This window comes from Dinghuibacter sp. (assembly GCF_035492835.1).
In the GTDB taxonomy this organism is placed as follows: domain Bacteria; phylum Bacteroidota; class Bacteroidia; order Chitinophagales; family Chitinophagaceae; genus Dinghuibacter.
This window is the reverse complement of record NZ_DATJIY010000072.1, coordinates 1-55,570: the sequence shown is the minus strand read 5'-3', so window position 1 is coordinate 55,570 and position 55,570 is coordinate 1. Positions and strand designations below refer to the sequence as shown.

Below are 55,570 nucleotides of genomic sequence, written 5' to 3'. Positions count from 1 at the left end.
GTTGGACCGGATCGTCACTTCAGCGAGCTCTTTCGTGCTTTTGGCGATCGTGATCTTGTGGAGGACCAGGCGGTCGCCGAGGTTGAGGACGTTGCCTTTTAACAGGGTCGTCTGGGCCCCAACCGCGGACACTGTTATATCGTAGGTACCGACCGGGAGGTCGCGTAGCTCGAAGTAGCCCTTTTTGTCGGTGACGGTGTTCGTGGCAAAACCGGTGGTGGTGTTTTGGACATTGACCGTGGCGGCCTCCATCGGCTTGCCGGCGTCGTCGTAAACGAAGCCGCTGATGGTGGAGCCCGAGGACTGGGCCAGGAGGGCGGCCGGGATCACGGCCGACCATACAAACAGGAGTAGTGAGCAGCAGAACTTGTTCATTCGATTGGGTGTTAGCGTTCTTTTGGTGTGGCTGCCCAAATCTATCTACAGTTTTTGCTCAGTATTCCTATCGGTGATGGAGTTAACTATAAAGTAAACTAATGTTTACATAAAAAAAACAATGGGGAGCAGGGGCATTCCGCTATTCGGCCATGGCCGCGGTTATCCGTGCGGCCAGCGAGTCCGCCCGCCGGTAGTCGTCCAGGAGCTCGCGGCGGTTGTCTACCCTGAGCAGGACGATGTTCCGGAATTCGTTGTCCCCGGGCGCGGGGACCGCGCGAGGGCCGCCCGTTTGCGCGCCCGCGCCGCGAGGGCCGCCGTCCAGGGCGAACCGGTGGAAGAGATAGGGCGCGGCGATATCGATGACCGCCTGTTTTTCGGCGTCCTGGGTCTCCTTGATGGTCTGGGTGAGACTATAATACGTGAACAGGAGGTTCTTGAGAGATATGTCCGCGATCAGGTGGAGGTTGCCCGAGCTTTTGAGGTCGGAGAAGGTGGCGTCCCGGGTGGTGAAGCCGGGGCGGGCCAGCAGGCTGCGGAGACCTGTATCGGTGACCACGGGCGACGGCTGGCCGTACAACAATACATTCCCGGTGGCCGTTACGGCCGTCGAGCCCTTTATGGCATAAGCCAGGGTTTGGCGGTCCGAGTCGATGTCGGCCTTTAGGTTTTTGAGATAGACCGCGGCGAGCCGGTCCTCCTTCTGTCCATCCCGCCATTCTTCCAGGGCCAGGGTAATGGTGATCCCCAGGATAATGACGATGACCTCGATGAGGTATGCGGGCCACATCTCCGCCAGGAGACGGAGGATACGGGAACCTTTGCGCGCGGGCGGCCGGGGGTGTTCGAGTTGTTCTTCCATGAGTCGTAGCCAGGACATGATTTATGGTTTTGTCCACTGTGGCAGCGGCGGGAACAAGGTACCCTTTTTTGTGCTATCTTGGTTGTCCACCTATGTTCCGCCCCGCCGTCATCAAAGCGGACGGCCCGTCCGACGAGTCGCTCCGGAGGGATTCCAATAAGGGGGTAGCGTGCCCGCGGGCGTTATGCACCAAGTTTCCCTACCTTTACGCCCGTGACCCCTGAAGAAAACAATACCTGGCGATCCATACAACAAAAAGACGGGCAGGCTTTCGAACGCTACTATAAGGAGCACTACACGTTCTTTTTTCTCACGGCCTGTAAGTACCTCGGGGATGCCGTCCCGGCCGAGGAGGCGGTCAACGACGTCTTCCTCAAGCTCTGGCAGGAGGCAGACAGGATCGAGCTGCGGTCTTCGCTGAAGTCCTACCTCTACCGGGCCGTCGTCAACCGTTGTCTCAACCTGCTGGACAAGCACCAACGGGAGCGCCGGCGACAGGCCACCGGTTACCGGCCGGAGGAAACCGAGGAGTCGAAAGCGATGGAGGACCAGGAGCTCCAGCTTCGTTTGTACAAGGCCATCGACGAGTTGCCGGAGCAATGCCGGAAGGTCTTCTGCATGAGCCGTTTTGAAGAATTGAAACAGCAGGAGATCGCCGATCGCCTGCACATCTCCATAAAAACCGTTAAAAACCACATTACCCAAGCCTTACGGCAACTTTCCCGGGTCCTGGATGAATGGAACTCCCCGCTCCTGTGGGCGGGGGCGATCCCGCTTTTTTTAGCGCTTCAGCACTAGGCCCAAGGAAGGTTTTTTCTGTCTTATATTGGAACCAATGGAATTTGATGACAACGAAATACCCTGGTCATTGATCGCTTCCGCGCTACAAGGAGACTTATCCCCGGAGGAAAACCGCCGGTTTACGGAATGGATGGCGGCATCTACCGCCAACCAGGAGACGTACGGGCGTCTGGAAAGGGTGTGGAAAGAGGGGATGACGGACTATGAGCTGTACCAGCGGGCTAACGCCGACAGGGCGTGGGGCGCGCTCCAAGGGCAGATGGGGGCGGCGCATGCGCCGGCGCCGGTGGCGAGGCTTTCCGGGCGACGTCCCTGGACGGCTTTTTCCCGCCGGCCCTGGGCGTGGGTGGCCGCGGCGGCCGTGGTCGCGCTGGCCGCGGGCGCGACCTGGTGGGGTCTGTCGGGGAAAGGTGCGGTGTACGAGACCGTCGCGGCGGCGAAGAGCATAACGCTGGCGGATGGCACGACCGTTTCGATGCAGCCCCGGACCCATTTACGCGTTACGCGTGACCGGACCGTGGTCCTGCTGGATGGGGTGGCGTCCTTTGACGTCGTTCACCGGGAGACGCAGCCCTTTACGGTCGACATGGACGTGGCGCGTATCCGCGACATCGGCACGAGCTTCACCGTGGCAAAAACGCCGGACAGTATCGAGGTGCGTGTCGCGGCGGGGAAGGTCGAATTCACCCGCAAAGGAGGCTCCGACGCGCAAAGGCCGTCCTCCGGCGACAGCCGGATACTCACGGCCGGGGACACCTTATGTTTGTATACGGGTATCGGCCGCCGCGGGCAAATAGCGGTCAGGGAATCCCTCCGTTTCGACGACGCGCCCCTATCGGCAGTGGTCGACGCCCTGCGGGCGCGGTATGGGAAGGACATCCGGCTGACGGACACAACGCTCGCCGCCAAAAGGCTGACGGTCCACCTGGATGGCGCCTCCCTGGCCGGCGACCTGGAGGTCGTATGCGCTTCGCTGAACCTGGACAGCAAGTCGTCCAGCGATGGTTATATTCTCGAAGAACGGTAATATAAAATAGTTTTTGGGGCCCCGAACGTTTGTATATCTGCTACTGCTGGTTGTATTACCCTTGCGTTCGCTCCTGGCGCAAAGGGCGGATACCGTCGTCACCGTAACGCTCCGGGACAGCCCCTTCCGCGAGGCCTTGTCGGTCATCGAAACCCGGATTCCTTTCAAATTCGCTTTTTCTTCGGAGCTGGCGGCGCGACAAAAGAACGTCACGATCACTGCGGTACGGGAGCCGCTAACGGCTTTCCTGGCGCGGTTGTTCGCCTCCGGCGCCATCGGCTACCGGGTCCTGGGCGATCAGATCGTCCTCCGGGAGACGGCCGCCGCGCGGACCCGGATCACGCTCAGCGGCTACGTCCGCGATGCGCGGAGTGGCGAGCCGCTCATCGGCGCGAGCGTATATGTGGCGGCGCCGCAAACGGGGATACTCACCGACCGGTTCGGGTTTTATTCGCTGACGGTGACGTTTAACCGCGTCGCCGCAGGCACGGGCTCAGGCGAGACGGGGGGCGCGGGCGCGGCGGCGGCCGACACGATGGGGATTGAAGTCTCCTATGTCGGCTATAAGACGCTGCACCGCCCTATAGGCGGCTCCGGCGCGTTGTCCTTCGAGCTCGAACGCAACGACGCGCGGGAGGTGATCGGGAAGGTGGTCGTCACCAGGGACGAGCGGGAAGACAACGTCAAAAAGAACCTCACGCAGACCGAGCTGACGGCGGATATGATCGGCGCCGCGCCGTCGGTGAGCGGTAACGGGGATGTGATCGGCTCGGTGGGGATGCTGCCGGGGGTACAGGCGGGCATGGACGGGTCCACTGGCTTTTTTGTCCGGGGTGGGAATGACGGGCAGAACCTGGTGCTGCTGGACGACGCGACGCTCTACAACCCCAGCCATATATTCGGGTTGGTGGGTTTGTTCAACCCGCCCACGGTCAAGTACGCCAGCCTGATGAAGGGTGGCTTCCCCGCGGCCTACGGCGACTATCTCAGCTCGGTCCTGGACGTGGTTACCCGGGACGGGAACAACCGGCAAACGGGGGGCTCCGTCCAGCTGGGCACCGTGTCTTCGGGGGCGACGCTCTACGGGCCTTTACAAAAAGACAAGTCATCCTATCTCTTGTCCGCTCGCCGGAGCACCACGGACTTCGTGCTACGGCCGTTTTTGAACGGGAACTATTTCAGCCACTACTATTTCTACGACGTCAACGCCAAGCTGAGCTTTCAGCTGACTCCGCGCGACCGCCTGCTGGCCAGCTTCTATACCGGGCTCGACTACAATACCTATAGCGGGGACTCCGCCCGGGTCACGGGGATCGACTATGCGATGCACTTCGGGAATACCGCGTTTACGCTGCGGTGGAACCACCAGTATTCGGGGCGGCTGTACGGTCGCTCTTCCATCGAATACAACCGGTACCACCAGTTCCTGTCCGCCACCGAAGAAGGCTTTTTCGCGCAACTGTATTCGGGGATCCGGGACGTACACGCCAAAACGGAGCTCACCTGGTACGCTTCCGGCGCCCATAAGGTCGGCGGCGGGGTAGACTACCTCTACCAGCAGCTGTACCCGGCTTCGTTGTCCGGCGCGATACCGCCGCCGGATTCGACGCTCAACATCGTCCCATCCGGGATACCGCCAAAGCGGCAAAGCAGGGTGGCGGCCTTTGTGAGCGACGACGTGAGGCTCGGCAGCCGGTGGAAGGCGTCCGTGGGGGTGAGGGCTCCGTTTTTCTTAAAAGACAATACCCGGTATTTTTCGGTGGAGCCGCGGGTGTCGTTGTTGTATCTGATCGATGCGTCGACGAGTATAAAGGTGTCCTATACCGGTATGCACCAGTACCTGCACCTGGTGCAGAGCTATAACGCGTCGTTCCCCGCGGAGATATGGATCGGGAGCAGCGCCCGGGTTCAACCACAGTCGTCGCAGGAAATCACGGCGGGGCTGTTCCGGAACTTTTCGGACAATACGTTCCAGACCAGCATCGAGGGATACTATAAGCAAATGGGCCACCAGGTCCTGTATGGCGGCAAGGACACGCTAGCCATCGACAACACGATCGAGGAGTCGCTGATCTTTGGGCGGGGCTGGAGCTACGGGGCCGAGCTGTTTGTCCGAAAGAACCGGGGTAAATGGACGGGGTGGCTGGCCTACACGCTGGCCTATGCCAACCAGCGGTTTGACTCGCTCAACGAAGGACAGACCTTTCCGTTTGCGTATGACCGAAGACACATGCTGGACCTGTCCACGGCCTACGCGCTCACGCCCCGCTGGAAGGTCGCGGCCAATTTCCTGGTCGCCAGCGGCCGGGCGTTTTCCCTTAGTCCGGACTCCTCCTATATCATAAACCCGGGGCCGGGACGCAGCCCGCTCTACGATAACCCGGGTAAGGCCAAGGGCCAGGGACGGGGTAACGGCGGCGGCCGAACGAAAAGCTCCCTCGACGTCGTCCAGAACAACTACCGGTTGAGTCCGTACAATCGCCTGGACCTGAGCGTGCACTACCTCAGGACACGGACGGTGGGCGGCCGGCTCCGCGAAACCGAATGGATATTTTCCGTGTATAACGTCTACGCCCGCGCGAATAATTCGCTCGTGTACCGGACCCTCGATCCGGCCACCAGGACGGTGATTGCCAAGCAGTTACCGCTCATTCCGGTGATACCCAGCCTTACATTCAGCACAAAATTCTAGCAGCGCGCGGGCAAATTCCGGCGGCGCGCGGATAAAATTTTTGCGGAGCGCTTAGGACCCCGCGCGCATTATTCTGTCTTATATAAAAGGCAAAGGCTCATTCAACAATACATGGTTAGGGCTCTTTTTAACTTATTAAAATGTCATCCGGCATGAGAAAGTTGTTCTTCATAATGGCAGGAGGCTTATTTTCATTCGTATCCTGTACCAAGAGTAGCAGTAACGGCAACGGCGGGGCCGGTCACCTGGAAGTCAGGCTGACCGACGCCCCGTCCGTATTTGATGCCGTCTATATCGATGTGGACCGCGTGGAAGTCAACGTATCCGCCGACACCGGCTCGACCTCCGGGTGGCAGACGGTGCCCCTGTTGCGGCCCGGTCTTTATAACCTGCTCGACTTCAGGAACGGTATCGATACGGTCCTGGCCGCAGCCGACCTTCCCGCGGGAAGGCTATCACAGATGAGGCTGGTGTTGGGCGATAGCAACTTCGTGGTGGTGGACGGCCAGCCCTATCCGCTAAAGACGCCATCGGCGCAGCAGTCCGGTCTCAAATTCAATATCGACGCCACGCTCACCAGCGGTATCGTCTACCGCCTTTGGATCGATTTCGACGCCGGCCATTCCATCGTCACTACTGGTAAGAGCACGTATATACTGAAGCCGGTGATCCGGACCTACGCCGCGGCGACGGGCGGCAGCATCAAGGGTTATGTGCTGCCCGCCCCGGCAAAACCAACGGTCTGGGCCATCCAGGGTACGGACACGCTGATGGCTTTGCCGGATACCGCCACGGGTTACTACTTTTTCGGGGGCGTAGCCGCCGGGCCATGGAGCCTGCGGTTCCAGGCCGCCGATACCACTTACGCAGATACCGCCGTAGCAGTTACCGTTACCACCGGCGTCGTGACAGACGCGGGGACAATGACGTTGCGCCTGCGATAGAGCGCCGTTTTTGAGGCCCAGGGGCCGCACCAAATCCGATCCTATGACAAAAACGTTACGCAACCTTTTTGTATGCGTCTGCGCGTTACCGTTGTATGCGCATGCCCAGCTCAACAACGGGGGGCTGTATGCCCTTTTTGGCGTGGATGCGGACACCCGCGCCAATTGGATGAAGTACGGCTCCCCTACCGGGGCCGTTATTTCGGACGACTGGTTCGCGCCGTCGGGGACGGGCGCTAACGTCATAGATACCACCGGCGCGGCCTCGTACCGGGCCATCCTGCAGACCGGCGCCAATATCTCCTTCAATCAACGCATGGCGGCGCTGCTGTACGCCAAGGTCAACGGTAAGCTGTGGCTGGACGCCGTCTATGGCCGGGACTATGAAGCGGCCTCGTCGCTAAAGGATTCCACGACCTTCACCAACGCGGCCAAGAACGGCGGCAACCCGAATACCTGGACGGGAGGCGTCACCAACACCCCGGATAAGAACGACCTGGTCGATATCTACGCGCACATGCGGCGGGACGGTGTCGACGTACACGACTCCCTTTGGTTGTTCACGGGTGTGTCCACCTACGGCACCACGGGCTCCAGCTACTTCGACGTGGAGCTGTATAAGAACGCGTTTTCCTACAACGCCGCCACAGGCGTCTTCTCCAGCGCGGGACCGGACGCCGGGCACACGCAATGGCTGTTCGACGCTGCGGGCAACATCACGCAGACCGGAGACATGATCATCGCGGTCAACTATTCGCCGGGGTCGGCGCCGGTAGTGGACGTCCGCATATGGGTCGCCCGAACGGTACCCGGCACCGTTACGCCGGCCTACTTCAAATTCACCGGCTCCTTTAATGGCGCCAGTATCCTCGCCACGTTTGGTTATGCGTCCATCGTGTCCAAGTCGGGTACCACGGCCTGGGGTGCGGGTATCTCCAACTACTCCGCGAGCGCGGCCCAGGACACGACATACGCGACCCCCTGGGGTACCGGCGCGCCCACCGGCAGCGCCGACTGGTCGCCCACCTACCTGTCGCAGCAATTCATGGAAGTCGGTTTGAACCTAAGCCGCATCGGCGTCGACCCGGCCATCTACTCCACGCTCAGTCCCTGCCAGGCGCTGTTCTCCAACATCTTTTTCAAATCCCGGTCCTCCAATTCCTTTACGTCGAATATGCAGGACTTTATGACGCCGCTGGTCTTTACGCGCAATCCCGTGCTGGATTTCGGCGTGACGCCGGACACCCTGCGGTGCAACCATACCACCGGTCTCGTCAGCCTGACCGACACGACCACCGCAGCGTACTATTCCTGGACGGCGCCCTCCGGCGGCATCTCCGGGAGTAACGGCGACAGCTCCTCCGTGGTGGTGAGCCAGCCGGGTACCTATATCGTATCCGCATCGCCGGCCGCGGGTTGTCCGGCCACACGGGTGGATACCGTCGTCGTGCCTATCGATACGGTGCCGCCGGTCGCCACGGCTTCGGCCGCGGTGTATGGTAGCCAGCTACAGCTCTTCGGTGGAGCTGCCGGGTTGTCCTACCAGTGGACGGGACCGGATGCGTTTGCCTCTTCATTACAAAATCCGGCCACGGATACGATTTGGGGACGCTATGGGCTAACGGTGGCCTCCCCGCGGAACGGGTGTACGGATACGGCGTCGGTGCTGACCTCGGATGCGATGCTCGTCGTGTTGCTTACGAATAATTTGTCCCTGAGCGGGGCGTTTTCGGAGGGCGTCGTGGCGCTGCATTGGGTAGACATGCATCCGGCCGTGTCGTACACGGTCGAGCGGATGGCGCCCGACGGCGGGTTTGTGTCACTGGGAACGGTGTATACGCTGTTTTTTACCGACGGGCATCCGCTGCCCGGTAATAATTCCTACCGGGTCAGGGCGGTGTCGCCCAGCGGCGAGGTCTACTATTCACCAGTGGTCACCGTGTTGGCGGTCGTGCAGCGCCTCTACGTGGCGGGGGATGCGCTGCTGGCGCAGACGTCTGCCGACGCGAAGGGCGTCCTTGTCGTCTATGACGTGTCGGGACGAACCGTGTTACGGCGGCCCGTGTCTTTGACGCGGGGCGCGAATACGTTGGCGCTGCCCGCGGCGACCGGGACGTCGGTGCAGGTCGTTACCCTGTATATAGACGGGGCAAGGGTATTTTCGCAAAAGGTGCTGCGGTGAGCCTTGTTACCTGAATAACATTTCCACGGCGCCGCCTTCGGGGGTGATGCGCAGCGCGGCGCCCGCGGGGCTCGTGGCGCCAGCGGCGTCCTTTGCGTCGGCCGGTCGCGAGAACGTCCCCAGGCGCGTCGAGACCCGGTATGGGAACCCATCCTCGGTGGCGGTTACTTCGTATGGTTTTATGGTGGTGAAGGGCAGCTTCGCGTTGGGCGCGGTGCGCAGTTCCGCGTACCACGGGGTTTTGCAGCGGATGACCATGGTGCGCTCGTCGAGGTCGATGGTGAGGCTGTCGGTTTGCAGGGGCCAGGCGATGTGGAGGTGGCCGGGCGCCGGGCTCGTTACTTTTGGCGTGCCACCGGTGAGGGGCTGGCCGTCGGCTTTCGCAAAGCGGATTCCCGCCAGCGTCGACCGGTCGCTCCACAGGTAGCCGTCCACGAAAGGCAGCGTGTAGAACGCGGCAGCGTTGCCGGTGAGCGGCTCTTTATCGTAGGGCTCCACCACGCGCTCGTCGAAGAGGTGTATGTCCCGGATTCGGAGGCTGTCGCCGGCCCAGAGGAAGTTGACGCGGTAGAAGCGGCTGTCAAACCAGACGGTTTTTTTGTCGCGGGCGCCGAGGTCTTTCAGGTACGTCACCGCGGTGGCGGGCGTGACCTTGTAGTGCGCCTTGAACCAGGCGCCGGACCCGGCGAGGGTTTCGACCTTCACTTTATGGTCGTCGCGGAGCCTGGCGATCAGCGGGAACTGGAGCTCGAGGCCGCGGGCCATGCTGCGCCACGTAAAGGAGTTCTCCTGACCCGCCTGCGTATAAGCAAAGGCCAGCGGCTCGCCGTCGACGAACTGGCGGAGGAACCAATCTACCCACGCGGAGTCGCCACCGCCAAAGCGGTACACGGGCTCCAGCGTCACCACACCCTGGCGCTCGTTGCCGAGGCCGTTATCATACTGGCGGATGGGGTCGCTCCCGAGCATCCGGAAGATGGGGACCGGTATCTGCTGGTTTTCGTGTTGTGCGGGCATATACGCGTTGACTTTGCTGGGATAATAGGCCTGGTTCCAATAACCACCCCACAGGGTGTACCCGTCGGTGCCGTACTGGTCCTTGCAATTGGCGGAGGCGACGATCCCGTATTTGTCATACATATAGGCCAGGGTATGCGCGTCGATAAACCACGAGGCGACCGACTTCGGGTAGTAGCCGAAGATCGCCTTGAAGTCATGCATATAGACGTCGACGAGCTTCTCCCGTTCGGCGGGTGTATAGCCGGTGGCAAAACCGACGTTGGGCCGCCAGTCCCAGGGATACTGCCCGCGCCACTTAAGCCCGGCCTTTTCGATCAAAGGCTGCGGCAGCTCCCACCACGCGCCGATCTCAAAGGTTCCCTTCGGGAGGCTCTTCAGCAGTTCCTGGTAGCGCGGGTCGATGAGCGCGTCGTATTGCAGGAGAAAAGTGCCGCCCAGGTTGTATTGCTTCATCAGCTCGACTTGCTGCACGACGGTTTGATACAACACATCCTTGGTGATCCTGGGATCGCGCGGCTCGAGCTCGCGGATAAAATTAACGATGTTGACGATACGGGGGGCGGCGCCCTGGGCGGCGGCCGGTTCGCCGGCCGCCACGAGGGCTATCAATAGAAAAAAAGAGAGGCGCATCTTACCATCCTGGGTTTTGTGCCAACGTAAACCCGTTGGCCGTGTACAAAGCAACTTCCTGTGTCGGTAAAGGTAATAGGTAATCCTTGTTGGGGTCGAACTTCCGGTTGGTTTCGGTGATCATGAAACCATTGGCGTCGGTGTTGTTCTGGTAGGCGGGCTGGCTGTACAAGGGATACGTCTGCCACTCCGTACCCTTGATCTTGATCCCGCGGACGTCTTCGGGCATCTCGACCTCGGCGGTTTTCCAGCGGCGTACGTCGTCCCAGCGGAAGCCTTCGAGGGCCAGCTCTACGGTGCGTTCGCGACGGATCTCGGTTTCCATGTCGAGACCGTGGGCGGTGACGAAGGCGTTGGTGAGGTGGGGCATGCTGACGCGGTCGCGGATAACGTTGATGGACAGGTCCAGGTCCGCGTCCGAGATGGCGTCGTTGAGCTCGAAGGTGGCTTCGGCATAGATCAGCAGGACCTCGGCGTAACGGATGAGGTGCCGGTCGAAGTCGAACAGGCTGGCGTCGCCGTTCTGGCCGGAGTTGTTGGCGACGGGGTCCTCGGACATATACTTGTAGAGGATGTACCCGGTGTTGAAGTTCCGTTGCGGGTGATCGGGCCAGTTGGCGACCTTGGTAACGGGGTAGAATACCCGGTTGGTTAAAGTGCCAGGGATGGTCATGGTCTGGGTCATCCGTGGGTCGCGCATCATATACTCGGAGGTATAGGTCGCATAGCCTTCGAATACCGACGCGGCGTTGGTGATCGGGAGACCGGTGGTGTCCAGGTACAGATCCGCCAATTTGCGGGTGGGGTTATACCCCGTGCCGTCGCAGTCGTAGGGGTAGCTTTGGCCCAGTATGTTCCGCGCATAGCGGCGGTCCAGGATGCACTCCCTGGAGTCGTCGCCCGCCTCGATAAAGTTGTAGCGGTAGCTGTTATACCCGCTGCCGGTGTAGAGCGCATAGACGCCGCTGTTCATCACGGCCTGCGCGGAGGCTTGCGCCAGCGAGAGGTAGTGGCTGGCGTTGGGCTCGGCTCGGAATTTTTCCCAGGTACCTTCGTACAGGGCGAGCCGGGCAGCCAGCGCTTCGGCGGATCCCTTGGTGACGCGGCCGATATCCGGGTCGGACAAGTCGGACTGGAGCGGCAGGACGGCCGCGGCGGCGGTCAGGTCGCCGAGCATGAAATCCACGACCTGCGACTGGGTCGACCGCGGCGTATACAGCGCGGTGTCGCCGGTGTTGAGGACCTTGGTGATGATCGGCACGCCGCCAAAGCTTTCGATGAGCTTCCAGTAGTACCAGGCGCGGAAGAAATAGGCCTCGCCGACATAGCGTTTGATCGCGGTGTCGGTCGCGGTGGCGCCTTCGGCGATGATCTTGTTGCAGTCGCGGATATAGTCGTAGCTGGTCGTCCACTGGCCCTGGGTCTGCGTGGGCAGGTAGCTGCCGTTGCTGATCGAATTGGGGAAGTTGAAGGCGATGTCCGACTGGCAGTCGTCAAAGCCGAACCGGTCGAGGCCGTTGTAGAGCGTGTTGGCGGCGAGCTCGAATTCCGCGGGGGTCTGCCAGAAGGTAGCGTCGGATATCGTGTCCTCGGAAACGAGGTTCAAATCGCGCTTGCAGGAGGCGAGGGCCACCAGCGCGAGCGCCGGGAAAAGCGCCGGGAGGAACTTATGTTGAGTTTTCATTGTTAGAATTTTACGCTTAAGCCAATGGAATAAACCTTGTCCAGGGGATAGGTGCCCTCGTTCTGGTACTGGTCCTCGGGGTCGAAATTGCCGCCGAGGGTGCCCTTGGAGATCGTGATGAGGTCCTGGCCGCTGATATAGACGCGGGCGCTTTTGGCGCGTATCTTCTGCGCGACGGCCGTGGGGAGGTTGTAGCCGATGGTGATGACCTTGAACCGGAGATAGGCGTCGTTTTGGAGATCGAGCGAGGAGGTGTGGTAGTCCCAGCCGATCAGGTCGTCGTGACCGACGGAGCCCGGGATATAGCGGGGGTATTTCGCGTTCGGGTTGTCCTGGGTCCATGTTTTCCCATAGTAATAATCCAGCGAGGGCCAGAAGAACGTATTCGGGATGGCGATGTTGCCGCTATATTGGACCGTGCGCTTGCCCACGCCCTGGATGAAGACGGAAATGTCGAATTGCTTGTAGCCGACGCTGATGTTCCCGGAGTAGAGGTAACGGGGGTTGGTGTTGCCCAGGTAGACCATGTCGCCCGGGTGCGCCTTCGTGCCATCGCCGTATTCCGAGATGCTCCCGTCGCCGTCGAGGTCCTTGAACATGGCGTCGCCGAGACCGAGGCTCGCCGGCACGCCCTTGAGCTGCTTGTAGGCGGTCAGCGTTTGCTGATCCTTGATGAGACCCTGGTAGACGTACCCGAAGATGGAATTGATCGGGTAGCCCTGGTGGGTGTAGTTGAGGCCTTCGCCGTATACGGTGCTGTTGGCCAGCGACACCAGCTTATTGGTGTTGTCGCTGAGCTGGGCGGTGACGCTGTACCGGACGTCGCCGATGTGGTCCTTCCACCCTACCGTCAGCTCGAAGCCCTTGGTCACGAGCCGTCCCTGGTTGGCCGACGGCGGCGTGCCGCCGTAGGTAGCCGGTACCGTGATATTGACGAGCATGTCGGTGTTGACCTTGTTGTAATAGTCGAACGAGAAGTTCAGCCGCGATTTGAGCGCCGCCAGGTCGATACCGATGTTTTTGTCGACGATGGTCTCCCAGGTCCGGTTGACGGAAGCGGGGTTGGATACCGCGCCCGCGAGCCCGGCGTTGGGCGAGCCGATGGGATAGTTGCCGCTGATGGATATCAGGGGAATGTAGTCATAGAGCCCCAGGGAGTTGATGTCCTGGTTGCCCATTTTACCCCAGGAGGCGCGCAGCTTGAGGAGGTCGAACGTTTTCAGCTTCTGGATGAACTTTTCCTGCGAAATATTATACGCCAGTGCAGCCGCGGGGAAAACGGCGGTCCACCGCTCGCTCGGCGCGAACTTGGAGCTACCGTCCGCACGCCCGGTGACGTCCAGGACGAGCTTGTCGTGGTAGCTGTAGCTGAAGCGGCCGAAATACGACCCCAGGGCCTGGTCGGACAGGTTGCCCGTGAAGTTGGCGTACGCCGTCTGTGTGCGGTCCGCCAGGTTCAGGGTAAAGATATTGTTGGTTGGGAAGTTGTACCCCCACGTCGTTTGACCGTCACTGTTGATCTGCTCCAGCGATGCGCCGCCCGTAACGTCGATCCGGTTGTTGCCGCCCAGGTCGCGGACGTAGTCGAAGTAGCCCTGGTAGAGCTTATCCACCGTCTTGCTGTTCGACCAGTAGGCCGAGTTGGGGTTCTGGCGGATGTCCTGGACGTTCCCGTACCAATCGTAGCGGGTATAGGTGGGATAGGTGGCGTTGTCGTAATAGTTGTCGATGTTGATCGACGCCTGGCCGGTCACCTTCAGACCCGGGAGGATCGAATAGTCGAGCTTGAAGTTGGTGTTGAAGCGGTCGAGGGTGTATTTCCGGACGCCATCCTCGGCGAGTATCTCCGCGGGATTCTGGTACCCCTGGTACCCATAGAATTCGCCCAGCGGGTTGAATACGGGCTGATAGGGGAAGATACGCGGCACGTTGGTGAGCGCGTTGCCGAGCTGGCTGGGTTCGACGGTGGGGTTTTCCTGGTAGGTCGTCTTGGTCTCGATCGTCAAGCCCTTGAGCGGCCGGAAGTCGTAGTTCAGCCGCAGGTTGTAGCGCTCGGAGTGGTTGTCGCCGTATTTCACGATCCCGTTGTCGGCGTTATACCCCAGCGACAGGAGATAGTCGCTGTTGTCGTTACCGCCGGAGATCGACAGCGTATGCAGCTCCTGCGCGGAGTTCTTGTAGATCTCCTTGTTCCAGTCGACGTTCCCATAGAAGCCGGGATACGCGGACAGGCCGTAGTTCCAGCCCACGGGCGTGGGGGCGGCGTTGGCCTGGATCTTTTGGAAGACCGAGTCGCCGAAGCCGGGGGAGCCTACGTTTTCAAAACCCTGGTTGAGGAACTCCGCGAAGTGAAGGGTGTTCATGACCTTGCGGAGATAGGTCGGTTGTTTTATGCCGTAGTTGAACGAATACGTGATGTCGGGCGTGCCGCGCTTGCCCTTTTTGGTCGTGACCAGGATGACGCCGTCGGCCGCCCGCGCGCCGTAGATCGCGGCGGAGGCGTCCTTCAGGACGGTGACCGAAGCGATGTCGGCGGGGTTGATCAGGTTGAGGTCGCCGGGGATGCCGTCGATCAGGATATAGGGATTCGTGCCGTTGGCCGACGCGAAGCCCCGGACCTGTAAGGAATATTGTCCGTTCAGGTTACCCGGCTGGCCGCTGCCCTTGGTGATCGTCACCCCGGGGAGCGTGCCCTGGAGGGCGTCCAGGCTGTTGTTCAGCGGGCGGTTCTCAAAAACTTCCTGGTTCACGTTGGACACGGCGCCGGTAAGGGCACCCTTGGTACGCGTCCCGTAGCCGACGACCGTTACCTCCGCCATCGCCGCATTGGCCGGGGACAGCTGGACGTGGAGCACCGCCGTGCCGGCGGTCGCCTCGGCCGTTTTGTAGCCGACGAAGGAGAAGCTCAACGTGGCGCCCCGGGGGACGCGGATCGCGAAGTGGCCGTCCGCGTCGGTAAAGGTTCCCTGGTTGGTGCCGTTGACCGCGATCGACACGCCCGCCAGCGGGATACCCTGCTCGTTGAGCACGGTGCCGGAGACGGGGATGACCTTTACGGTATCCGCCTCCAGTGCCTTCTGGACGACGAAGACCGTGTGCTTCTCGATGCTGAAGCTCAGGGGCTGCCCGTCGAAACAGAGCGCCAGCACGTCCTTCAGGTCCTCGTTCCTCACGGACAGGGACACCGGTTTGGCCTGGTCGAGCACCGAATAACTGTAAAAGAAATTGTACCCGGTCTGCTTCCGGATCTGGGAGAATACCTCCTTCAGCGGCATGTTGCTACCGGTCAGCGTGACCTTCTGGGAGTCCGCCCCCGCGTGCACCTGTAGCAAGCCAACCAATAGCAGGAAAGTCGTCAACTTCATTCTCAGCAGCGTTTGGTGAATGGAGTGGCCTTTGCCAATTTTTTGCATAAATTCGCAGTGTTTGGGTTTTGGAATACTATGTCTTATTATTATTAAAAACCCGGCATTCGGCCAGAAGTCTCCTACGCTTCTGGCTTTTTTGGGTAGTTAATCCAGTCAATTAAGCACGGTCAGTATATTGCCTTCCAACCGGAAGTGGAGGTTGTTTTTGGTCAACCCGGTCAGCAATTCACTGAGGTTCAGGTCGCGCCCGATCTGTCCGCCAAACCGTTCCTTCGTGGGCTCGCCCTCGTATTTTATCTCCACGCCATACCAGCGCGCGATCTGGCGCATGATCGTGCGGATGTCGGCGCCCTCGAGGTCGAAGTAGCCGTTCTTCCAGGCGAGCGCCTGGTCGGCATTTTCGCCGGTGTCTATTTTTAGACCGCCAACGTCCGCCCTGGCCTCTTCTCCGGGTTTTAGCAGCAAGCTGTTGCCCGACCGCACCAGTTTTATCGAGCCTTTGATCAGGGTCGTTTTTATATACGGCTCGTCTCCATACGCATTTACGTTAAAAGCGGTACCGAGGACCTGTATGTCGACGTCCCCCACCCTGACGTGGAAAGGGCGCCGTGGGTCGGGGGCGACCTCCACGTAGGCTTCGCCGGTTATATTTACCGTGCGGTCCGTTTTGCCGAAGTCATCGGGAACCGTGAGCCTGGAGAGGGAGTTGAGCCAGATGCGCGTGCCGTCCGACAGCGTCACCGCGAACTCTCCGCTGGCAGGAGTGGTGATGGTGCCGCCCTTTTTTATCTGGGCGCCGTTGTTGTGGCTGTCGAGCGTCCGCGGTTGTCCGCCGGACTGGCTCAGGGTCGCCGTCGCTGTGCCGGGAGCCTTGTCGTTCAAGAATTGATTAGCGGCTATTTGAGCTGTCGCGGGTTTTGGCTTGGCGGTATGGCGCCAGAAGAGCGCGGCGCTTCCGAATAGCACTATGGCCGCGGCGGCCGCGTACCAGCGGATGTTCACGGTCTTTGGTCTTTGGCCTTCGGTGGGAAGGAACTCGTCGAGCTCACCCCGGTCGAGCAGCCGGAAAAACACCTCGACTTCCTCGACGCTGGCAGAGCCGCTGAAGTAGCGGGTGACCAGTTGGCGGTATATTTCCTTTTTTTTCACTGGCACATCGTTTTGGGGGCGCCGGGCAGCGGCCTTGTCTTCGCGCCGCGGCGCCCGGTCACCTAATTGACGTGCGGGGAAAGGGGGGAGGACATGTCGGGGGGGAAATTTTTTTCTGGCGACTTCCGGCGTTGCGCCGCCGGGCGTTGTGCCGTCTATCGCTTGAGCGCGCCGAGCAGCAGCAGCGCCAGGGGGAGGGTGCTCCCCCACTCTTTCAGCGTGGCTTCGCGGAGGCGGCTCAGGGCCAGCACCATGCTGTTGCGGACGGCGTTCCGGGAGATGCCCAGCGCCTCGGCGACTTCGGCGTACGACTTTTCTTCTTCCCGGCACAGGCGGAAAACCTCGCGGGAGCGGGGCGGGAGCTCGCTGACGATGCGCTGGATGAATAACCGGTAGTCGCGGTGGAGGGCTTCGTCGTCGATATACGGGGGGTTGTCCTGGAATTGGCGGGTGATTTCGCTCTTCAGGGCTTCCGAGCGGCTGGCGGCCCTCAGGACGTCGATGGCCCGGAACCGGGCGGCCGTAAAGAGGTAGGCTTCGAGGTCGTGGGCCCGGGCAAAGGTCTCCTGCCGCTCCCACAATTTTATCATGATGTCCTGGACCACGTCCCTGGCCAGGTCCGGGGACCGGAGGTATCGTATGACGATGGCATAGACCGGCCCCGCGTATCGCTCATAGAGGGCTTTGAACGCCCGCTCCATCCCCTGGCCAGCATCGTTGACAACATCCATGTTCAGGACATCTCCCTGGCCAAATTTATACGGAACGGGGCACACAGGTGTCCTGGGGTGTCCTGCCCGCCGGGGGGCGCCTCGGCGGGGCGACTCCGCGCCGGGAGGCGGCCGAATAAAAAAACCCGCCGCGAGGCAGGCTTGTTAGTGGTTATAGCAAGACGATCAAAATCTTAGTGCGTGTCCTTGAACAGACGGAAGTAGAGCGCCTTCCGCAGGGAAATGTACGCCTGCTTGAGGTCGGCCTCCGCCTGCGCCTTGCGGCCGCCGAAGTCATCCGGGGCTTCGTGCAGGCGCTGCATCGACTTTTCGATGTCGTGCATGGCTGCGGCGATGTTCGGGTGCTTGGCCTCTTCGGCTCGCATGAGCTGGGCTTCGTTGGGCGCCGGGGGACGGTTGCCGACGATTACGTCGATGTCCAAGCGGACCTGGGCGAAGCTGACCATACAAGCCATCATCAGGATGGGCAGGAAAAACAGAACCTTTTTAGTCATGGATAATAGATTTGCGGCCAAGATATATAAAAAATTAATGCACTTCACCAATTTCCACTGAACGCGGCGCTAGCCCCTGGCCTGGCGGAATTGGCCGCGGCGCTAGCCCTTGGCCTGGCGCAGTTGCGCATGCCGTACGCGGCTTAGCGTCTCGCGGGAGACGCCCAGGTAGGAGGCGACGAGGTGGAGGGGGACGCGGCGGAAGATGTCGGGGAAGTCGGCGATGAAGGCCTGGTACTTTTCTTCGGGGGTGTAGCTGATGTTCATCAGGACACGGTGGTGCACGTCGCCGAGGATGGTGTCGATGAGCCGGTCGATATAGGATTTGTACGCCGGGATGGACGCGAGTAGGGCGCGCATGTCGTCCCGGGTCCAGCAAACGACCTCGGTGTCCTCGAGGGCCTCGATCCGGACGGTCGAGGGTGTCTGGTAGGTAAAGCTCTGGTGTTCGGTCGTCCACATGTTCTCGGCGGCGAAGCGCATGACCGACTCCGTGCCGTCGTCCTTTATAACGGAGGTCTTTAGCAGACCCTTCGTGACGAACAACTTAAACTGGCACACCTCCCCTTCCTGGAGTATCAGCTCCCGCCGCCGGAACTTCCGTTCCACGGACAGGGCGCGGATCAACTGGAGCTCGTCCGCGGTGAGGCGCGTCTTGGCCTGGATATACGTTTCGAATACTTCGAACATGGGGTAAAGCTAGGGAAAATTGCGCCAACGGCCCCGAGGGGCAGCAGGGGCCCGAGGGAGGCGGCGGCGACCCGGGCGAAGGCGGCGGCGCCGCCCGCGAAATTGTGTCAAATGACCTTGGAGGCGGGCAGTGCCCGGTCGCAAATTTGTAGAAAAATTCATATGCGCGTATTTGTAACGGGAGCAACGGGTTTTATCGGCTCCGCCATCGTCAGGGAGCTAGTGGCTAATGGGCACGAAGTACTGGGACTCGCCCGCTCGGATGAGGGTGCAGCCAAATTGGAAAAAGCGGGCGTAGCGGTCCACCGCGGGTCGCTGGAGGATGTGGAGACGCTGAAAAACGCGGCGGCGAAAGCGGATGGGGTCATCCACACGGCTTTTATTCATGACTTTTCGAATATGCCGGCGTCGGCCAAAACGGATACGATCGCGATCCAGGCGATGGGGTCGGTACTGGCGGGATCGGGGCGGCCGCTGGTCATCGCGTCGGGCACGGCGCTCCTCGCGCAGGGGAAACTGGGGACCGAAAACGACGAGGCCAGCGGCACGGTCAATACCCTCCGCGCGCCGTCGGAACAGGCGATCACGGAGCTGGCGGCGCAGGGCGTCCGGTCGTCCGTCGTCCGGCTGCCGCCCTCGGTACACGGGGAAGGGGACCACGGGTTTATGCACGTCCTGATCGGGATCGCGCGCCAGACCGGTGTCTCCGCCTACGTGGCCGACGGGCTCAACCGCTGGCCGGCGGTACATCGGCTGGATGCGGCGAGGGTCTTCCGGCTGGCGCTGGAAAAAGGGACGCCGGGCGCGCGTTATCACGCCGTGGGTGACGAGGGTGTACCGACACGGGATATCGCGACGGCCATCGGCCGCGGGACAAACCTGCCTGTGCAGGGTGGCGCGACCGCGGAGCACTTTGGGTGGATGGGGCACTTCTTTTCCCTGGACGTACCGGCTTCGTCTATGCTCACCCGTGAGCGGCTCGGTTGGGAGCCCACCGGTTTGGGACTTATTGCGGACCTGGAGCAGGGGCACTATTTTCATGGCGGCTAGACTAAAGACAAGGTTTGTAGAAAAATAGCGTTTTTTTACGGTGTGGAAAATTCAGGATCTTTTCGCGTAGCGTCGGAAGCCGGCGACTACGCGACAGCGGCAAAGCTTTTCAAGGAATACGCCGCGGATATCGGCATCGACCTGGCGTTCCAGGGTTTCGAAGGGGAACTGACGGCTCTTCAAAAACAATACGGTCCGCCCGCTGGCGCCTTGATCCTGGGGTATGTGGATGGGACGGCCGCGGCCTGCGTCGGCGTGCGGCGGCTCGAGGACGGGGTCGCGGAGCTCAAGCGCATGTATGTGCAGCCCGCGTTCCGCGGTCACGGACTGGGTGCGGGGCTGCTGGAGCGGGCATTGAAGGCGACGCGGGAGCTGGGGTACCGCAAGATCCGGCTGGATACGCTGGCGACGATGCTGTCGGCCCGGGCGCTCTACCGGAGATTTGGCTTTTATGAGATACCCGCCTACCGTTATAATCCCCATGACGACGCGGTGTATATGGAAGCGATCCTGTCCTACATGGAACCGCCTTCGGGCCAGTAACGCCAGTGGGTATTCGGCTCCAGCGTGGGTTTGTACCGGCTGGTGTCGCCCGTGGCGAGGACTTCGGCGATCTGTTGCCAGGTTTCGTAGCTGCTGGGGCGGGTCTCCCATTCTTTGGCGTTGTACCGCGCGTTCTTTTCCAACTCGTCCTGGATCATTGTCGCGATGAAGGGATTACCCTGGTCGAAACTCGCCAGGAATTCCGGGCTTTCGAAAGGTGAGCTCGATTGGTGAAAGCGCTTGTGGTGCCATTCGTCCAGGACAAGGACCTTGTGAAGCGTGGAAGGGATGCCTTTATACAGCTCTTCATCGGTCGCCCGGAAGATGTCACGATGCCGGGGAACCAGCAACCGCAATACGCCTTCGCCAGGGAACTCGCTGGCGTAGTCGTCCTCCGGGTCGAATGTACGGAGCTCGATGCCTTCCGCCTCGTAATCGGACCGGTCGTGCGACAAGGGGAGCTCCGCGTCGCGGATTTTCCAGACGGTTGCGCCGGGCACGAGCCGCCCGATGTCGATCGTTTCCGCGAAATTGTCGTAATCCTGGATCACAACGGTATAGTAGTTATATCCTTCTTCATCCACCGGTACCAGGCAGTTGCCAAAATATATTATGTCCAGGGCAACCGCCCAGCCCGCCCCGCGCGTCTGGTAATTGAGCACTTCGGCGACGATGGCCCAGTGTCCGTCGCCGTTCCGGAAGAGGTTCAGCCGGCAATCCGCCGTATAGGAATAAGGATGCTCCAGATCGATGAATTGACCATGAGGGCTGTCATAGCAATGGTCGAGGGCAAAGAGAATATCGGAAGGGTTCATGGGGTTGTTTGTGCAAAGCTGCGGAATTCCCTGCGGAAAACAAATGCAAAGTGCCACCGCCCAAAAAGGCCCCCGCGGAAGCGGGGGCCGTACGCTTGCTGCCCACTGCAAGGGCGGCTTCACAATTGCTGCTATAATATAGCTCGTTCGCGCGGCGCGCGTCGAGGGCGCCCGATGCGCGCGGCGCGCGCTTAGTCCACGGTTCCCGCGACCACCGTGCTGTAATTATATTGCCCGTCGGAGTTGGAGCCGGCGCAGCATACGCGGAAATAATAGTTTCCAGGCGGCAGGCGCGTCGTCGCGAACGGGAGGCTGTAGGTTTGTTGTACCCCGAGGATCGCGTCGGAGACGTTGTCGAGCGGAAACTGGTTGGGGTAGTACTGGCCGGGGAGATTGCCGGCGGTGCCCATGTTGAGGGCGGAGTCGCGGCTGATGAGGAAATAGACGTTGGTGAGGTGTCCCCCGGCGGCGGTATTGGCGTTGGAGCTGGTGATCGTGAAGGTGAAGGTCGTGTCGGATACGGTGGCGGCGATGCGGTAGTATGGGATGACCTGGAAGTTCACCTGAACCTGGCCGTTAGCGGGCAACGTCGTAAGGACGGTATCCCCCGATGGATAAACGAAGGGGCCGCTGAGCGCCAGCGGGAAGACCTTGTACTGGTCGGCGAAAAGCTGCGTCGCTTCGTAGCCGCTTTTGGTGTTGACGGCGAGGTCGATGGGTGATGGGTTCGGGTAGCGGGCATTTTGCTCCAGGAGGCGGATCGAGCCCTCGCCCTGCGGGAGGATGAGGGGGCCGCCGGTCTCGGCGTCGGTGAGGGTGCCGTAGATACCGGAGCTCGGGGCCGGGTAGTTGTCGATCTTTTTGCACGCCGGCAGGGTGAAAAGGCACGCCGCCAGGCAGAGCGCCAGGAGGGCAAAAAGGCAGGCCGTGAGCCGTCGGGGGAAATCGAGTATGATGCGCATGACAGATAAGTTTTAATATCCCGGATTATGAACCAGCAACGGATCGCTCGCGAAATCCTGTCCCGGGAGGTCGAAATAATATTGTTTGGAGGTGTAGGTGCGGGGTCCCTCGATGTCGTTGATCTTATAGAAAACGTAGTCGTGGGTATCCATGTCGTAGAAGACGCGGCAGGCGTATATCTGGCGCTGGTTGAAGTAGGTCGTCAGGGTGCGCCAGCGGATATAGTCCCAGTAGGTCTTGTTTTCGAAGGAAAGCTCGACGAGGCGTTCGTGGCGGATGGTGTCCTCGGTGACATAGCCAGGGTCGGCGATGGGGAGGATGCCGGCGCGGGCGCGCACCAAATTCAACGCCTGCTGGGCCTCGGCGGGGGGATGGCCGAGCTCGAAGGAGGACTCGGCATAGTCGAGCAGGACTTCGCCGTAGCGGAGGTCCATCCAGGACGTGAGCGAGGTCCAGGGGTTGAGGGCCGCGCGGGGGGTGACGGGATCGGTCCATTTCTTGAGCCAGAAGGGGTATTGGGAATAGTCGGAATTCCCCGTTCCCACGATCGAGCCGGCGGACTGGTTTTGCGAAAAGGTTTTGGCGGCGGGGTTGTAGTACTGGGCGTAGGTGCTGCCAGCGATCTCCTGGCCGCCGACGATGACGCCGCGCTGGCTGGTGATGGTGTCGAGACGGAAATAGGTACCGGTGGCGACGATGGTGCCCGCAAAACGCGGGTCTTTCTTCGCGAATGCGGCGGCCATCGTCGGGAAGTGATAGTACTGGAGGACCTGGCCGGCGCCGCCCAGCTGGTGGGGCGAGCCGTCGACGTTTTCGAAGAGCTCGGCCATGTCGAGCGATGGCTGGAGCCGGTCGCCGTAACCGCTAGGCGACTCGATGGCGTACGGGAGGACCATCAGGTCCTGGTTGTGGGTCCCACCGATGGAGGCGGTGGCGGCGTAGTCATAGCCGCGGCAAAAGATCGCCTCGGGGTTGGTCTGGCCCGGTCCGCACTGGTAGAACAGGTACTGGAAGTTCTGGGATAGGTCCTGGGGATATTGCATGTATAGGCTGTAGACACCCGCGTTGATGATGGTCTGGGCGGCCTGGTAGGCGGCTTGCATATAAGTTTGCGCGGTGGCGGCGTCGACGCCGTTGATACCCTGCGTCGCGGTCAGCACGGCGGGGTCGCCGAACTTACCGACGCTGGCGGCGTGGAGCATCGCGCGGGCTTCGAGGGCGAGGGCCACGTACTTGTTGGCCCGGCCGTAGTCGCTGGTGGCGGGGAGACCGGCGGCGGAGGAGTCGAGGTCGGATTTGATCTGGTTCCAGACTTCGACCTCCTTGTTCCGCGGGAGCGGCGTGGGCTTGTCCTGGGGCATGGTGAGCAGCGGCACGCCGCCGTAGAACTTGACGAGCTCGAAGTAGTCGTAGGCGCGGATGAACTGGGCTTCGGCGATGTACTGCGCGACCACCGTCGGGTCGAGACCGGGGACCAGGCGGACCTGTTGCAAAAAGAAGTTGACGTTCCTTATGCCGGCGTAGATGTTGTCGTAGGTGTTGTTGTTGAGACCGATGGCCTGGGTGCCGAGGCCCTCGGAGGACTCGTCGGTCCAGTCGGCGAGATAGCCGGTACCGTTAGCGGGGAAGGACTCGAAGGTGCCGTTGCAAAAGCCGAAGTCCTCGATAGGGAGGTCGGCGTAGAGCGAGGCGAAGTAGGCGGTGACGCCGGCGGGGGACGAGAACAGCTCGTCCTGCGTGAGGAGGTTCGTGGGCTGGACGTCCAGGAGGTTCTTGCGGCAGCCGGAAAGGAGGACGCAGCCGGACAGGATGCAACCCGCGAGAACGGCGCGGCCGGCAAGCGCAGTATAAAGAGGTATAGAGCGTAATTTTTTCATACGGGAAAATTTAAAACGTCACCTGCACACCGCCGGTAACATTCATGGTGATCGGATAGTTGTAGCTGTACAACCGGCTGTCGGTATACTCCGGGTCGACGAAATTCAACCCCTTGCCGGTAAAGGTGAGGAGGTTGTACCCGCTGACGAACAGCCGCAGCGCCTTCAACCGGACCTTTTGAAAGGTGAGCCCGTGGAAGGTGTAGCCGAGCTGCGCGCTTTTCAGGCGGAGGTAGGTAGCGTCGTAGGTGGTGGCCGTGTTGTTGCCGATATAGTTCACGCGCTGGCCCGTGGAGGGGTAGCGGCCGGGCACCCAAGGGCTGTTCGGGTCGAACATGTTTTGCTGGTGCCAGCGGTTGTAGAACGCGGTGATGGGATCGGAGTCGCCGAAGTAGAAGGGCCGGGAGAGCTGGTCGTTGTAGGTCTGGTGGTACATGGTCGCGCCTTGAAATAAAACCGACAGGTCGAAGCCCTTCCAGTCGACGCCGATGTTGGCGGCAAAATAGATCAGCGGTTTGGCGCCGCCGGTAGCGATCACGGTCTGGTCGGCGGCGGTGATCTGGCCGTCGTGGTTGACGTCGGCGTATTGGTAATCACCCGGCAGGAGCGAGCGGTTACCGGCGCCGTCCTGGCTGGGCGCGGCATAAATCTGCTGGTAGTTCTGGAACTGACCGACCACCTTGTAGCCCCAGACGAGGTCGGTCCAGCGGTGCGACAGCTGGTTGTTCCAGTTGTCGATGGCGTTGAGCGGGGCGGTTTGCTCGTAGTGCCGCCATTCGGTGCGCGCAAAGCTCATGTTCGGGCTGAACGAGTACGAGATGTCGCCGATCTTGCCGGTCGTGCCCAGCACAAGCTCGAAGCCTTCGGTGCGGTCGGAGTTGATGTTTTCCGGGGGAAGATTCTCACCGTAGGTGCCCGGGATGGCGATGATGGGCGTGGCCAGCAGACCGTCGCGGTCCCTGCGGAAAACGTCGCCCTCGAAGGACAGCTTCCCGTTCCAAAGCGTGATTTCCAGTCCGAGGTCGGTTTGGGTGGAGGTATACCAGGTGATGTTGGGGTTGACGGAGTTGACAAAACCCACGCCCTTGACGAGCCCATCGCCCCCGAACACCGAGCCGATGTAGGAACCGCCGGAGCCAAAGACCGAGCTGCCGCGGGGATACGAGTAGCCCGACAGGAACGCGGGGAACGAGGCGGCGGCGCCCTGGTCGTCCCCTTCCCTGCCGATCGAGCCGCGGATCTTCAGGTTGTTGATGAACTTGAGGTGGTTCTTGATAAAGGGTTCCTCGGAAATACGCCAGCCCAGCGAGCCATAGGGGAAAAAGCCCCACCGGCTCCCCGAGGGAAAGTAGGACGATCCCTCTTCGCGGAAACCGGCTTCGAGCAGGTATTTGCCGGCGTACTCGTAGTTCACGCGCCCGACAAAACTGCTGCTGGAGTTGGCGGCGTAGTTCGAGTTCACGCCCGCGGTGGCGGGGTTGGTGGCGGATAGCTGCGGGAGCGCGTCGATCACGAATTCGCCCTGGGCGTAGGTGCCGTCGCTTTGGTTGTATATCTGCTCGTAGAGTCCGAGGAGCTTGACGTGGTGCTTGCCGAAGGTGTTGTCATAGTTCACCGAGACCTGGATGTCGTCGCGGAGGGACTGCTGGAAGGACTCGCTCAGCTGGGACGACCCGCCGTTCCCGCCGAAGCCGGGGTCGGCGATATACGCGTTGGCCGCGGAGTCGAAGTCGTATTCGGAAAAGGACTTGTTGAAATTCTTGTTGAGGCTGTAGTTGTTGTCGTAGGCGAAGAGCGCGTTGGCGGTGAGCCCCTTGACGAACGGCAACCGGTAGGTCAGGTTGAAGGTGGAATTGAACTGCCGCCCGTTGGTATAGTTGTACCCCGCCTGGGCCGGGTCGATCACGGCCACGGGGTTCGCGTTATTGTTGTTGGGGACGTGGTTGTAGTAGTGCGGGTTATTGTTGGCGTAGACGGGATACACCGGCTGGAATTGCCAGGTGTTGCGCACCACGCTCCATACCGCGGAGCTGGGCTGGTTCTGGATGTTGTCGATAAAGCCGAGGTTGACGTCGGCGGTCAGACCCTTGGCGATCTCGACGGTGAGGTCGCCGCGGAAATTGTATTTTTTGCCTTCCTCCATTTTGGAGGACAACAAACCGCCCTGGTCGAAATACCCGCCGGATAGGAAGAAGCGGATGTGCTCGCTCCCGCCGGACAGGTTGAGGTTGTGTTGCGTCTGCGCGGCGCTCCGGTTCATGACCGCGCGCAGCCAGTCGGTGCTCGGCAGCTGTCCCGTCCGGTACTCGTCGATCTGCTGCTGGCTGTACATCACGGCCGGCGGCTGGGCGTTGCTGCTGTACGCGCTGTTGATCTGTTGCTCGTCGAAGAGCTGCGTGTACTGGTAGGCGTTACACAGAGCGGGATAGCGGGTGATGTACTGCTTCCCGTAGGAACCCGTATAGTTGACCTCCACGGGGTGGTTGGCGCCCTTGCGCGTCGTCACGAGGATGACGCCGTTGGCGGCCTCGACGCCATAGATGGACGAGGTGGCGTCCTTGAGCACGCTGAGGCTGGCGATCTCGTTGGGGTCGAGCATCTGGAAGGTCGCCTGGTCGCGGGGCACGCCGTCGATGACAAAGAGCGGACCGCCCGTCTGGAGTCCGAGGATGTTGCTGCCTTGCGGCAAAACGGTGCTAAACCCGCGGATGTCGATCTGCGAATCGAACTGCCCCGGTTGGCTGGAGAGTTGCTGGACGCGCACGCCCGGGGCGCGGCCGGTGAGTTGGTTGTTGAGGTCCGGTTCGGCGCTTTTGACGAGGTCCGCGGGGGCGACCGTCGTGACCGCGCCGGTGATGCTGGTGCGTTTTTGGGTGCCGTAGGCCACGACGATGACGTCGTTCAGCCCCGTGGCGGCGGCGCGGTTGAGCACGACTTCCAGGCTGGTCCGGCCGTCGAGGGCGATAGTCCGGGTGTCGTAGCCGATGGAGGAGATGACGAGGAACACCTTCGTCGCGTCGGGGAGGTGCAGCGTAAAGCGGCCGTCGTTATCGGTGGTGGTCCCGTTGGTTGTGCCGCGGACTATGATCGAGACACCGGGGAGCGCGCGACCGAGGCTGTCCACTACCCTGCCGTGTACGTCCACGGGAGGTGGGGGCGGCTGGGCGGCCACGGGCGGGCTGTCGGGCTCCTTGTGCCGGAGCACGACGACCTTGTCCACGATCTCGTACGTGAACGGCTGTCCCTTGAGACAGCTGTCGAGGGCCTGCCGGAGTGGTACGCCCGAGACGTCGACGTCCACGCGGGTGCCCTCCTCCAGCAGCTGGTCCTTGTAGAAAAACTGGTAGCCGGTTTGCCGCTTCAGCTCGGCAAAAACCTGTTTGAGCGACGCTTCCTTCACCGAGAGCGTGACGCTCTGCGATACGCCCCTGGCCGAAACCTGGCAAAATACCGCTGTCAGAAAAAAGATCGTTAATCTCATAGCAAGCCAATCTTGGCGTGAAATTTTCATACCTTAGCAGATGTTAGGTTTTACAATAATGATACTTAACCGGTTTTACTATTGTTTGCCTGATACTCGCCGGGGATGTTGCAGCATTTCCGGCTTTTTCATGTCGTGAAGCATTCAGAGGGCGGACTATTCAGCGCGTCGGTTTTTCACGGCAGGACGGTGACGGTGTTGCCCTCGACCTTGCACCGGAGCCCGCTCAGCTCCAGTATCTTTAGTACATTGGATAAATGGGTGTTGCGGCCCACTTCCCCGGAATAGGTGCCGCCCGGGACCGCGCCGGTATAGGTGACCGTTACGCCGTACCAGCGCGCCAGCTGCCGCATCACGGTGGGCAGGTCGTCGGAGTCGAACTGGAAATTGCCGTACCTCCAGGCGGTGACGGCGCCGACGTTGACGCGGCGCCTGTCGGTGTGTCCGTCGGCGTAGGTCCTGGACTGCTCACCGGGTTTCAGGGTTCCCCCGGCCGTCTGGACCCGTCCATCGACCAGCGTGGTATTGACCGAGGCCTCGTCGGCGTAGGCGTTGACGTTAAAGGCAGTGCCCAGGACGCGAACGGTTTCGTCGCCCGCCCGGACGGTGAAGGGGCGCGTTGCATCGGGCGCGACGTCGAAATAAACTTCGCCGGTGACGGCCACCGTGCGCCGATCGTGCCGGAAGGCTGCGGGGAAGGTGATGGACGAAGAGGCGTTCAGCCAGACCTTCGTGCCGTCCGACAAGGTCAGGTGGTATTGACCGCGGACGGGGGTGGTGAGGGTGTTCGTCTGGGTGTCCGCGGCGGCGTCATAGACAATGGCGCCATCTGAAACCTTGACGACATGTTGCGTCAACCGGCCGTTGGCCGCGCTGTCGAGGGTGATGCGGCGACCGCCGGCCAGGGTCAGGATGGCGGCGTTACCGCCGGGGGCTACATCGGTAGTGATTTTGGCGACGGGAGCAGCGGGGGCGGGTCCGGTTTTGCGGAGCATAAAAACACCCACGATAGCCGCTACGACGGCGGCGGCGGCGACCCACCGCCAGACGGGAAAGGTCCGGGTCCGCGCTTCCGGTATATGGGCGTCCAGCCGCTCCCATATGCGGTCGCGGATCGCGGAGAGGTCGGCGGCCCGGAGCGCGTCATCCGACTGGAAGTCCTCGACGGCGCGGCGGTTGAGCTCGGAGGCGGCCATCCAGCGCTCTAATTCCGCGCGTTCGGCCTCGTCCAGGCTGCCCGCCAGGTAACCGCTGATGAGTCGGATGATCCTTTCGGAATGTGTCGGCATATCCCCTTTTTACAGGGATTACACCGCGGAGGAGGTTTTCTACTCAACCAGCGCCCAAAATTTTTGCCAGCGTCGCAGGGACTTTTGCTAGTGCCCCCAGAATTTTTGCAGCAGGGCGGTCAGGAGCCACAGCTTGTACACATCCTTGTTGACCAGGGCGGCGCGGAGGTATTGGAGGGCGCGCGCCTTATGGTTGCAGACCGACTGGTTGTTGATGTGGAGCTGGTCGGCGATGGTCTGGTTGGAGAGGCCGTCGATAAAGGACAATTTAAAGACCCGCCTGAGCTGGGGCGGAAGGCGTTCCGCCTCCAGACATACGTGGTCCAGGAGGCTGTCTTCGCTGGGGCCGTCCTCCCGGGCCAGCGCCCGATCCTCCTGCGCCAGCCATTCGGTAAATGCCCGTTCGCGGGCGCCGGACCGGGCCAGGCTGCGGAGGTGGTTGAGACAGGCGTTCCGGGCGGTCACGTGGAGGAAGGCCTGGACGGCGTCCAGGGAGTCGAACCGGGCGCGGCGCTCCCAGCATTTTATAAAGGTTTCGGTGGTGACGTCCTCAGCCGCCTTTTGCTCCCGGACCCAACGCCGGACAAAACAAAAAAGCCCGATATAATAACGGTCATATACCCACGCAAAGGCTTTTTTATTATCTTTACGCAGCTCGGCGAGTAGTACCGGTTCCTGTTCAAAAAGGCGGTCAGTCATGGTGGGGCAACAATCGTTCCCACAAATCAAAACCGGCAGCCTTAACAGGACCACTAATTCCCCGCTAATTTTCTTTTAAATCCAATATTTTCGCACCCATGACACGCTTTACCTCCGTCTTGCTGCTGTTGCTGCTTTTTTCCCTCCCCTGCTTTGCGCAGTTCAAACCCGTCGCCGAAAGCGCCCCCTTCGAAGAACCCAAGACCGGCTATGCCAAGCTGATCCAACTCAAGAACGGGAATACCATGTACCTATACATGCCCGCCAAAGAGGCCATCGAGGTCAAGGTCTATGACGCGGCGCACAAGCAAAAGGCTGTCAAGGCCATCGCCCCCGGTTTCGATCAAAGTAAATACGCCGTCGTCAAGGGGGTGTTTGAGCTGGGCGGGAACGTCGTCGTGACGATCTGCAACTACGAAGAGCACCGGCCGGAGCTGTACCGGATCGTGATCGACGGCAACAACGGCGAGAAACTCTCCGTCGACAAGCTCGGCGAGCTGGACAAGATGACCTATGGTAAAGGTATGGGTGTCTTGTTTGGCCACGTGGCGCTGCCCGATTTCTTTGTCCGCAAGGACCCCAACTCGGACAACTACGCGGTCGTCATGCTCAACAGTTTCGAATCCGACCGCAACAAACGGATTTTGATCACCTGGTACGGACCGGACAACAAGGAGATCAACCGGGCGTATTACACGTCCCCCAGCGATAAGTACAAATACATGGATTACCTGGACATGGCGGTGATCGGCTCGGCGCAGGTCAGCGTGCTCGCGTACGCGCACAATACGCCCAGCCACGGTGGCCGGGAAAGCGAGCTCGTGATCGCCAACCTGAAAGCCGGCGCCAAGAGCGTGGACATACAGGAGCTGCCCTTCGCCCATGACCTCAACATCCGGTACGCGCTGACGCGGTACAACCCGGTCAACAAGCAGATCCTCATGGTGGCGGCCATTCAAACCGGCCGGAGCGAAAACGTATTTGGCTCCGCCCTGGTCTTTATCGATCCGTTCGAAGGAAAGGTCATCGACAGCAAGACCATCTTCCCCGCTAAGGCCAACGCCGCGTCGATATCGATGTTCGGCCGCAAGGGCGACTTCAACGGTATCCCGCAGAACCTGTTCGTCAATGCCGACGGCAGCTTCGCCGTGGTATTCGAGGAGATGGCGGTCGAGAACCCGCATTCCTTCTATGGCATGTCCACGTCCACGGCCGACTCCTATACCAAAACCATCCTGGGTAACCTGGCCGTGAGCCAGTATGACGCCAAGGGCGACGAAACCAACAGTTACTTCATCCCCAAGTCGCAGGAGATGGAAGGCCAGCTCCTCCATCCTTTTTATCATTCGCTGCGGGATGGCGCCGCCGCGGAGATGCACGGCCAGAATACCTATAAATCCTTTGCCTACATCTACGGCAAGGACAGGAGCTATATCGTCTTTAACGACGCGGACAAGAACGAAGCCGAAGAAAAGCGGGGTAAGATCGCGACCATCATCTACGTCAACCAAAGCGACGGGTATTACTTCCCGCTGATAGGTACGGACATCGTGCCCCCGCGCGGCCTCGTCTTTGGCCAGCCCAACGATAAGCACGAGCACAAGATCGGGATGTTCGGCGTGTCGGACTACGACCGCGACCGGAATGTCTATGCGATGCTACAGCTGGACCGCGAGGGACGCTCGAAAGAGGTGAATGTGGTGTGGTTGCAGCCTTAACTATCCGGCGGCATTGACCCGCACTTTTTCCCGAATGTCGTCTTTCTTTACGGTGACGGTGTCCTTTCCGGGTATGATGATCCGGACCTTGCCCGTCGTTTTGTAAAACGTATCGATAAAGATGGCTGCGCCCTTCCGAAGCACGTAGGGCGCACCGCCATGGATCGAGGTAACCTTGAATGGAGGCAGGACTGCGAATCGCCTGGGTATCCCTATCGTAGGTGACTTTGTAGTCCTTCAGGGATACCTCGAAGGGAAAGTCCCCGGCTTCGAAGACAAGATCGTCCCTGTCCCGTACCGTTCCCCGCAGGGTTTGGTTATCCTTTATATGGATGAGGGGCGGATCGTACCCGCCGATGTCGAACAGGTCGGCGAGCTATTGCCTTTTGGGGCCGTGTCATACAATGCGATGGCGCGGATGGTATCGCCGTTGCGAACCAGGCGGGCCCATTCGACGGGTACGGTGGCCGGCGCCACGGTGTCCTGGGCCTGTGCCACGGCAGCGGTATCCCGGGAACTGGCATTGGTGGCGGGCATTTTATCCGGCGCGGGGTGGCAGCCGGCAAGCAATAAGAGGAGGAGGTAGCGGGGCTTCATCGGGTGATTTGGGGGTGGTCAAATATAATTTTATTTTCGCAGATGACCCTTTGTGCGCTGCCATCGGACTTCAATCCCCGCGGGGAGATTACGCCGCCGGCGTATGGGGATCATTATCTGTTCGTGGGAGCCGGCGCGACGGCCGCGGCACCGGAATTCCCCGCGGCGGCCGGGCTGCTGCTCACAGGGACGTATAGGGTTAATGGGGCGCGGCATACGGTTGGAGAAGGGGAAGTCTTCTTTGTCAACCGCGGAAGCCGGCTGGCGGTGATGGGCGGGGCGCCGGTCATGCTTTTTTTCCATACGAGGTTTGCGGACCTCGTGATGTTCAGCCTGCAATATGGCGAGGAGCCGGCGACGATGGAGATGCTGCCCTACGACTTTTCCTACCTGGAACGGGTACACGCGGACCCGGCTTTGTTCGATACCGTTAGCTCGCTGGTGTCGCTGGGGAGCAGCTGCAGCTCGTTTGCGGCGCTGGACTCGGACATGACCGTGCGCGCGCTTTTCGAGGACCTGTTGCGTAAGAACCAGGACGCGTATATGCGTTCGCAAAACATACAGGTGGTCAAGCCTTCCACCAGGCTCGAAATCTTCAAACGGATATCGGCGGCGCGGGACTGGATGGAGGCCAACGTCAACGGGGACGTGTCGCTGGAAAGGTTGGCGACGGTGGCGGCGATGAACAGCCAGCACTTCCTCCGGATGTTTAAACAGGTCTACCAAATCACGCCGCATCAATACCTTATCGACCTCAAGCTGCGGAGGGCGCGCGCCTTGCTCGAGGGGAGCGATATGACCATCAACGAGATTTGCGCCGAGATTGGATTTGAAAGCCCCTTCTCCTTCAGCGTTTTATTCAAGGGAAGGTTTGGACAGGCGCCCACGTACTTCCGGAAGGGCTGAAATTCTCCATTTCCAATATGCCCGCCGGCCCCCGCGGGCTGTAGTTTTGTTTACATAAAAAATAACCACTATGGATTTTAGCGAATTCAAGCTCCGGGTCAATGTCCGGACGAGTATCGAGAACGCCTACCGCGCGTGGGCTACCCCCGGGGGGCTGGACTCCTGGTTCCTCGGGAAAATGACGTTCACCGCGCCGGATGGCACGGTCCGCGCCGATGACGAGCCGGTACAGGAGGGGGACGAGTACACCTGCTTCTTCCGGCACAAACCGGACGTGGTGCTGATTAAGGGTAAAGTCCTCAAGGCCAATCGCAAAGACTTGTTCAGCTTTACCTTTTCCAAAAACTGCCCGGTGACCGTCTCGATCTACACCGAGCAGGACGAGACGATCGTACAGCTCCTGGAAAGCAACCTGCCGACGGATGAAGAGACCATCAAAAAGCACTTCGTGGGCGACACCAAGGGGTGGATCTTTTACCTCCTCAATTTGAAATCGGTCATGGAAGGCGGGTTGGACCTCCGCAACCGGAACTCGGAAATAAAAAACGTAATCACACATTAATATGAACTACCAACGCACCATCAGCGCGCCCGTGAGCGCTTCGGCAGCTTTCCATGACATTAACCAGGTTTCCGGCTGATGGGCCAAACACGTGGAAGGCTACACCGAATCCCTGCACGACGTGTTCACCGTCCGTTTCGGGACGACCTGGGTGACCTTCGAGGTCACCGATATGACACCCTATCGCCGGATCGAATGGCTGGTCACCGATTGCTACCTGCCATGGCTAACCGACACGACCGAATGGACCGGAACGCGGGTCGTCTTCGAGATCGCGGACGGACAGGTGACCATGACCCACCACGGCCTGGTGCCGCAGGCCGAGTGTTACGAGCAGTGCGAACGTGGCTGGAACGAGCACTTCGGCGAAAGCCTCAGCCGCTTTCTTACCGGGCATGTGGGGATGCCGGTGTAAACGCCTGGAGGGGCGGCGCCGCCCCTTTTTCCAGCAACATATAGTATTTCCCTTTGAAAGTATTGACATCCACCCCCTTCGATATTATATACGCGCTGTATATGCTGACCATGCCGTTGCCCGGTAAACCGCGCCGGCCCGGAGACCCGCGTGATCGCATCGAAGATCTCTAACGGGTGGCGGTCAACTGTTAGTTCGCATTGATAATCTTGTTTCATGTAAAAAGTATTTATACATAAAACTAGTTTGCGCGAACCGCCGGAACATATCGGAAATGGAGAATTCGGTCCCGCGTACATTTCCGGCGTACTTTCCCCTTACGAATTTACTACACGATATTTTCTATTTGTTTACAAAAACGTCTCGGACGCGCGCGCGCTCTAGCATGGTTTTTGTCGGTTGTGTACCGCTTTGCACATTTAATCATAACCCTCGTACTTAATCATGAAAGAGACCGTATACTGATTTACTTTCGACGCTGCTTTCCACACAACTTTTATTTTTTCCAATTTATTATCGATTGCTTTTCAGCCATTGTTCACGCATATTATGCGTTGAGCGATGGAATGAATTGCAAAAAAGGGGCTTTGCATGTATCATAACTCTACACACCAATAATTATGAAGAACCTTTTCTATGTACTGCTGCTGCTGGTACCCGGGCTTTGTCATGCCCAAGGCGATCAAACCATCATTACCGTTCCCATCAACGCCAGCGGAACGACGACCTTCCAGGCGATCCTGCACCTGCCGGACGACTATGCAACGAGCTCCACCAAGTACCCGTTGCTGATGTTCTTTCATGGTTCGGGGGAAGGCGGCCCGAATCCCGTCACGATATACGGGAGCTCCGGCTCGGGCGGACCGGCTTACTGGATCGCGCAGGGTCTGTTCCCGTCGAGCTTCGTGAACCCCGCGGACGGGAAGTCCTACAAGTTCATCGTCGTGTCACCCCAGGCCAATCCGCCGGGCATACAGATGTCGACGACGGCCCAGGAGGCGGATTACATTATTTCTTATTTGTATGCGCACTACCGCATCGACACGACCCGGTTGTACCTGACGGGGTTGTCCGACGGTGGCGAAACCGCGTGCGAATACCCCGGGGGCATTATGTCCAATGGGGGTAACGAGCTGCGGTTCACCCGGACACATCGGGTGGCGGCCGTTTTGCCGATGTCGGAGAACGGGATCGCGAACCTGATCCCGGAGCAGGCGGACTCGATCACCGCCGAAAAGATCGGGTTCTGGGGATTCGGTTCGACCGACGAGCAGGGCCAGAACACGCTCCAGCTGGCCTGGTATTGCAACCAGAACGTCGCCAACTGGGCGATCACGACGTCCTATACGGGCGGTCACTGCTGCTGGGGACAGTTTTACAACCCTTCGTTCACCCAGAACGGGATGAGCATGTATCAATGGATGTTGCAATATACCAGCACCGGCGGCGGTCCCGCGGGCGGGACGGTACCCGTGGCTAACGGCGGCGCCCCCCAGACGATCACGCTGCCCACGACCCAGACCACGCTCAACGGCTCGGCGTCGAAGGTACAGGGAGGTACGATCACTAAATACGCCTGGTCCCAGCAATCGGGCCCTTCCAAGGCGACGATCGCCAGCCCCACGTCGGCGACAACCACCGTCAGCGGCCTTAACACGCCGGGGACCAACGTTTTCGCCCTGCAGATCACCGACAACACCGGCAGGACCGCCACCGCCACCACCCAGGTGACGGTCAACGCGTCGGCGACCTCGGTGACCCTGCCCGGCACCGTGCAGGCGGAGAACTATACCTCGGAGAGCGGCGTGTCGACACAGACCACGACCGACGCGGGGGGCGGTGTTAATGTGGACTATATAGATAACGGAGACTGGATGAACTACCTGGTCAACGCGACGGCAGCGGGCGCCTATACCGTAGCCTTCCGCGTCGCGACCCCGAACAGCGGCGCGTCGTTCCAGGTGAAGAACAGCAGCGGAACGGTCCTGGCCAAGGTGTCGGTGCCCAATACCGGTGGTTACCAGACCTGGACGAATGTCAACGCCACGGTGACGCTGCCCGCGGGCAGCCAGACGCTGCAAGTCGTTTCGACGGCGTCCCCCGAATGGAATCTCAACTGGATGCAGTTCAACAGCAACGCGCCTTCCGGCGCCACCATCCCCGGCACGATCCAGGCCGAAAGCTACAGCTCGATGAGCGGCGTGTCGACCCAGGGCACGTCGGACGTCGGCGGCGGTCTGAACGTCGACTATATCGACAACGGCGACTGGATGGACTATACCGAAAACGTGGCCGCGGCCGGCATATACACGGTCAGCTTCCGGGTCGCCACGCCCAACAACGGTGCATCGTTCCAGGTGCGCAACGCCTCGGGGACCGTCCTGGCCACCGTGCCGGTGCCGAATACCGGTGGCTTCCAGAACTGGACCACGATCAGCGCGGTGGTCACCCTGCCTGCGGGCAGCCAGACCCTCCAGCTCTTCTCCAACGCCGCCCCGGAATGGAACATCAATTATATGGAATTCGCCGGCGGCGGCGACGCCGGCGACATCCCGGGAACCATACAGGCGGAAAATTACAGCACGATGAGCGGCGTGTCGACACAGGGCACTTCCGATGCCGGCGGCGGTCAGAACGTCGACTATATCGACAACAGAGACTGGATGGACTATAACATCGACGCGGCTTCCTCGGGGACCTACACCGTAGGTTTCCGGGTCGCGACGCCCAACAGCGGCGCGTCGTTCCAGGTGCGTTCGTCCACGGGCGCCGTCCTGGCCAGCGTGTCGGTGCCCAAAACCGGCGGGTTCCAGACCTGGACCACCGTGAACGCATCGGTGACCGTACCGGCGGGGAGCCAGACCCTCCAGGTCTATTCCACCGCTGCCCCCGAATGGAACCTCAACTGGATGCAGTTCGCCACCACGGGTTCGGATGCGTCCGACACGTCCCTGTCGGTGTCCACGGACTCTACTTTCCAGCTGTATCCCAACCCGGTCCGTTCCAACTTCACGCTCAACATCACCAACGGGCGCACCGGCAACACCATCGTCCGCGTGATGGACCTTTCCGGGAACACCCGCCAGGTCGTCGCGGCCTACAAGGACCAGCAGCAGATGACGCTGAATGTAAACGCGTCGGAGCTGCCGGTGGGGATGTACTTTGTCCAGGTAGAGATTGGGGCATGGCACGCGGTGAAGAAGATTATCAAGGAGTAAGCCGCTCCGCGGCTCACCGCGAGAGCGCCTTTATCATATTCGCCAGCAACCGGCCCGCTATCGGGTCGGTTGTTGACTTTTCCACCAGGACCTCGCTCAGGATGGCTGTACCCCTGTCCCTTACGACGGCGATGGGATAGCCGCGCAGCTTCTCCAGCGTCGCCTGGCGTTGGGCCAGGTCGCCGTTGAGGTAACCGTGGACGCGGGTGAAGGAGGCAGGGGCTTCCAGGGCCGGGTTCTGGACGATCTGGAATTCGCCCGAGCACGTTATCGGTGGTTCGGGCAGGTTGTCGTTGAAGTATCGGATGTCTTCGATGGCCAGGCCGTCGAAAACAGGGGATTCGGGGATGTCCATGTTCATGACCTCGCCTTTCCAGCTCAACACGCCTTTGATGTACTCCGGGTAGAGCGCGGAGGCCATGACACCGGGATGTAGGACCAGGATTTTGCCGCCGGCTGCGACATACTGTCTAATAGCTTGTATGTCATCGGGCGTCGTATTGCCGGGGTTGAGACCGGCGAGGACCAGCGGTCGTTTGACGCTTAAAGCGGCGTTCAGCGTTGTGTAGTTCTCGTGGGCCAGGTGGAGGGTGTCGAAGACCTTGTCCATGCGGCCGCTGTAGTCGAGGAGCGATACGGAAGGGGCGGCGACCCAGGAATGCGGGGCCAGGACGACGTCGTAGTCGTTGGCGGAGAGGGTTTTTCCGTCACGGACGAGTTTTAGGACCAGGCGGGCGCTCACGCGGCCGGCTACCGCCGGGAGGGTGATCGCGGGGGTGAGCCAGCGGCGGCCGTAGTAGGGAACTGCCGGGGCTTCCATCGTGCCTTTAGCCAGCGTCTTGTCTGACTCGATCGACCATTCCACTGTCGCGGGCGCTTCGTCCTCCTGGTCGTTCACGATACACACGCGCACCGGCAGCCGGTCGCCGCCGTAAAAGTGGCGGCCCCAGAGCTCCGCGGAGACGAGGAGGGGTTGGAGAGCCTTTTTCATGGCATAATACACGGGGTACGGCTGTATGCTATCGGTGTTGTAGACATAACGGAACCAGGTGATGGCAGCGAAGTGGAGGATACCCGCGGCCTGGTCGTCCGTGCGGCGGAACGCCTCGGCGACTTCGCGGGTAATAAAGGCATGTGTCGTCAGGAATACAGACGGATCGGCATAGTCGTAGGCGTATTTGCCGACAAGCGCCTGGGCGGTTTGGTGGACAAAGGTGTAAAACCGTACGGGGTGGCCGGTCTCGTTGTTGGAATAACCGGTGGACATCTCCTGGCTGATCAAGGGGCGGCCGGGGTTTTTGTTGCGCGTTTGGAACTCGCCCTTGAACTGGTCGAAGATGGAATTGTCATACCAATTGGGGTACATATGGATGTCGTCGACGTCGCCGTCGTCGATGTCGCTTAGGTTGAAGCGTTTTCCGCGCTTGTAATTCGAATCGAATACTATTGGCCGTGTGGGGTCCGCCTTCCGCATCCGTTTGACCACGCCGGAGATGATGTGCATCTTTGAGCTGGCGCGCGCGATGTCCGGGTCATTGTCATAGAACTTCATCTCGTTGTTGACGGTCCAGAGCAGCAGCGACGGGTGGTTGCGGTATTTGCGGAGCAGGTCGAGCCATTCGTCAGCCCATAGGTCGATGAGGGGTTTTGGGGGCATGGTGCCCTGGATCATCAGCCACGGCCAGGTGCCTTCGTAGCTAACGCCTACCCCTACCCTGTCGGCGGCCGCCAGCCAGGTTTCGGTAAAGGGGACGGTATGCGTCCGGGTGGCGTTGATGTGGGCGTCGTGGAATAGCGACAGGAATTTATCCGCCAGCTTACCGTCATTGGGCGCCAGCGGCATGGCTGTCTGGTTGGCGCCCCGGAACCAGTATTTTTTACCGTTGAGGTATAGGAACCCGTCTTTAGCTTCGAAGGTCCGGAAACCGGAGGTGATGGTTACCGTGTCTTCTCCTGCGGAAAAACGGAAGGCGTAGAGGTTGGGATCCTCCGGGGACCACAGCCTCGGATGGAGGCCGGTCACGGCGTATTTTATGACGGCGCTGTCGTGGGCACGGATGAGCTGCGGTGCGAGGGCGGTGTCTTTAAGTCCGGGGATCGTCGTGCGAAGCGACGTTTGCACGTCCTTGTCCCCGTCATTGCGGATGGTTACGTCGAAGGCCGCGCCTTTTAGGTCCGGCTGGATAAACACATCTCCGATGTGTACCGGGTCGGTTATGACCAGCTTCACCGGCTGCCAGATGCCCGCCGGGTCATCCACGAAAAAGCCGTGCGCCAGGTCCTTGATCATCTTTTGCGTCACCTCTACGGTGACCGCCACGTCCGCGATCTTGTCGGCGTTCTGGATGTCATGGACATAGTCGCGGAGGACCTTTACGGTGACGAGGTTGCGGCCGGGGTGCAGGTACGGGGTCACGTCGAGCGTGAAGTCGCCGAACATGCCGATGTGGCTGCCGGCTTTCTGGCCGTTGACCCAGACCTCGGCGACCTTGGAGACGGCGTCGAAGGAGAGCTCCGCGTGCTTTTCTTGAATGCCGCGCGGGAGCGTGATCCATTGGCGATACCACCCCACATTGGTCTTGGTGTAGTCGAAGGTATACGCCGCGCAGCGGTCGATCTCCTGTTGGTAGTACCTGTCGGAGGCGCCCTTGCTTTCGTCCTTGTACTTTTCTCCGTGGAGCCAGACGCGGCTGGGGTTCCAGAAGTTGGGGACGCCGAGGACGTGCCACGTCTCATCCTTCCTGTAGGGATCGGTGGCGTCTTTTGGGTCAGTTAGCTCGTAGCCGGGGGTGAAGAGCCACGCGCCGTCGAGCGAGACTTCGGTGCGGCCGGATTTTAGGGTTGGTACGTCTATGGGTTTGTAGGCCACGCGTTCCACCTTTCGCTGGCGTTCCTTGTCTGTTCCTTGCGGGTCCGGGTTTTTGTCCGTGGGTTCGCCGGGGAACTCGCGGGCGGGTCCTTCCGACGATGGAGCGGGTCCGATGTGGAGGTCCCTGAACTCCGTCTCGATATAGCTCCCGCCGAGCGTGACCTGCCCGTTGGTGAGAAGGGCGTCGCGGACGTCGATGCGGGGGAGTTTCTCGTCGTTGAGGTATATGCGGATGCGGTCGCCGGCTACGGTTACACGGAACCGGTACCAGGTGTTTGGCTTGACCGTAAATGCCAGCGGTCTTAGCGCGAGATAGTCGTCAGCGCCCATAAAGCCGAGGCGTTCCAGGTAGAGCGCGTTGAAGCTGCCGCCCTTGAGACCGAAGACATAGCGGTCGTCGCGGGTGCGGGCGCGGAAGCCGGCGCAGATGTGGATGTCGCCGGCGGGTAGGGTTGCGGCGGGGCTCATCGCCTCGAAGGTGAATTGATAATCTTTTGCGGCGGTGTCGCCGTAACAGGCGTAGGCGTTTTTCGCCTTCAGGACGCCGTCGGCGATGGCGCATTCACCGCGGCCAATCACCGCGAAATGGCTTATCGGGTCAACGCCGTTCTTTTGCTGCGCCGCCAGGCTTGCCGGGAGCAGCCACATGAGCCATGCTATTCGCCTCATCTTATGGTATGGTTTTGTCGATATGAACCAGTTTTCCCTGGGCGTTCATGCCCTCCACCACGACGCGGAGGCTGCCGTTAACGTCGTCGTTGTAAAACGTCAGCCGCGCGCTGGGGCTTCCTCCATCCAGGAATACGTATGGATTCCAATACAACGTCGGCCGGATGTCGGGCAGGAAGGCCGACTGGTCCGTCGGTTCCACCGAATAGTCGGGGGAATAGAACTGGCGCTCGGCGGCATAGCCTTCGAGGAGGCCATAGGGCAAGCCCTTTACCGGCTCGGGCTGGATGTCCTTGCCCTTGCGGGTGTAGATGGCGATCGCGCCCGCGCGGGCGTTGGCGATGGGACCGATCATAAAGGGCGGGTGGAAGACCTTGACATAGGCGATGTCGCTGACGGGGATGTCCTGGACGTAGTCGGCCCGCTGGGCGACCTCGTCGACATAGAGCGTGGGCGTGGTCTGCCGCCAGCGCAGGATGGGATAGGCGTCCTTGTATTGTACCTCCAGGCCGGGCACGACCTGTTTGAGGTAAAAAAAGATGTCGACCGAGTGCTGCGCCAGTGGGTCGTCCTTGACGTCGAACTGGTAACCGGCGTCGCGTTTGAAGGGGCCGGTGGCATACTCCTGGTCCATCACGTCGACGGGACGTTTGCGGTTGCCGTTGATGGTGATCTGTTGGAGCTCGATGGTCTTTTGCTTTTGCGCCCGCGCGGCTTCGGCTGTCGCAAAGAAACCCAGGTGCGTCGTGTCTTCTTTGCCCGCGTTAACGGGCGCAACCGGCCCCTGCGCGGGTAGCAGCCCCGTCGACAGCTCCGCGGAATACCTGCTCCCGCCGGCAAACTTGTAAAAGGCCTTTACGGTGTCGTAGAACATCACGCCTTTTTGCGCAAAGCGTCCGTCAGCCCCGACGGGCAGCATGATCCGCTGGCGGCTGCTGTCCTTGGCCTGGAGGACCAGCATCACCTGCCCGCCCGCGGGCAGGCTGCGGACCGAACCCGTTATATGGCCGTCGATGGTGAGCATGCTGGTATCGCGCGGGTACCGGATCGCGGGGAACGGCGAAGCCCAGTCGAAACGCCGCCAGCCGTGCGTGAGCATGACCAGGTCGATCTGCTTCGCGCCCTCCGGGGTAAAATAGTACGACGGGTGATAGACGGCGCCGCGGAGGTCGTCGCTGAGCAACAAACGCGAGACGATGGTCTCGTCGCCGGCAGGCAACCCGCCGTCGGTAACGGACACCGACAGGTTGGTAAAGACGCTGTCCGGCACCGTGATCTCGATTTCGTTTTTGCCGCGCTTTTCGCTGCTCCGGGATATGACGTCAACGGCGGCGTTGAAAAGGTGCTGCCGGTTGTTCACAAAAGCGACGCGTTCCGCCAGCGGCTTCCAGTCCGCGTCAAAGAGCGTGAACTGGATGACGCCCGTGGGCAGGTCGCCCGTGGGCACCTGGAGGGCCGCCTCCGTTTTGTCCCCGAGCGTCAGCCGCGCCGCGAAGACGGGCGTGTGGTTCATGTGCACGACGAGGTTGAAGACGCCGGGGGCCGTTCGGCGAACGATCACGGTGCTCTGGCCATTCCGTGGCTGAACCTGGAGGGTGACGCCGCCGGGTGCGATCTCCGGGAGAAGGGATTTCCAGGAGCGCCCGCTGCCGTCGGTCCAGGTCGCGGTATAGTTTATGCCGGCCGCGGGCTGAATGAAAAAGCTGCCCATACCGTCGTGCTCCGGCGTCAGCGAGTCGACGAGGCTGCCATCGCTGCCCTGGACGACGCCGCTGATGGTAACGGGGATACCGTGGGCGTCGCAGGCCTTGAAGGCGACCTTCGAGGCGAGGCCGCGCACGAGGCGGCCGCCTTCGGGGAAGAAGGTGAGTTGCGTCGGGCCCGCGGTCGCACGCGTGGTTGCGGCGCCCGCCACGGGGATGGTCTTGTCATACAGGAACGCCGTATCGAAATTGAGCATCCACTGCGTGTATGCGCGCACGCGGACGGCCGCGCCGGGGTAGGCGGCAGGGATGTCGAACTGGCCGCGGGCGGAGGCTTCGTAGATGGGGGCGACGTCGTGGCGCAAGAGGCGGCCGGCGGCGTCGTACCAGTCGACGTAGAGGTTGCGGCTCAGGGTCGAGGGCGCGAAGCCCGACAGGAGATAGGCTTTGAACCAGATCGTTTCGCCCCGGTTATAGGCAGCGCGGTCGAAATGGAGGTACAGCTTTTCTTCGGGGTAGCGGTCGGCGTAACGCGACAGGGTCGAGTCCACCTGCGCGTACGGGCGGAGGGCGGAGAGGACGAGGATCGCTGCAAGAAGGGTTTTTGTCATAAGGGTTATAGGTATGCGCCCGGAGGCGTCGTGTTATTGATCTGTGCGGAAGGGCGCCGCGGGGAGCCCCTCTTTGTTGAATAGGTTTCCGTCGGGGTTGTCGGCCCAGTCGTAGCGCACCGCGACGGGGGAAGGCACCTGGTCGCTGGAGACGATCACCGCGTCGCCGTCGAGGCGGGCGGTGGCGGTAACGAAGCGGCCGTCTGGGCCGGCGACGGCAAAGCCCTTGAGGGTATCCACGGGGCGGAGCGGTTCGGTGAACCAGACGCGGATCGCGCGGCCGTCGACGGCCATGTGGTCGTAGCGGGGGCCGGTGTATACGGCGCGCTGGTGATAGACGAGGTGACCGGCTACGGCGGCGAGCCGGTAGCCGACGTCGAGCTTGTCGGTGGGGTGGATGTTCCCGGGCTCGCCGAGGTCGATGGTTACGGCCATACCGGTTTGGGCGAGCGACAGGGTCCTGTATTGCGCCTCGCGCACCCAGGGCCAGTTGCCTTCGGTCTTGGGCTGGAAGTTCGGCAGCTGCACATACAGGAAGGGGAAGTCGCCCTCGCCCCACTGGCGCCGCCAGTCGCGGATCAACGCGGGAAAAAGGGTTTTGTACTCCATGGCGTCGGTCAGGCGGTCGCCGTTGCTTTCGCCCTGGTACCAGATGACGCCCTTGATCGCGTAGGGCAGCAGCGGGTGGATCATGGCGTTAAAGAGCACCGTGGGGGTGCCGAAGCCGACGATGGCGGGACGTAGGGCGACATAGTGCCGCAGGGCCGTGTCCGCGAAAAGCGATTCGCGGCTCACCCAGGCCTGGGCGGGGGTGCCCCCCTTGTAGCTGCAGATCATGCCTACGGGGGCGTGGGTCATCGTACGGACCTTTTGCGCGAAATAGTAACCGACAGCGGAGGGGCCGTGCCACGCCCACCTGGCGGACAGCGCCGCGGGGGAGCAGACGATCCAGCGGCCGTCGTCCGCGGTAACGGGCTCCCCTATCCCCTCCTGGGGGTCGGGGGATTTTGCCATGGGGACATAGAAAAAACGTATGAGGCTGTCGGTGGCCCGCGGGATCGTGGTGGCGGCGTGGCTGTCGGTTTGGATGCCGAACTCCATGTTGGACTGGCCGGAGGCGAGCCAGACGTCGCCGACGAGGATGTCGTGGAGCACCATGGTGTCTGCGCCGCAGGTGATCGACATGTCGAAGGGGCCGCCGGGCTTTAGGGGCGCCAGGTGAGCGGTCCAGCGGCCGGTGCTGTCGGCGAGGGAGGAGTAGGTGCGCCCCCTGATGCTCACGCGTACCGCGGCCCCGGGCGCCGCCCACCCCCAGACGGGCGCGGCAGTTCCCCCTTGCAGCACCATGTGGTCGGAGATGATGGCGGGTAGCCGTAGGCGTGAGCCCGCGACCGACGGGCGGGCGCCGAGGCCCCAATCGCGGTTTGGACGGGGGCCCATGACGAGCTCCAGGGTGCCGCCGGCCATGAGCTGGGCGTGGGTGAACCAGGGCGACATAAGGTCCACGCCGTTCAACGTGGCGCGCTGCACGTACTTATTGACGCGGGAGCATAGAGGCGCGGAAACGGTAAAAGTGCGGCCGTTAGGAAGGGATATGGACGCACGCGTAAACACGGGGCTGCCGATCGCGTACACCGGTATGCCCGGAGTCACGGGATAAAAGCCCATCGAAGAGAATACGACAAAAGCCGACATACCGCCGCCGTCCTCGTCACCGGGTATGCCAAAGACGTTGTCCCGGAACCAGAGGTCGAGCAGCAGGCGCACGCGTTCGGCGGTCTTCCAGGGGCTGGACGTAAAATTGTAGAGATACGGGATATGGAAGCTGGGCTCGTTACCCATGGAGTACTGACCCACGTTGCCGGTGGCGTCGGGGAACTTATACCAGAAGTCGCTCTTGCTGCGACCCAGGCCCTCGCGGAAAAGCTGGTCCAGCCGCGCCTCGAAAGACGCGGGGCCGCCCATCAGGCGCACCAGGCCGCCGATGTCTTCCTGTACCTGCCAGAGATAGGTCCAGCCGTTATTCTCGTCGTAGTAGTCGCGGCCGCCCGCGCCGCCGTCGAACTTGGGGTCGATGCCGATCCAGGCGCCGCTGCTGTCGCGCGGCAGGAACATACCACGGGAAGTGTCCCAGAGGCGTTTGTAGTTCGAGGAGCGATCCATGAAAATGGTATAGTCCCTGGTGTGCCCCAGCTCCGACGCCATCTGCGCCACCGCCCAGTCGTCATAGGACGCCCCGAGCGTCACGGCCACCGCCTGACGGTGTTCGCCGGGGTTGACGGCGGCGACGGTTTCGGTCTCCCCGGGCCGTAGCGCGGGCATGTAACCGTGGGTATAGAAAAACGAGTCCAGCGACGTCGACGGTCCGTTCCGCCACGGTAACAGCGTCGCCGACGTGGCGTTCTTTCGCATACCCTCGTACGCCGCAGACGGGTCGTCGGGCCGTATGCCCTTACGGTAGTCGTCGAGGATCATGATGGACGAATGAAAACCGTTCATACACGCGTGGTCCCCAAAGAGCACGGGAAAGGTCGGCATCCAGCCGAGCTGTTTATACATGGTCACATAGGAATTCAGCATGTCGCGCTCCAGCCCCGTGTCAAGGATGGCCCGCAGCGGGTGGAGCGCCAGGTAGGTGTCCCAGATCCAGTCGTCGACATAAAAGGGACGCCCGGACGTGCGATGGATGGTGTTGTCAAAACCGCTATAGTACTGCCCGTCCTCGGTGATGTCGACCATACGCTCGTTACACCGGTAAAGGGCCGTATAAAACGAACGCTTCTCCGCCTCCGTGCCGCCTTCGACGCGGATCTGCCCGAGTACGGCGGACCAGGCGGTAAAAGCGTCCTGTTTCAAGGCCGCGAACGTCCGCCCGGAAAGCTCCTCCTCAAAACTCCGCCGCGCCTGCTCCGGGCTGATATACGACACCGCGTAGCGGAACTCCACGGTGTCGGTCGGGCCGTTGGCGCCAAAGTTGGCCCAGGCCCGGCTCCCGCTGGCGCCGATACGGCCCTTTTCGCTGAAGCGGCCATAGACATAGACCTTGATGTTGTCGTGGTAGGTCTCCATGCCGTGGAGCGTCTGGTCCCCATCGAAATGCCAGGCGCTTTCGCCCTTGTTGTAGGTCCCGAACAACACGTTCCTTGGGCGCTGACCCGAAAATGCAAAACGATAGATCCCCGTTTTTCGCCCCGGAGTAAAGTCCACCGCCACGTCGTCGTCGAGCAGGTACGTCGCGTAATACCAGGGGCGGGTTATCTCCGAGCCCTGGTCGTAGGGCATGGGCTCGTCGCCTGAGCCGCCACGCGAGGGCCTCACCGAAAAGGCCTGTCCCAGGCGGTGCGAGACGACGATCAACGGAAAGTCCGTAATCCGGTCGTCGATATAATCTTTCCGGTTAGGGTACACGCGGATCATCTGGTGCGGCAGTTGCACCGTGGGTCGGGTTGGTTGTAAAAGGGCTCCCACATTTCCGATGGTGGGATCGACATACTCGCCGTTCTGTGCGTTAACCGTTAGTCCGGTCAAAAGAATCCATGCAAAAGTCAGGGGACGCATCATTTAGTTGTTTTAAATTCCTGTCGCACGATATCCAGGTAGGATTCCCCATAGGGCGTCACGCCTTTTGTATTCACGGTATCCGGCTCCAGCTGCATGTCGTACTGCCATTGGTTCCAGGAATCGATCAGGACCATGCGGATGCCGCCGGCGCCGGTGTCGGCATTCATCTTGGCGACGTTACAGAGTTGTTTGAACATGGCGCCGCCATCGGTCCGGGGATAGATGGGGTTGGTGCTGTTGGCGGTGGTGATCGTGGGGTCGCACGCCGGGCTGATATCGGGGATGTAGTTGATCCCGCCCATGCTATCGCGGAAATACGCGCGGCTGTACTCCCAGTTCTGGTCCATCGCCTGTGGCAGCACGTACCAGCGGTCCCACTGGGTCAGGCCGGCGTTGCCGCTGAGGCTGTTGTGGTAGATCGCGTCGACGCAGCCCTGGAAGCGGTCGATATACCGCGCGGGCGGGGACCAGGGGTCCTGCATCCCGACGAGGTACATCGTAAAGCCCAGCGCGGAAAGGTGGGTACGGATCGAATCATAGATCGCGATATTGTTGTTGGAAAACATGTTCTCCGCCGCCTCGATATAGAGCAACGTCTTCCCGTTCACCTTTACGTAGTTCGGGTCGTTTTCGAAGGCGGCGGCCGCGCGGGTGAAGTCGGCGAGCATGTTGTTCAGCGCCACGGGGGTCTTTTCGAGCGGGGCGGTGTTGCTGATGCCCAGCGCGCCGGAGTTGAGGCTGTAGGCCAGGGCGAACTTCATCGTACCGGGGTTCTGGCCGATGAACGTCTTGATCAGCGTCGAGTCGTTCTTCCAGTTGGCGTTGTCCTTGGTGGGCGACCGGTAGGCAAACAGGAAGTAGTCGATACCCGCGCGGGCCGCCTGCGCGATGTGGGCGGCCATGACGGCGGGCGGGACGGCGCCGCTGGGCATATTATAGTCCCCCACCACCGGCACGCGTTTGACGCTGGTGTTGAAGGTGGTGAAGTTGTAGTAGAACGCGCCGACGGTATAATCCTTCGTGACGAAGATGTCGGGAATGGTATAGGCCAGGACGTTGCTCGAGGGCGAGGGGCCCGTATTATCCTTTAGGAAGGGCCACTTTTTGCAAGAGGCCAAAAGACCCGCGGCAACGAGGAAAAGAAATAACTTTTTCATATGCAAAGAGTTTGAAACCCGTGCAACTCCCGGGCGGTTCTTGCCCGGGCGTGTGCCTAGGGCAAATAGGTGGATGAAAGGGTAACCGTAAAATTCGCGCTCGCCGCCGCCGCCTTGAGCGACTCCCAGTTGGGCCCATACCACTTCTGGAGGAAGCGCATGTCGAACCCGGTGGGCGCGAGCGTATTCCAGTCGGCGATCTTGTTGGGGATCGCGAAGTCGAGCTGGATGTCGGGGTTGTATTCGTTGTTGACGATCAGCGAGGCGTTCAACGGCGACAAAGCGAGATCGGCTACACCCTGGGCGTAACCGTTGGGGTTGAGGGCGGACTCGTTGGAAGGATAAGACCCGCGGCCCGGTATGTCCATCCAAAGGGTGTGGGAGGTATAGCTGGCGTTCCCCCCGGGGTTGAGCTCGGGCGGGAAGGTGAAGAAACGTGTGCGGCGCTGGAGGCACCAGCTGTCAAAGCTCTGGTCGGGGAAGTAGTTCATCCACTCCTGCGCCCATATCTGGTGAAGGACGTCGGTGATGTTGGCGTTGGACAGGTCGAGCGGGTCCGAATAGGCATTGGTGCAGACCGTGTTCCACTGTACGCCCTGCTGGGTCATGTACGCGGCCAGCTGGCCGCTGGACAGCCCCCAGTACGCGAAGTTGGCCTTGATACCCGCTTCATAGTAGGTCTCGGCGGGGGAAGCGCCGCCATAGCCCAGCTGCGCGGCCTCGGCCTTCAGGAAAAGACATTCGGCGTAGGACAGCATGATGATCGGGCGGGCCGGGTTGGTGAGGATGGCGTCGGCGATCAGGGAGTAGGCGGTGTCGTTGATACCCGAGAGCGGGTTGGTGAGCCCTGTGAGGGTGGTCCCCCAGTTCGGGAGCAGCGTCGTAAAGTTGGCCGCGAGCGCCTTGCCGAGGTAGGGCACGCCGTATTTGACGATCCGGAGCGAATCGTCGTTCAGGCTGGGGAGCGTGTCGGTGACCTGGAAGCGCGCGGTGTGCGACGTCACGGAGTCGAAGTATACCGCCATCCGCGGGTCGTTGTAGGACCTGAGGAAGATCTGCATGAACTCCGCCATCCGCGGCGGCGCGGTGTGACCGGAAGCGGAATACGGGTAGTAGCTGTTGGAGTTGATAAAGAAGTTCCAGTACGGGTTCCAGTTGTTGGTGACGTTCTCGTAGGCCATCTTGGCGGTCTCGGACTCGGATTGGAGCAACGCGGACTCGTTGGTCATACAGTCCCGGATGTTGGCCACGGCCTTGGCGTTGAGGTTCTTCATACACCGCAGCGCCACCTTGAGGCGGAGGGTGTTGGCGAAGTGTACCCAGCTCGTCAGGTTACCGCCATAGACGACGTCGTAGCTGAGCTTGTCGCCGGTGGGGATGATCTGCGCGGCGGCGTCCTTGAGGCTGTCGAGGATATAGGAATAGACCGAGTCCTCGTTGTCGAAGCCGACGGTGTTGAGGTAGTTCAGGTTGTTGGCCTGGGTGACCGGGATCGGGCCGAACTGGGCCACCAGGATCGAAAAGCTGTACCACTTCACGATCCGCGCGATCTCGACCCGGTTGTGGTAGATCGAGTCGCCGGCGTAGGTGAGGATCGTCTGGTCCAGGTTTTCGAGGACGTTATTGTAGATATTCTTCCAGAGGCCGCCGTCGGTCACGTCGTACCGCGAGCCTTCCCATATCTGGTTACCGAGGTCCCAGTAGTGCTGGTAGTTGTAGGTGGACATCTGCATGTTGAGCGTCCGGACGGCGGCCTCGATGGTGGACTCGGGCGATACCGACGTGAATTTATTGGGGTCTTGATTCAAAGTGGTAAAATTCTTTGTGCACGAGCAGAAAAGAAAAGCCACGATCATAAGTTTTCGCATACAGGCAATTTTAAAGTGCAACCTTCAGGTCAAATCCATACTGTGCATAAGGGAACGAGTTCCCCGCGTCTATACCCTGGGCGTTACCGGACGAATTCGCGGCTTCGGGGTCGATGCCCTGGGGCGTCCGTTTGTAGAGCGTCCACAGGTTGCGGCCGACGAAAGCGACGCGGATGCCCTTGACGGGCCAGCGGCCGATCCATTCCCGGGGGACGGTGTACCCCAGGACGAGCTCGCCGATCTTGATGTCGCTGGCGTTGTAGGTGATGGCGGGGGTGTTGTTGAGCACCATATCCGACTCGTAGGTCGTGGGGTTCATCCAGACATTGCTCTTGGCGCCGACCTCGTAGCGGCCGTTCTTGTCGAGGACGGGGTTGCCCTTGGCGTCCACCTTGATCTGGTAGGCGTTCGGGTATTGGGCGCCCTTGACGCGGCCGGAATCGGCATACCGGGTAACGGTGCTGCCAACCGTCTGACCTATCCCCTGCTGCTCGTTGCCGTTCTCTCCGAGGATAATGGAGCTCATGAGCCACGCGTCGCGCCCGTACAGGCTCGCCTGGGTATTGCCGGCGAAGTTGGCGCGGCCGTAGCTGGCGGAATATATCTTGCCGCCCCACTTGACGTTGAAGAGGATCGAGAAGTCGAAACCGGCGTAGGTCATCGACGTACCGATGGAGCCGATCCAGTCGGGGTGGAAGTTCCCGAGGTAGGTGTTGGGCTGGACGACGGCGCGGCCGTTGGCCTGGACCAGCGTGGTGTCGCCGACCATGTAGGGGGCGTTGCCCATCAGGTATCCATACGGCGCGCCCACCTTGGCGTCGACGTACACGCCCAGGTTCTGGGTCAGCTGGTAGGAGTTGACGCCTGGCGCCAAAGCGACGACCATATTACGGTTGAGCGACCAGTTGGCGAGCATGGTCCAGGTGAACTTCCGGTTCTGGAAAATCTTGGCGTTGGCCGACAGCTCGATCCCCTTGTTGGAGATTTCGCCGGCGTTGACATACCGGGTGTTGTAGCCGGTCTCGGGCGCGGTCTGGGCGCTGATGATCTGGTTGAAGGCCTTGGTGCTGTAGACCGTACCGTTGAAGCTGATGCGGTCGTGGAACATGGTTACGTCGATCCCCGCTTCGCGGGAGCGCGTCTGTTCGGGTTTCAGGAACGGGTTGTTGAGCGTGTTGCCGCTGGTATAGTTGATATAAGGGTTACCCAGGAACAGACCGCCGTAGGTGTAGGGCGTGATGAGCGCCTGGACCGGGGCGGAGTTGCCCACCTGCGCCCACGAAGCGCGCAGTTTGCCGTAGCTGATCAGGTCGTGGTTGTGGATGAAGTCGCTGAAGATAAAGCTCGCGCTCACCGAGGGATAAAAGAAAGAACAGTTGTTCACGGGCAGCGTCGACGACCAGTCGTTACGGCCGGTGACGTCGAGGAAAAGGAAGTTCTTGTATCCCAGCGTGGCGTTCCCGAAGATGGACTGCGTGTTGGTGCCGGACTCGGCTTCGTTCACCGCGGGGACGGCGTTGCTGTTGTTGATCGAGGGCATGTTGTGGACCAGCAGCCCTTTGATCCCCTGCGTCCGGGCGAGGCTGGTGTTGGTAACGACCTCGGCGCCCGCATTGGCCGTCAGGCTCCAGTCCTGGCGGAAGTTTTTGTTAAACATGAGCATGCCCTCGTAGTCGTAATTGAGGGAGTGCTGCTCCAGGTTGCTGTAGCTCCCCTGCGGGGTCTGCAGACCGCCCAGTTCCCGGTACTGCCAGGAGCTCAGGAAGTTCATGTCGGTCGCGCCCTGGAGGCGGAGGCTCAGGAAGTTGTTGATCCGGCTGGTGGCGGTGATGCCGCCGATCAAACGGTTATGGCTATCCTGGTTTTTGTCTTCGAACAGGGACCAGTAGATGTTTTCGATGCTGCCGACGGTGCCGAGGGCGTTGGAGTTGCCGGTGGCGGGGTTGACCCAGGGCACGAGGGCGTTCAGGCTAAAGCTCCGCGGCATATAAACGTAGGCGGCCATCGGGCTGGCGGGGTCCAGGTTGCGGACGGTCCGGTCGTGGGTCGTCTGCTGGGTATACAACACCCAGCTGTCGAGGGTCAGCCAGTTGATTTTGCGCGTGACGCTCAGGGAAACGTTGTTGCGGCGGATCTCGTTTTGGCCCGGCAAGACGTCGTTGCTGTAGACGTTGGTGTACGACAACCGGAAGGAGCCGTTGGCGTCGCCTTTGCTCACGGAGAGGTTGGAGGTGTTGGTCACGCTGGTCTTGTAGAGGGATTCTATGTTGCCGGGTTGAGGGGAATAGCCGCCGGGGAGCGGTTTTCCGGAGAAATCATCGTATGGCTGCCCCAACATGGGCATCCCCCAGCTGCTCCCGCTGGTCCCCATGCGGACCGCGCCGGTGCCGGGGACGATGTTGTTGCCGCTGGTCACCAGGAAGCCGTTGCCGCCCTCGCCGTATTCGTTCTGATAAGCCGGGAACTCGCTGATGGTGTTCCACATGGTGTTCTGGTTCACGGTGATGCCCAGGGTCCGGTCGCCGATCTTGCCCTTTTTGGTGGTGACCAGGATGGCGCCGTTGGCGGCGCGGGACCCATACAGGGCTGCGGCGTTGGGGCCTTTGAGCACCTCGATGGACTCGATGTCGTCAGGATTCAGGTCTTCGGCGCCGTTGCCATAGTCGAGGTTGTCCCCACGGGTGTCCCCCATGTCGTTCTGGATGGGCACGCCGTCCACGACCCAGAGGGGTTGGTTGTTCCCGGTGATGGAGTTCTCGCCGCGGATGACGATGCGGGTGGAGGAGCCGGGCTGACCCGTGGTGGTCACCTGGAGACCGGCGACCTTCCCGGCCAGGCCGTTGGTGATGTTGACGTCCCGGGCTTCGGTCAGCCGGTCGGGGTCCACCGACTGCTGGGCATAACCGATGGCCTTTTGTTTCTTGGTGAGACCCAGGGCGGAGACCACGACGACGTCGCCCATGTTCTTACCGTTGGGGGACAGGTTGATATGGAGGTCGATCTGGCCCTTGACGGGGACCTCGGTTTCGCCATACCCTACAAAGCTGACGATCAAAACGGCGGTTTGGGGGTCTTCTACGTTGATGAGGAAGTGTCCGTCGGACTTGGTGAGGGTGGAGGCGCTCCGTCCCTTGACGATGACGGTTACCCCCTCCATGGGCTCGCTTTTTTCGTTGAGGACCGTCCCCCGGATGGGGATCTTCTGGCCAAAGGCCATAGAAAAAAGGAGTAATGACCCTAATGAGACAAGCAATCTTTTCACATTCGTTAGTTTTATGGGGCTGAAGCTACCGCCGGGGCTATAATTATTGTCTAATGATTTATTAATTCCGGGGCGTTAAGAAAAAATTTTTTAATTTTTATTAAGTTCGTGTCCCCAAAACGCTTTCAAGACGGACTGCTATGCCCATGTGGAGAATCTTCCTTTTATTATTGGTGTTTACGATCAACCGGGCGCGTGGGCAGGGTTTGGGGTTCTATAATAATGAAAGCGACCAGGACCGGCGGACGTCGCTCGACCTGTCTCCCCAGGCGTTTTCCTTTGGCCATTCCTTCGACGTTTCCTTTGCCTTTGGTTTTTCGCCCGGGCACCTGAACTATTTTGGATACATCCTCCGGCTGGTCCGGAACGACACCCAGAACATCGACCTGTTGTTCGACAAGGTGGCCTACCCCGTGGGGCATTTTAGGGCGGTGGTGGGCGATAGGGCGCCGTTTGCGTCGTTTACGCTGGATTCCGGGCGGCTGTTCAATGATTGGGATACGGTGACGTTGCGGCTGGACTACGCCACGGACCGGGTGACGCTGCTGGTCGGCGGCCGGATCATGGGTTCTTCCGCGCCGGGTTTGCACCTGGCGCCATCGGACAGCTATCGTATCTCCTTTGGGGCGTGCTCGGTGCCGAAGTTCCAGAAGAACGACGTGCCGCCCATGAAGATCCGGGACGTCCGGATCGTGTCGCGGGACCGGTTGCTGTATCGCTGGCCGCTGGACGAGGAAAAGGGGGCGTCGGCGGGCGAAACCGAGCGTGGGGCTGCTGCGTCCGTGTTCAACCCGCTTTGGATCAAAAGCACGCACTATGAATGGGCGTTGCGGGATAGCCTCGTGCTAGACGGGCCGGCGTCGTGCGCGTTCGACGCCGTGCATGGGCATTTGTTCCTGGTGGGGAGGGATTCCATGCTGGTCTATTCGGTGTCGGGGGGATCGCTGCAGCGGGAGGGATATACGGCGCCGTTTGTTTTGCTGGCGGGGAACCAGTCGGTGTATGATCCGTTTACCCGTGACTTGTTTAATATTTACCCGGACGAGCAGCTGGCGGCTGCTTTCGACTTCCCGGACCGCCGCTGGGACCACGATTACCGGCCGGGGGACATCAATTATTGGCAGCACAACAAATTCGTTTCCTCGTTCGATACGTCCATTTATGTACTGGATGGGTACGGGCACATGACGTATAAGAATACGATTTTCCGCTACCACATACCCACGCATACCTGGTCACCCGTCGCGGCGTCGGGGGATGTGCTCACGCCGCGCTACCTGGCGGCGGCGGGGACGACGCCTTCGGGCGATACGGCGTATGTGCTGGGGGGTTATGGGAGCTCGACCGGGCAGCAGATACTCAATTCGCGGAATTTGTACGACATGATGCGGTTTGACGTGCGGACGGGGACGTTCCACCGGCTGTTTGAGCTGTCACCCGCGGCCGGCGAGGATTTCACCTTTGCCAATTCGCTGGTGATCGATGGTTCGTCGTTTTACGGCCTTATCTTCAACAACCAGACTTTTCATTCCTCGCTCCAGCTGATCAAGGGGTCGTTGGATACGCCGGCGTACCAGGCGGTGGGAAACCGGATCCCCTACCCTTTTCACGACATAGAGTCCTTCTCGGATCTTTTTTATAATCCTTCGACGCGGCAATTCCTGGCGGTAGTGTTCTTTTCGGACAGCACGGCGACGAGGCCGTCGCATACGGTGGCGCATATCTATACGCTCGATGCGCCGGTGGCGGCGGCGGTCGGGGCGCCGGCGCCTGCGTCGCCCGAGGGGTCGTCCAATTGGTGGTATCTGTTGCTGCCGTTGGGGCTGGTGGGGAGCTATCTCGTGGCGAGGCCGCGGCGTCGACCGGGGCGCGCCGTCGTTGTGCCGGTTGCCGACTCGCCGGCTCCGGTAGCGCTGTCGCACGCGGCCGCGGCAGTGCACCTCTTTGGCGACCTCCAGGTATTCGACACCGAAGGCGGCGACCTCACCAAACAGTTTTCGCCGCTGCTCAAGCAGCTTTTCCTGCTCATATTGCTCTATTCGTTGAAAAACGACCGCGGGATCAGCTCGGAGAAGCTGGACGAGATCCTCTGGTTCGACAAGGACGAGAAGAGCGCGCGCAACAACCGGTCGGTGAACATCGCCAAGCTCAAGGCGCTCCTCGATAAAACCGGCGGTTTCGAGTTGTCCAAGAAAACGGGGTATTGGAAGTTCGACATCGACGCCTCGAAGGTCTACGTCGATTACCAGGAATACCTGTCGCTGATCCACAACCCGTCGCTCGACAAACAGGGCGCCAAGGCCCTGGCGGCCATCACCCGCCGCGGGAGCCTGCTCGGGAATGTCGAGTACCCGTGGCTCGACCCCTTCAAGTCCGACGTCTCCAACCACGTCATCGATACCTATTTACACTTCGTGAAAACGGGGTCCCACGATCCCGACTTCCTCATCGAGATAGCCGACGACATCTTTTACTTCGACTCGGTGAACGAGGAGGCCATGGCGATCAAGTGCAAGGCCCTCGTACAGCTGGGCAAGCATTCGCTCGCCAAGAATGCGTACACCTCCTTTACGCGGGAGTATAAGCATATCTATGGGGAGGATTTCAAACGGGAGTTCCAGACGGTTTTGCAAGGGTAGCGGGCGCTTTGCGCGGCGGCGCGCCTTAGCGCGTGCTGCTTTGAGCATCCGCGTAGGCCGCGTCCATGAGGCTGTTAGGCTTCAGGTACACGACGTCGTGCTGGAAGTCGAGCAGCGTGTTGAACCGCTTCAGCACCTCGGCGCCGAGGATGTGCGTCTTGAAGCGCGCGGGGTTCGCGGCGGCGAGCAGCTGGGCGGGGATGTTGTATAGGCTTACGGCGTTCAGATCGAGGCGCTCGTTGTTGAAGACGACAACCGGCACCTCCCGGCCCCTTCCATCGCGCAGGACGCTCTTTTTGAGGATGGGCTGGTCGCGGGGATAGCCTGTCTCCGCCACCAGCGCGGTGTCGAGCAGGATGGTCCGCTCGTAGCCGTCGTCATAGAGGAAGCGGCCAGGGTACCTCACGCCCCTTACGGCCAGGTCGCCGCGGATACAAAAAAGGTCGTGG

37 protein-coding genes are annotated in these 55,570 nt (G+C 60.8%); 13 read left to right on the top strand and 24 right to left on the bottom strand.

What is annotated here, in order from left to right; translation table 11 throughout:
- Together VL547_RS07285 and VL547_RS07280 are read right to left on the bottom strand one after the other, a co-directional pair.
- A partial coding sequence (locus tag VL547_RS07285; RefSeq protein ID WP_325576784.1) for a carboxypeptidase-like regulatory domain-containing protein occupies nucleotides 1–375 on the bottom strand: 375 nt, incomplete at its 3' end.
- A gap of 142 nt (nucleotides 376–517) precedes the next feature.
- Entirely contained in the window at nucleotides 518–1,255 is a 738-nt protein-coding gene (locus tag VL547_RS07280; protein WP_325576782.1) for a DUF6090 family protein, read from the bottom strand.
- A gap of 195 nt (nucleotides 1,256–1,450) precedes the next feature.
- Between VL547_RS07280 and VL547_RS07275 the strand changes: the two genes are divergently transcribed.
- The 5 genes from VL547_RS07275 to VL547_RS07255 all read left to right on the top strand — a co-directional run bounded on the left by VL547_RS07275 (nucleotide 1,451) and on the right by VL547_RS07255 (nucleotide 8,883).
- Entirely contained in the window at nucleotides 1,451–2,035 is a 585-nt protein-coding gene (locus VL547_RS07275) for an RNA polymerase sigma-70 factor (protein WP_325576780.1), read from the top strand.
- Nucleotides 2,036–2,072: 37 nt separating this feature from the next.
- Nucleotides 2,073–3,065: a FecR family protein gene (locus tag VL547_RS07270; RefSeq protein WP_325576778.1), complete on the top strand. Its 993-nt coding sequence runs from the start codon at nucleotides 2,073–2,075 to the stop codon at nucleotides 3,063–3,065.
- Between the two features lie 61 nt (nucleotides 3,066–3,126).
- Nucleotides 3,127–5,757 carry a TonB-dependent receptor plug domain-containing protein gene (locus tag VL547_RS07265; RefSeq protein ID WP_325576776.1) on the top strand — a complete coding sequence of 877 codons (2,631 nt, stop codon included), beginning with the start codon at nucleotides 3,127–3,129 and terminating at the stop codon, nucleotides 5,755–5,757.
- A 152-nt stretch (nucleotides 5,758–5,909) separates the two neighbouring features.
- Nucleotides 5,910–6,701 carry a DUF4382 domain-containing protein gene (locus VL547_RS07260; protein WP_325576774.1) on the top strand — a complete coding sequence of 264 codons (792 nt, stop codon included), beginning with the start codon at nucleotides 5,910–5,912 and terminating at the stop codon, nucleotides 6,699–6,701.
- Between the two features lie 43 nt (nucleotides 6,702–6,744).
- Nucleotides 6,745–8,883 carry a hypothetical protein gene (locus tag VL547_RS07255; protein ID WP_325576772.1) on the top strand — a complete coding sequence of 713 codons (2,139 nt, stop codon included), beginning with the start codon at nucleotides 6,745–6,747 and terminating at the stop codon, nucleotides 8,881–8,883.
- Between the two features lie 6 nt (nucleotides 8,884–8,889).
- On the opposite strand, the gene VL547_RS07250 is transcribed toward VL547_RS07255, so the two are convergent.
- The 7 genes from VL547_RS07250 to VL547_RS07220 form a co-directional block, all read right to left on the bottom strand.
- The gene (locus VL547_RS07250; protein WP_325576770.1) at nucleotides 8,890–10,533 is read right to left on the bottom strand and encodes a hypothetical protein; all 1,644 of its coding nucleotides are present in this window, start codon (nucleotides 10,531–10,533) and stop codon (nucleotides 8,890–8,892) included.
- A 1-nt stretch (nucleotide 10,534) separates the two neighbouring features.
- Complete coding sequence (locus VL547_RS07245; RefSeq protein ID WP_325576768.1) at nucleotides 10,535–12,217, bottom strand: RagB/SusD family nutrient uptake outer membrane protein; 1,683 nt, start codon at nucleotides 12,215–12,217, stop codon at nucleotides 10,535–10,537.
- A 2-nt stretch (nucleotides 12,218–12,219) separates the two neighbouring features.
- Entirely contained in the window at nucleotides 12,220–15,582 is a 3,363-nt protein-coding gene (locus VL547_RS07240) for a TonB-dependent receptor (RefSeq protein WP_325576767.1), read from the bottom strand.
- A gap of 156 nt (nucleotides 15,583–15,738) precedes the next feature.
- Nucleotides 15,739–16,734 (bottom strand): FecR family protein, encoded by a 996-nt coding sequence (locus tag VL547_RS07235; protein ID WP_325576765.1) that lies wholly within the window; start codon nucleotides 16,732–16,734, stop codon nucleotides 15,739–15,741.
- A gap of 155 nt (nucleotides 16,735–16,889) precedes the next feature.
- Nucleotides 16,890–17,465 carry an RNA polymerase sigma-70 factor gene (locus VL547_RS07230; RefSeq protein WP_325576763.1) on the bottom strand — a complete coding sequence of 192 codons (576 nt, stop codon included), beginning with the start codon at nucleotides 17,463–17,465 and terminating at the stop codon, nucleotides 16,890–16,892.
- A 173-nt stretch (nucleotides 17,466–17,638) separates the two neighbouring features.
- A complete protein-coding gene (locus tag VL547_RS07225) occupies nucleotides 17,639–17,959 on the bottom strand; it encodes a hypothetical protein (RefSeq protein ID WP_325576761.1) in 321 nt (106 codons plus the stop codon).
- Between the two features lie 102 nt (nucleotides 17,960–18,061).
- Nucleotides 18,062–18,649: a Crp/Fnr family transcriptional regulator gene (locus tag VL547_RS07220; RefSeq protein ID WP_325576759.1), complete on the bottom strand. Its 588-nt coding sequence runs from the start codon at nucleotides 18,647–18,649 to the stop codon at nucleotides 18,062–18,064.
- Between the two features lie 162 nt (nucleotides 18,650–18,811).
- Here VL547_RS07220 and VL547_RS07215 point away from each other — a divergent pair, with 162 nt between their 5' ends.
- Both VL547_RS07215 and VL547_RS07210 read left to right on the top strand, forming a co-directional pair.
- Nucleotides 18,812–19,699, top strand: coding sequence for an SDR family oxidoreductase (locus VL547_RS07215; RefSeq protein ID WP_325576756.1), 888 nt, complete (start codon nucleotides 18,812–18,814; stop codon nucleotides 19,697–19,699).
- Nucleotides 19,700–19,741: 42 nt separating this feature from the next.
- The gene (locus tag VL547_RS07210; protein ID WP_325576755.1) at nucleotides 19,742–20,242 is read left to right on the top strand and encodes a GNAT family N-acetyltransferase; all 501 of its coding nucleotides are present in this window, start codon (nucleotides 19,742–19,744) and stop codon (nucleotides 20,240–20,242) included.
- Here the strand turns inward: VL547_RS07210 and VL547_RS07205 are convergent.
- From VL547_RS07205 to VL547_RS07180, 6 genes are all read right to left on the bottom strand, one after another.
- Nucleotides 20,215–21,057, bottom strand: coding sequence for a DUF7003 family protein (locus VL547_RS07205; protein ID WP_325576753.1), 843 nt, complete (start codon nucleotides 21,055–21,057; stop codon nucleotides 20,215–20,217). The two genes, VL547_RS07210 and VL547_RS07205, sit on opposite strands and share 28 nt — an antisense overlap.
- A gap of 191 nt (nucleotides 21,058–21,248) precedes the next feature.
- Entirely contained in the window at nucleotides 21,249–22,019 is a 771-nt protein-coding gene (locus VL547_RS07200) for a DUF3823 domain-containing protein (protein WP_325576751.1), read from the bottom strand.
- A gap of 12 nt (nucleotides 22,020–22,031) precedes the next feature.
- Nucleotides 22,032–23,897, bottom strand: coding sequence for a RagB/SusD family nutrient uptake outer membrane protein (locus VL547_RS07195; protein ID WP_325576749.1), 1,866 nt, complete (start codon nucleotides 23,895–23,897; stop codon nucleotides 22,032–22,034).
- Between the two features lie 10 nt (nucleotides 23,898–23,907).
- Nucleotides 23,908–27,378: a SusC/RagA family TonB-linked outer membrane protein gene (locus tag VL547_RS07190; RefSeq protein WP_325576747.1), complete on the bottom strand. Its 3,471-nt coding sequence runs from the start codon at nucleotides 27,376–27,378 to the stop codon at nucleotides 23,908–23,910.
- A gap of 176 nt (nucleotides 27,379–27,554) precedes the next feature.
- Nucleotides 27,555–28,667, bottom strand: a complete 1,113-nt coding sequence (locus VL547_RS07185; RefSeq protein ID WP_325576745.1) for a FecR domain-containing protein — start codon at nucleotides 28,665–28,667, stop codon at nucleotides 27,555–27,557.
- Between the two features lie 87 nt (nucleotides 28,668–28,754).
- A complete protein-coding gene (locus VL547_RS07180) occupies nucleotides 28,755–29,366 on the bottom strand; it encodes a sigma-70 family RNA polymerase sigma factor (RefSeq protein WP_325576743.1) in 612 nt (203 codons plus the stop codon).
- 98 nt (nucleotides 29,367–29,464) lie between these two features.
- Between VL547_RS07180 and VL547_RS07175 the strand changes: the two genes are divergently transcribed.
- A complete protein-coding gene (locus VL547_RS07175) occupies nucleotides 29,465–31,084 on the top strand; it encodes a hypothetical protein (RefSeq protein WP_325576741.1) in 1,620 nt (539 codons plus the stop codon).
- Here VL547_RS07175 and VL547_RS07170 read toward each other — a convergent pair whose 3' ends face one another.
- Both VL547_RS07170 and VL547_RS07165 read right to left on the bottom strand, forming a co-directional pair.
- Nucleotides 31,085–31,228, bottom strand: coding sequence for a hypothetical protein (locus VL547_RS07170; RefSeq protein WP_325576739.1), 144 nt, complete (start codon nucleotides 31,226–31,228; stop codon nucleotides 31,085–31,087).
- Between the two features lie 180 nt (nucleotides 31,229–31,408).
- Nucleotides 31,409–31,681 carry a hypothetical protein gene (locus VL547_RS07165; protein WP_325576737.1) on the bottom strand — a complete coding sequence of 91 codons (273 nt, stop codon included), beginning with the start codon at nucleotides 31,679–31,681 and terminating at the stop codon, nucleotides 31,409–31,411.
- Nucleotides 31,682–31,723: 42 nt separating this feature from the next.
- On the opposite strand from VL547_RS07165, the gene VL547_RS07160 reads away from it, so the two are divergent.
- The 4 genes from VL547_RS07160 (at nucleotide 31,724) to VL547_RS07145 (ending at nucleotide 36,782) form a co-directional block, all read left to right on the top strand.
- The gene (locus VL547_RS07160; RefSeq protein WP_325576735.1) at nucleotides 31,724–32,587 is read left to right on the top strand and encodes an AraC family transcriptional regulator; all 864 of its coding nucleotides are present in this window, start codon (nucleotides 31,724–31,726) and stop codon (nucleotides 32,585–32,587) included.
- A gap of 70 nt (nucleotides 32,588–32,657) precedes the next feature.
- Nucleotides 32,658–33,149, top strand: coding sequence for an SRPBCC domain-containing protein (locus tag VL547_RS07155; RefSeq protein ID WP_325576733.1), 492 nt, complete (start codon nucleotides 32,658–32,660; stop codon nucleotides 33,147–33,149).
- A gap of 91 nt (nucleotides 33,150–33,240) precedes the next feature.
- Nucleotides 33,241–33,564 carry a hypothetical protein gene (locus tag VL547_RS07150; protein ID WP_325576731.1) on the top strand — a complete coding sequence of 108 codons (324 nt, stop codon included), beginning with the start codon at nucleotides 33,241–33,243 and terminating at the stop codon, nucleotides 33,562–33,564.
- A 620-nt stretch (nucleotides 33,565–34,184) separates the two neighbouring features.
- Entirely contained in the window at nucleotides 34,185–36,782 is a 2,598-nt protein-coding gene (locus VL547_RS07145) for a carbohydrate-binding protein (protein WP_325576729.1), read from the top strand.
- Nucleotides 36,783–36,795: 13 nt separating this feature from the next.
- On the opposite strand, the gene VL547_RS07140 is transcribed toward VL547_RS07145, so the two are convergent.
- Genes VL547_RS07140 through VL547_RS07115 form a run of 6 tightly spaced genes read right to left on the bottom strand, consistent with a single transcriptional unit; the run spans nucleotide 36,796 to nucleotide 52,482 of the window.
- On the bottom strand, nucleotides 36,796–40,320 hold the full coding sequence (locus VL547_RS07140; protein ID WP_325576727.1) for a sugar-binding domain-containing protein: 3,525 nt from the start codon (nucleotides 40,318–40,320) through the stop codon (nucleotides 36,796–36,798).
- A 1-nt stretch (nucleotide 40,321) separates the two neighbouring features.
- Complete coding sequence (locus tag VL547_RS07135; protein WP_325576725.1) at nucleotides 40,322–42,634, bottom strand: hypothetical protein; 2,313 nt, start codon at nucleotides 42,632–42,634, stop codon at nucleotides 40,322–40,324.
- Between the two features lie 33 nt (nucleotides 42,635–42,667).
- The gene (locus VL547_RS07130; RefSeq protein WP_325576723.1) at nucleotides 42,668–46,195 is read right to left on the bottom strand and encodes a GH92 family glycosyl hydrolase; all 3,528 of its coding nucleotides are present in this window, start codon (nucleotides 46,193–46,195) and stop codon (nucleotides 42,668–42,670) included.
- Nucleotides 46,192–47,352 (bottom strand): glycoside hydrolase family 99-like domain-containing protein, encoded by a 1,161-nt coding sequence (locus VL547_RS07125; protein ID WP_325576721.1) that lies wholly within the window; start codon nucleotides 47,350–47,352, stop codon nucleotides 46,192–46,194. The genes VL547_RS07130 and VL547_RS07125 overlap by 4 nt, the downstream gene beginning before the upstream one ends.
- A gap of 56 nt (nucleotides 47,353–47,408) precedes the next feature.
- On the bottom strand, nucleotides 47,409–49,220 hold the full coding sequence (locus VL547_RS07120; RefSeq protein ID WP_325576719.1) for a SusD/RagB family nutrient-binding outer membrane lipoprotein: 1,812 nt from the start codon (nucleotides 49,218–49,220) through the stop codon (nucleotides 47,409–47,411).
- Between the two features lie 10 nt (nucleotides 49,221–49,230).
- Nucleotides 49,231–52,482 carry a SusC/RagA family TonB-linked outer membrane protein gene (locus VL547_RS07115; RefSeq protein WP_325576717.1) on the bottom strand — a complete coding sequence of 1,084 codons (3,252 nt, stop codon included), beginning with the start codon at nucleotides 52,480–52,482 and terminating at the stop codon, nucleotides 49,231–49,233.
- Between the two features lie 140 nt (nucleotides 52,483–52,622).
- Here VL547_RS07115 and VL547_RS07110 point away from each other — a divergent pair, with 140 nt between their 5' ends.
- Nucleotides 52,623–55,121 carry a hypothetical protein gene (locus VL547_RS07110; RefSeq protein ID WP_325576715.1) on the top strand — a complete coding sequence of 833 codons (2,499 nt, stop codon included), beginning with the start codon at nucleotides 52,623–52,625 and terminating at the stop codon, nucleotides 55,119–55,121.
- A 25-nt stretch (nucleotides 55,122–55,146) separates the two neighbouring features.
- On the opposite strand, the gene VL547_RS07105 is transcribed toward VL547_RS07110, so the two are convergent.
- On the bottom strand, nucleotides 55,147–55,570 hold a 424-nt coding region (locus VL547_RS07105; RefSeq protein WP_325576713.1), incomplete at its 5' end, for a hypothetical protein.

Bases quoted from the DNA above. Each gene is read 5' to 3' on its own strand.
- VL547_RS07230 (WP_325576763.1), bottom strand. From the start codon at position 17,465: ATGGATGTTGTCAACGATGCTGGCCAGGGGATGGAGCGGGCGTTCAAA.
- VL547_RS07185 (WP_325576745.1), bottom strand. From the start codon at position 28,667: ATGCCGACACATTCCGAAAGGATCATCCGACTCATCAGCGGTTACCTG.
- VL547_RS07130 (WP_325576723.1), bottom strand. From the start codon at position 46,195: ATGATGCGTCCCCTGACTTTTGCATGGATTCTTTTGACCGGACTAACG.
- VL547_RS07200 (WP_325576751.1), bottom strand. From the start codon at position 22,019: ATGCGCATCATACTCGATTTCCCCCGACGGCTCACGGCCTGCCTTTTT.
- VL547_RS07280 (WP_325576782.1), bottom strand. From the start codon at position 1,255: ATGTCCTGGCTACGACTCATGGAAGAACAACTCGAACACCCCCGGCCG.
- VL547_RS07140 (WP_325576727.1), bottom strand. From the start codon at position 40,320: ATGAGGCGAATAGCATGGCTCATGTGGCTGCTCCCGGCAAGCCTGGCG.
- VL547_RS07195 (WP_325576749.1), bottom strand. From the start codon at position 23,897: ATGAAAAAATTACGCTCTATACCTCTTTATACTGCGCTTGCCGGCCGC.
- VL547_RS07260 (WP_325576774.1), top strand. From the start codon at position 5,910: ATGAGAAAGTTGTTCTTCATAATGGCAGGAGGCTTATTTTCATTCGTA.
- VL547_RS07180 (WP_325576743.1), bottom strand. From the start codon at position 29,366: ATGACTGACCGCCTTTTTGAACAGGAACCGGTACTACTCGCCGAGCTG.
- VL547_RS07145 (WP_325576729.1), top strand. From the start codon at position 34,185: ATGAAGAACCTTTTCTATGTACTGCTGCTGCTGGTACCCGGGCTTTGT.
- VL547_RS07160 (WP_325576735.1), top strand. From the start codon at position 31,724: ATGACCCTTTGTGCGCTGCCATCGGACTTCAATCCCCGCGGGGAGATT.
- VL547_RS07135 (WP_325576725.1), bottom strand. From the start codon at position 42,634: ATGACAAAAACCCTTCTTGCAGCGATCCTCGTCCTCTCCGCCCTCCGC.
- VL547_RS07205 (WP_325576753.1), bottom strand. From the start codon at position 21,057: ATGAACCCTTCCGATATTCTCTTTGCCCTCGACCATTGCTATGACAGC.
- VL547_RS07250 (WP_325576770.1), bottom strand. From the start codon at position 10,533: ATGCGCCTCTCTTTTTTTCTATTGATAGCCCTCGTGGCGGCCGGCGAA.
- VL547_RS07215 (WP_325576756.1), top strand. From the start codon at position 18,812: ATGCGCGTATTTGTAACGGGAGCAACGGGTTTTATCGGCTCCGCCATC.
- VL547_RS07270 (WP_325576778.1), top strand. From the start codon at position 2,073: ATGGAATTTGATGACAACGAAATACCCTGGTCATTGATCGCTTCCGCG.
- VL547_RS07255 (WP_325576772.1), top strand. From the start codon at position 6,745: ATGACAAAAACGTTACGCAACCTTTTTGTATGCGTCTGCGCGTTACCG.
- VL547_RS07240 (WP_325576767.1), bottom strand. From the start codon at position 15,582: ATGAAGTTGACGACTTTCCTGCTATTGGTTGGCTTGCTACAGGTGCAC.
- VL547_RS07110 (WP_325576715.1), top strand. From the start codon at position 52,623: ATGCCCATGTGGAGAATCTTCCTTTTATTATTGGTGTTTACGATCAAC.
- VL547_RS07165 (WP_325576737.1), bottom strand. From the start codon at position 31,681: ATGAAGCCCCGCTACCTCCTCCTCTTATTGCTTGCCGGCTGCCACCCC.
- VL547_RS07225 (WP_325576761.1), bottom strand. From the start codon at position 17,959: ATGACTAAAAAGGTTCTGTTTTTCCTGCCCATCCTGATGATGGCTTGT.
- VL547_RS07220 (WP_325576759.1), bottom strand. From the start codon at position 18,649: ATGTTCGAAGTATTCGAAACGTATATCCAGGCCAAGACGCGCCTCACC.
- VL547_RS07175 (WP_325576741.1), top strand. From the start codon at position 29,465: ATGACACGCTTTACCTCCGTCTTGCTGCTGTTGCTGCTTTTTTCCCTC.
- VL547_RS07245 (WP_325576768.1), bottom strand. From the start codon at position 12,217: ATGAAAACTCAACATAAGTTCCTCCCGGCGCTTTTCCCGGCGCTCGCG.
- VL547_RS07155 (WP_325576733.1), top strand. From the start codon at position 32,658: ATGGATTTTAGCGAATTCAAGCTCCGGGTCAATGTCCGGACGAGTATC.
- VL547_RS07190 (WP_325576747.1), bottom strand. From the start codon at position 27,378: ATGAGATTAACGATCTTTTTTCTGACAGCGGTATTTTGCCAGGTTTCG.
- VL547_RS07120 (WP_325576719.1), bottom strand. From the start codon at position 49,220: ATGCGAAAACTTATGATCGTGGCTTTTCTTTTCTGCTCGTGCACAAAG.
- VL547_RS07125 (WP_325576721.1), bottom strand. From the start codon at position 47,352: ATGAAAAAGTTATTTCTTTTCCTCGTTGCCGCGGGTCTTTTGGCCTCT.